Annotated in this window: 53 protein-coding genes and 1 pseudogene; 36 read left to right on the top strand and 18 right to left on the bottom strand. The window is 59.9% G+C overall.

The features are described from left to right. Nucleotides 1-144: 144 nt before the first annotated feature. From NDO48_RS19415 to NDO48_RS19385, 7 genes are all read left to right on the top strand, one after another. Entirely contained in the window at nt 145-1065 is a 921-nt protein-coding gene (locus NDO48_RS19415) for a DUF2493 domain-containing protein (protein ID WP_267322154.1), read from the top strand. Between the two features lie 122 nt (nt 1066-1187). Then, on the top strand, nt 1188-1469 hold the full coding sequence (locus tag NDO48_RS19410; protein WP_267322153.1) for a hypothetical protein: 282 nt from the start codon (nt 1188-1190) through the stop codon (nt 1467-1469). Beyond that, the gene (locus tag NDO48_RS19405; RefSeq protein ID WP_267322152.1) at nt 1466-2494 is read left to right on the top strand and encodes a Fic/DOC family protein; all 1029 of its coding nucleotides are present in this window, start codon (nt 1466-1468) and stop codon (nt 2492-2494) included. Before NDO48_RS19410 ends, NDO48_RS19405 begins: the two co-directional genes overlap by 4 nt. After that, nucleotides 2491-2736, top strand: coding sequence for a hypothetical protein (locus NDO48_RS19400; protein WP_267322151.1), 246 nt, complete (start codon nt 2491-2493; stop codon nt 2734-2736). The genes NDO48_RS19405 and NDO48_RS19400 overlap by 4 nt, the downstream gene beginning before the upstream one ends. Before the next feature lie 151 nt (nt 2737-2887). Beyond that, on the top strand, nt 2888-3115 hold the full coding sequence (locus NDO48_RS19395; RefSeq protein ID WP_267322150.1) for a hypothetical protein: 228 nt from the start codon (nt 2888-2890) through the stop codon (nt 3113-3115). After that, a complete protein-coding gene (locus NDO48_RS19390; protein WP_267322149.1) occupies nt 3112-3369 on the top strand; it encodes a hypothetical protein in 258 nt (85 codons plus the stop codon). The genes NDO48_RS19395 and NDO48_RS19390 overlap by 4 nt, the downstream gene beginning before the upstream one ends. Nucleotides 3370-3467: 98 nt before the next feature. Beyond that, nucleotides 3468-4250, top strand: a complete 783-nt coding sequence (locus NDO48_RS19385; protein ID WP_267322148.1) for a hypothetical protein — start codon at nt 3468-3470, stop codon at nt 4248-4250. 845 nt (nt 4251-5095) lie between these two features. Here NDO48_RS19385 and NDO48_RS19380 read toward each other — a convergent pair. From NDO48_RS19380 to NDO48_RS19365, 4 genes and pseudogenes are all read right to left on the bottom strand, one after another. Next, nucleotides 5096-5962, bottom strand: a complete 867-nt coding sequence (locus NDO48_RS19380; protein WP_267322147.1) for a hypothetical protein — start codon at nt 5960-5962, stop codon at nt 5096-5098. A 314-nt stretch (nt 5963-6276) separates the two neighbouring features. Then, nucleotides 6277-6369 (bottom strand): annotated as a pseudogene (locus NDO48_RS19375) (helix-turn-helix domain-containing protein); the annotation flags it as partial. A 141-nt stretch (nt 6370-6510) separates the two neighbouring features. Further along, the gene (locus NDO48_RS19370; RefSeq protein ID WP_267322145.1) at nt 6511-7122 is read right to left on the bottom strand and encodes a hypothetical protein; all 612 of its coding nucleotides are present in this window, start codon (nt 7120-7122) and stop codon (nt 6511-6513) included. A gap of 379 nt (nt 7123-7501) precedes the next feature. Continuing rightward, entirely contained in the window at nt 7502-8650 is a 1149-nt protein-coding gene (locus NDO48_RS19365) for an RHE_PE00001 family protein (protein WP_267322144.1), read from the bottom strand. Nucleotides 8651-9055: 405 nt separating this feature from the next. Here NDO48_RS19365 and NDO48_RS19360 point away from each other — a divergent pair, with 405 nt between their 5' ends. The 8 genes from NDO48_RS19360 (at nt 9056) to NDO48_RS19325 (ending at nt 13378) form a co-directional block, all read left to right on the top strand. Beyond that, nucleotides 9056-10003, top strand: a complete 948-nt coding sequence (locus NDO48_RS19360) for a recombinase family protein (RefSeq protein WP_267322143.1) — start codon at nt 9056-9058, stop codon at nt 10001-10003. 352 nt (nt 10004-10355) lie between these two features. Continuing rightward, on the top strand, nt 10356-10544 hold the full coding sequence (locus tag NDO48_RS19355; RefSeq protein ID WP_267322142.1) for a hypothetical protein: 189 nt from the start codon (nt 10356-10358) through the stop codon (nt 10542-10544). A 167-nt stretch (nt 10545-10711) separates the two neighbouring features. Beyond that, entirely contained in the window at nt 10712-10891 is a 180-nt protein-coding gene (locus NDO48_RS19350; RefSeq protein WP_267322141.1) for a hypothetical protein, read from the top strand. Further along, nucleotides 10888-11202 carry a hypothetical protein gene (locus NDO48_RS19345; protein ID WP_267322140.1) on the top strand — a complete coding sequence of 105 codons (315 nt, stop codon included), beginning with the start codon at nt 10888-10890 and terminating at the stop codon, nt 11200-11202. Before NDO48_RS19350 ends, NDO48_RS19345 begins: the two co-directional genes overlap by 4 nt. After that, nucleotides 11199-11600, top strand: a complete 402-nt coding sequence (locus NDO48_RS19340; protein WP_267322139.1) for a DUF3085 domain-containing protein — start codon at nt 11199-11201, stop codon at nt 11598-11600. Before NDO48_RS19345 ends, NDO48_RS19340 begins: the two co-directional genes overlap by 4 nt. Next, on the top strand, nt 11597-11869 hold the full coding sequence (locus NDO48_RS19335) for a hypothetical protein (RefSeq protein WP_267322138.1): 273 nt from the start codon (nt 11597-11599) through the stop codon (nt 11867-11869). Before NDO48_RS19340 ends, NDO48_RS19335 begins: the two co-directional genes overlap by 4 nt. Nucleotides 11870-12667: 798 nt before the next feature. Further along, nucleotides 12668-12997, top strand: coding sequence for a DUF736 domain-containing protein (locus NDO48_RS19330; protein WP_267322137.1), 330 nt, complete (start codon nt 12668-12670; stop codon nt 12995-12997). Between the two features lie 66 nt (nt 12998-13063). After that, nucleotides 13064-13378: a hypothetical protein gene (locus tag NDO48_RS19325; RefSeq protein WP_267322136.1), complete on the top strand. Its 315-nt coding sequence runs from the start codon at nt 13064-13066 to the stop codon at nt 13376-13378. On the opposite strand, the gene NDO48_RS19320 is transcribed toward NDO48_RS19325, so the two are convergent. Next, nucleotides 13372-13608, bottom strand: a complete 237-nt coding sequence (locus NDO48_RS19320; protein WP_267322135.1) for a hypothetical protein — start codon at nt 13606-13608, stop codon at nt 13372-13374. The genes NDO48_RS19325 and NDO48_RS19320 overlap by 7 nt on opposite strands. 751 nt (nt 13609-14359) lie before the next feature. Here NDO48_RS19320 and NDO48_RS19315 point away from each other — a divergent pair. The 12 genes from NDO48_RS19315 to NDO48_RS19260 all read left to right on the top strand — a co-directional run bounded on the left by NDO48_RS19315 (nt 14360) and on the right by NDO48_RS19260 (nt 27733). Then, the gene (locus NDO48_RS19315) at nt 14360-14689 is read left to right on the top strand and encodes a DUF736 domain-containing protein (RefSeq protein ID WP_267322134.1); all 330 of its coding nucleotides are present in this window, start codon (nt 14360-14362) and stop codon (nt 14687-14689) included. Nucleotides 14690-15321: 632 nt separating this feature from the next. Continuing rightward, a complete protein-coding gene (locus NDO48_RS19310) occupies nt 15322-16731 on the top strand; it encodes a tyrosine-type recombinase/integrase (protein WP_267322133.1) in 1410 nt (469 codons plus the stop codon). Next, entirely contained in the window at nt 16728-18530 is a 1803-nt protein-coding gene (locus tag NDO48_RS19305) for a hypothetical protein (RefSeq protein ID WP_267322132.1), read from the top strand. The genes NDO48_RS19310 and NDO48_RS19305 overlap by 4 nt, the downstream gene beginning before the upstream one ends. After that, on the top strand, nt 18527-20680 hold the full coding sequence (locus NDO48_RS19300) for an integrase (protein ID WP_267322131.1): 2154 nt from the start codon (nt 18527-18529) through the stop codon (nt 20678-20680). The genes NDO48_RS19305 and NDO48_RS19300 overlap by 4 nt, the downstream gene beginning before the upstream one ends. Before the next feature lie 251 nt (nt 20681-20931). Further along, nucleotides 20932-21105: a hypothetical protein gene (locus tag NDO48_RS19295; RefSeq protein ID WP_267322130.1), complete on the top strand. Its 174-nt coding sequence runs from the start codon at nt 20932-20934 to the stop codon at nt 21103-21105. 537 nt (nt 21106-21642) lie between these two features. Next, nucleotides 21643-22032, top strand: coding sequence for a DUF2958 domain-containing protein (locus NDO48_RS19290; RefSeq protein ID WP_267322129.1), 390 nt, complete (start codon nt 21643-21645; stop codon nt 22030-22032). 60 nt (nt 22033-22092) lie between these two features. After that, nucleotides 22093-22290 carry a hypothetical protein gene (locus NDO48_RS19285; protein ID WP_267322128.1) on the top strand — a complete coding sequence of 66 codons (198 nt, stop codon included), beginning with the start codon at nt 22093-22095 and terminating at the stop codon, nt 22288-22290. Nucleotides 22291-23537: 1247 nt separating this feature from the next. After that, nucleotides 23538-24302 carry a ParA family protein gene (locus NDO48_RS19280; protein WP_267322127.1) on the top strand — a complete coding sequence of 255 codons (765 nt, stop codon included), beginning with the start codon at nt 23538-23540 and terminating at the stop codon, nt 24300-24302. After that, nucleotides 24299-24796, top strand: a complete 498-nt coding sequence (locus NDO48_RS19275; protein ID WP_267322126.1) for a hypothetical protein — start codon at nt 24299-24301, stop codon at nt 24794-24796. Before NDO48_RS19280 ends, NDO48_RS19275 begins: the two co-directional genes overlap by 4 nt. A 2-nt stretch (nt 24797-24798) precedes the next feature. Beyond that, entirely contained in the window at nt 24799-25194 is a 396-nt protein-coding gene (locus tag NDO48_RS19270; protein ID WP_267322125.1) for a hypothetical protein, read from the top strand. Beyond that, entirely contained in the window at nt 25160-27169 is a 2010-nt protein-coding gene (locus NDO48_RS19265; RefSeq protein WP_267322124.1) for a hypothetical protein, read from the top strand. Before NDO48_RS19270 ends, NDO48_RS19265 begins: the two co-directional genes overlap by 35 nt. Before the next feature lie 18 nt (nt 27170-27187). Then, nucleotides 27188-27733 (top strand): hypothetical protein, encoded by a 546-nt coding sequence (locus NDO48_RS19260; RefSeq protein WP_267322123.1) that lies wholly within the window; start codon nt 27188-27190, stop codon nt 27731-27733. Nucleotides 27734-27786: 53 nt separating this feature from the next. On the opposite strand, the gene NDO48_RS19255 is transcribed toward NDO48_RS19260, so the two are convergent. Then, entirely contained in the window at nt 27787-28251 is a 465-nt protein-coding gene (locus NDO48_RS19255; protein ID WP_267322122.1) for a hypothetical protein, read from the bottom strand. A 291-nt stretch (nt 28252-28542) separates the two neighbouring features. After that, nucleotides 28543-29556 carry a class 1 integron integrase IntI1 gene (gene intI1 / locus NDO48_RS19250; protein WP_000845048.1) on the bottom strand — a complete coding sequence of 338 codons (1014 nt, stop codon included), beginning with the start codon at nt 29554-29556 and terminating at the stop codon, nt 28543-28545. Between the two features lie 160 nt (nt 29557-29716). On the opposite strand from intI1, the gene NDO48_RS19245 reads away from it, so the two are divergent. Together NDO48_RS19245 and NDO48_RS19240 are read left to right on the top strand one after the other, a co-directional pair. Beyond that, entirely contained in the window at nt 29717-30034 is a 318-nt protein-coding gene (locus tag NDO48_RS19245; RefSeq protein ID WP_267322121.1) for a DMT family transporter, read from the top strand. Nucleotides 30035-30113: 79 nt separating this feature from the next. Next, nucleotides 30114-30431, top strand: a complete 318-nt coding sequence (locus NDO48_RS19240; RefSeq protein WP_267322121.1) for a DMT family transporter — start codon at nt 30114-30116, stop codon at nt 30429-30431. A gap of 157 nt (nt 30432-30588) precedes the next feature. On the opposite strand, the gene NDO48_RS19235 is transcribed toward NDO48_RS19240, so the two are convergent. The 4 genes from NDO48_RS19235 to NDO48_RS19220 form a co-directional block, all read right to left on the bottom strand. Continuing rightward, nucleotides 30589-31212 carry a recombinase family protein gene (locus NDO48_RS19235; protein WP_003155741.1) on the bottom strand — a complete coding sequence of 208 codons (624 nt, stop codon included), beginning with the start codon at nt 31210-31212 and terminating at the stop codon, nt 30589-30591. A gap of 61 nt (nt 31213-31273) precedes the next feature. Continuing rightward, nucleotides 31274-32491 (bottom strand): TniQ family protein, encoded by a 1218-nt coding sequence (locus NDO48_RS19230; protein ID WP_006122485.1) that lies wholly within the window; start codon nt 32489-32491, stop codon nt 31274-31276. After that, nucleotides 32488-33396, bottom strand: coding sequence for a TniB family NTP-binding protein (locus NDO48_RS19225; protein WP_003155746.1), 909 nt, complete (start codon nt 33394-33396; stop codon nt 32488-32490). The genes NDO48_RS19230 and NDO48_RS19225 overlap by 4 nt, the downstream gene beginning before the upstream one ends. A 2-nt stretch (nt 33397-33398) precedes the next feature. Continuing rightward, complete coding sequence (locus tag NDO48_RS19220) at nt 33399-35078, bottom strand: Mu transposase C-terminal domain-containing protein (RefSeq protein ID WP_000179844.1); 1680 nt, start codon at nt 35076-35078, stop codon at nt 33399-33401. A gap of 907 nt (nt 35079-35985) precedes the next feature. On the opposite strand from NDO48_RS19220, the gene NDO48_RS19210 reads away from it, so the two are divergent. The 7 genes from NDO48_RS19210 (at nt 35986) to ligD (ending at nt 48477) form a co-directional block, all read left to right on the top strand. Beyond that, complete coding sequence (locus NDO48_RS19210; RefSeq protein WP_267322120.1) at nt 35986-39090, top strand: anti-phage-associated DUF499 domain-containing protein; 3105 nt, start codon at nt 35986-35988, stop codon at nt 39088-39090. Between the two features lie 37 nt (nt 39091-39127). Further along, the gene (locus NDO48_RS19205; RefSeq protein ID WP_095483058.1) at nt 39128-39682 is read left to right on the top strand and encodes a DUF3780 domain-containing protein; all 555 of its coding nucleotides are present in this window, start codon (nt 39128-39130) and stop codon (nt 39680-39682) included. After that, complete coding sequence (locus NDO48_RS19200; protein WP_267322119.1) at nt 39682-42690, top strand: anti-phage-associated DUF1156 domain-containing protein; 3009 nt, start codon at nt 39682-39684, stop codon at nt 42688-42690. Before NDO48_RS19205 ends, NDO48_RS19200 begins: the two co-directional genes overlap by 1 nt. Nucleotides 42691-42695: 5 nt before the next feature. Beyond that, nucleotides 42696-45488 (top strand): phospholipase D-like domain-containing anti-phage protein, encoded by a 2793-nt coding sequence (locus tag NDO48_RS19195; protein WP_267322118.1) that lies wholly within the window; start codon nt 42696-42698, stop codon nt 45486-45488. A 449-nt stretch (nt 45489-45937) separates the two neighbouring features. Continuing rightward, entirely contained in the window at nt 45938-47203 is a 1266-nt protein-coding gene (locus NDO48_RS19190; RefSeq protein WP_267322117.1) for a Y-family DNA polymerase, read from the top strand. A gap of 4 nt (nt 47204-47207) precedes the next feature. Then, nucleotides 47208-47459, top strand: a complete 252-nt coding sequence (locus NDO48_RS19185) for a hypothetical protein (RefSeq protein WP_267322116.1) — start codon at nt 47208-47210, stop codon at nt 47457-47459. Between the two features lie 52 nt (nt 47460-47511). Continuing rightward, nucleotides 47512-48477 (top strand): non-homologous end-joining DNA ligase, encoded by a 966-nt coding sequence (ligD, locus tag NDO48_RS19180; protein ID WP_267322115.1) that lies wholly within the window; start codon nt 47512-47514, stop codon nt 48475-48477. A 59-nt stretch (nt 48478-48536) separates the two neighbouring features. On the opposite strand, the gene NDO48_RS19175 is transcribed toward ligD, so the two are convergent. The 7 genes from NDO48_RS19175 to NDO48_RS19145 form a co-directional block, all read right to left on the bottom strand. Then, nucleotides 48537-48908 carry a dihydroneopterin aldolase gene (locus NDO48_RS19175; protein WP_267322114.1) on the bottom strand — a complete coding sequence of 124 codons (372 nt, stop codon included), beginning with the start codon at nt 48906-48908 and terminating at the stop codon, nt 48537-48539. A gap of 381 nt (nt 48909-49289) precedes the next feature. Further along, nucleotides 49290-52352: a type IV secretory system conjugative DNA transfer family protein gene (locus NDO48_RS19170; protein ID WP_267322113.1), complete on the bottom strand. Its 3063-nt coding sequence runs from the start codon at nt 52350-52352 to the stop codon at nt 49290-49292. Then, nucleotides 52324-53373, bottom strand: coding sequence for a P-type DNA transfer ATPase VirB11 (gene virB11, locus NDO48_RS19165; RefSeq protein WP_267322112.1), 1050 nt, complete (start codon nt 53371-53373; stop codon nt 52324-52326). Before virB11 ends, NDO48_RS19170 begins: the two co-directional genes overlap by 29 nt. Beyond that, a complete protein-coding gene (virB10, locus tag NDO48_RS19160) occupies nt 53370-54371 on the bottom strand; it encodes a type IV secretion system protein VirB10 (protein WP_267322111.1) in 1002 nt (333 codons plus the stop codon). Before virB10 ends, virB11 begins: the two co-directional genes overlap by 4 nt. 459 nt (nt 54372-54830) lie before the next feature. Beyond that, a complete protein-coding gene (locus tag NDO48_RS19155; RefSeq protein ID WP_267322110.1) occupies nt 54831-55679 on the bottom strand; it encodes a TrbG/VirB9 family P-type conjugative transfer protein in 849 nt (282 codons plus the stop codon). Beyond that, the gene (locus NDO48_RS19150) at nt 55676-56410 is read right to left on the bottom strand and encodes a virB8 family protein (protein WP_267322109.1); all 735 of its coding nucleotides are present in this window, start codon (nt 56408-56410) and stop codon (nt 55676-55678) included. The genes NDO48_RS19155 and NDO48_RS19150 overlap by 4 nt, the downstream gene beginning before the upstream one ends. 138 nt (nt 56411-56548) lie before the next feature. Beyond that, entirely contained in the window at nt 56549-57604 is a 1056-nt protein-coding gene (locus tag NDO48_RS19145; protein WP_267322108.1) for a type IV secretion system protein, read from the bottom strand. Nucleotides 57605-57671: the final 67 nt, after the last annotated feature.

The raw sequence follows: 57671 nt of genomic DNA, 5'->3' as shown, positions 1-57671 counted from the left end.
CTACGGGTGGGCGATACCCCTCCCGCTTTTTCCTCGCGGCACAGTCAAGGCCTCGCTGCGCTTCGGCTGACCAAAGGCCGGCCCCTGCCGCTTAACCCATCGCTATTCCGGGCCTGGCGCCCACCACCAAACGAGGAAAGCACGATGCTACACGCCGCACCTCCCACAACCACCAGCAACATCGCCCCACTGCTCGACGAACTGGCGCTCTACGGTGTCAAGCCACTCTCCGACGAAGCAGACTTCAGGCCGCTGCCCGAACTCGAAACCGTCGAACATGCCGTCGCCGCCCTGGTCTCGACCATGACCGACATGTTCGCCGAGACGCGCCTCGAAGACGAAACCGAGGAAATGCTCTGGTCGCTCACCAACATCTTCCATCGCCGCCTCGGCTCAATCCAGAAGCGCCTTGACGACAACGAGGGCCGGCAGCGCGCAAGCCTCACCGAACAGGATGGTTCGGAAGTCAAATCCGTCGAGCTTGAACGGCTCACCACTGAAGGCCTCACCCTCACCGAAAGCCGCAACGCCTTCGAGGCCATACGCGATCTGGCCGCCGATCACTATCGCGTCGAAACCGGCTCCGCCTGGTTGCCGCGCACAGGCTCCAAGGTCAGCCACCGCACCCTGACGGCCGCAGTCATCGCAGGCCGCGACTTCATCTCGGCCAAGCGCCGACAGGAAGCCGAAACGCACTGCCCGTCCGGAACCCGCATCGCCTTCACCGGCGGCGACTATCAGGACCACAATCTGATCTGGGAAACGCTCGACAAGACGCTCGAAAAACACCCCGACATGATCCTGCTACATGGCGGCACCCCGCACGGCGCGGAACTGATCGCCTCGAAATGGGCCGAAGCCCGCGGCGTCCACCAGGTTCGCTTCCAGCCCAACTGGAAAAAGCACCGCAACGCAGCGCCCTTCAAGCGCAACGACGAACTGCTCGACCAGATGCCGATCGGGCTCATCGCCGCCCCCGGCACCGGCATCCACGAGAACATGATCGACAAAGCGCGCCGGCTCGGAATTCCGGTCAAGCGCATCGGCCAGGAGGTGGCGGCGTGAGCCGTCACCCCACCTCTCAATCACCTCACGAAAGGAGCATCACCATGACGACCAACCCTCTCCAGACGCTGGCAAAATCGCCTCGGAATGCCTATATTAGGCCATCAACGAGGATCTCCGACATGGCCCGCATCCCCGACATCATCGACACCAAGGCGCAGGTCGACACCATCTTCGACGCCTTCCTGGCGATCGGCGACGGATCGATCTTCACCCGCCACATCGAGGCCATGTCCGATGAAGCAAGCCGTTCCAGCCGCGCCATCATGCGCGGTTCGGGCAACGAACTCGCCCCCCTCGACGAGTTCCTGTCACTGACGCTCAATCGCAAGATCATCACGATCGATGATGTCGTCTCCTACGCCACTCGCTACAGCAACTCGCTCAAGCAAAGCGCCGCATGAGCGCCGACGACCCCTACTGCTATCCCGGGACGAGTGTTCTCAGGAACCGTCCCGGGATCACCGATCCTGTCGCCCATTCGACCGCCGAACGGGCCATCACCAACGATGCCATCATCGACCTCGCCAGAAATCCGGTCGAAGGCAAATACGACACCTCGCATTTCCTCGAGATCAATCGCCGCATCTTCAGCCAGTTCTATGAATGGGCCGGAAAGCCGCGAATCTATGATATGGATAAGCCCGAACCCGTCCTGCAGGGCGATTCGGTCAAATATGGCCACCACAAGACCATCACTACCGATCTCGATCGCGAAATGTCCGCTCTCTCCAAATTCGAATGGAACGATAAGGACAAGCTGACCTCAGCCTCGAAATTCGCCAGTCACATGGCCGCAATCTGGAAAGTCCACGCCTTCCGCGAAGGCAATACCCGTACTGTCGGCGCGCTCGTGCGCCAATTCTCGCAAGAACGCGGCTTCGAGCTCGACCACGATACGCTTTGGGAACGCGCCTCCGAAACCCGCGATGCGCTGGCCAAGGCGACCGTCGGCCAGCCCAAGGACCTGATCAAGACCATCCTCACCGCGCACCAGATCGGCAAGGACCGCAATCACCCCGATCTCGGCCGCATCACATCGCAGACAGCCCATGTGCTGCGCTTCATGGGAAAACCGGAAATCTCCTTCCCAAAGAAAGGCGACAAAGTCTCCGGCCAGGTCCTCGATGTCTCCTACTCGACCGTGCTTGTCAGCAACGGCCGTGCCGTCAACGCCGTCGCCGGCGCGAACTTCGAAAAGCGCCCCTTCCCCAACGATCGCGTCTCCACAACCATCGGCCAGGCGCTCGAACCACTCTCCAAATCAAAGGCCGTCGAGCGCGAAACCCCGATCAAAACACCCGACAAAACCGATAGCAGATCTGGCGCAAAAGCCGTTGCGGACCGCAGTGACGACAAACCGCAAGATTCGCCGAGCCATGCAGTGCTCACCCCGCCAAAATCGTCCGAACAGTACCGATCGCGATGAAGCCAACCCACTACAATTATGATCGCGACCGGTTTCAGCGGATATTGCTGGCGCTCAAATCCGCCGGGTCCGGATTCGGCCAGATCGCCCGCGAAATCGGTACGCCCTACCACATCGTCGTCATGAACGCCCGCGGCGACATCTACTCAAAGCGAATCGTCAACGCCATCGCCAGCCATCTGCCCCCGGCAGAAGCCGCCCTGCTCCCATCGCGGCCGACCAAATCCCAATCCAAATCTTAGCCGATCGTATAATTCTTAGTTGCCTCATAAACGCTTCGCACTTACCTTGCGCAGCGTGGATACGAGCCAAACAGACATTCTCCTTGCGTCGCGCCAGGAGACAGCCGACGCAAAACGCCCGCCAGTCCGCGCCGCATCGCGGGCTGGTGGGATGTTTCCGCTCCACCTCTTCATAGCCCTGCTGATGATCGCCGCCGGCGTCTGGATCGCCTATCGCGTCCACGATCAGTACGCCGTCATCCTGCCCTTCTTTGACCTGGCGAAGATCTTCCTCGTCGAGATGTCTGCCTTCGGCGCCGCCGTAGCCTTCCTCTATCTCGTTATCCGCACCGCGCTTCGCCAGCATCAGCGCCGTTTCAAACAGGAGAACCGCGAATGACCATGTTCAAAGCCGATGACCTCCTCTTTGGGATCCCGACAAACGTCTTTTACTTCGTCCTGTTCACCAGCTTCCTGCCCTTCATCCTCAACGAATCCGCCGCGATCGGCACCTGGCTCATCTTCTTCCTTGTCGGCTACGCAACCGTGCGACACCGCATGAACGTCGCTCCCGCCGAAATCCACCGCTTCGAAATTCTGCTCGGCCCCGACATGCTCGACCCGCGCGGCCTGCGTCACAAGCCCCGCATATGAGACCGCGTGCATGAAAGCGCGCATCGATCCCAACAATCTCGCCGGCGCTGTCGACTACATCCAGCGATGCGATCCCGCCATGAAGGGCAAACCCGTCGATGTCATTCAAGGCCTTACTGGCGGCAGCAAGTTTGTTGATCGCTGTCAGCGATAGCGCAGGCGAGCCCCTGCCGGACCTGACGATAGATCTCAACGGCGATCTTCTGAATCACGGGGGCGTTGTGGTGGTGTACACAATCCCGGTCCCTCCCGATGCATGGACCAAGACCGTGGGCGACAGTCCGGCCACCAATATCCGCCTCGATGGCCGGTATGCCGAAGTGCAACTGCGATACCCCAAAGGCGGCAGGTTTGCGTACCGGTTCCGACCTGTCGAAGGAACGCCAGATGCACATGCGCACGCCACACAGGTGTTGTCGGTCATCGGGACCGACATGGAAGACAGGGGCCCGCAGATGACGGCGGGCTTCGAAAATGCCTATTCGGACGGTGGCCAAATCATTCGCGTGCCTCCCCTGGCGGAACTCACCGGACAGGACGAGCCGACACGGACGATGGCACGCTGGGGCGAGACCGAGCGAAACGATGCTCCGCCGCCCGCAGATCAGCGCAGCGCGCGAGCACTGGTCGGGATCGTTCGACACGGGCCTGAACCGATTCCCCTTCGCTGCAATGGTGACCAGCTGGCGCAGGTCTGCACGATCCCCGGCGACCGATGGCCAGTCCTTGAAGCACGTTGGTGGCGCGCCATAGCTGAGCAGCGTCTGGAGCGATTGAGAGACCGCGCGCTGCGCCGTTGCTACGATAGCAGCTGGTCTGGAGGCGGCAGGTGTGAACCTGATCCGGAATCCGACGAGCCGGCCTATCTGTACCGGAAGTGAATGCCTGTTTCAGATGATATGGGCGAGCCGCGGGGGTGTGGCATCCTTCGGCGCTCCAAGAACATCCAGCAGAAGGAGCGTCCCCACTGATGCGGAGCGGGAAGGTCGGCCGGGATGGATCCCCTCATCCTAGTCTTCTTCTGACCGGAGCAATCCGCTATGCTCTTCTTCTGCGCGTGATCTGTCGCGGTAGAAAAGCAGTGCCACCGCAATTGCGCCGGCGACCTCAAGTTGGGCCACGGTCATACCGAGCCAGCTGGGTATGGAGAATTGCAGATTAAACAGGGCTTCTGAGAAAGAGAACAGGAACCCTATGACGAACGTAATGGCGAAGTGGGCCAGGCTACCCACAATGACCGCTTTGAGAATGGGAATCGCAGCAGCTCCTCTGAGGCAATAGGAGCATAGAATGCTAGCCAGGTTCGATGCCGATTGCGAGGCCCGCCGGAAATTCCATCTAACGCCGGAGATCGATCATGACGACCGAACCCTTACCGACCGAGGACGAGAAGCTCGGAATGGCATGGTGGAACGCACTCAGCGAAAAGGAACGCCGTCATTGGCTAGACATCGCCTGCAGCGCAAAAGCGTCCGATGCATGGGCAGCGTTCAAACGCTGCGATCGGTCAAACGATAGGTCCGACTTCCAATAATCGCAGGGAGGCTCGTCGATGAACTCAAATTCGACCTTCTTTCTGCTCCTGTGCCTGATCGCAATTTTCGGCGGCCGCATCCATGAGTCATGCGGCCATGAAGGCCAACCCCCGGCGGCGCCCAATTCCAACTAAAGCGCTTTTTCCCCAAACAGGGTTCTTAGCCATTTCATTTAATCCCCTCCCACGGAGTCATGCATCAGCATTTTGATCTGCCCACGACCTATCCCCGTCCCATTTTTCAAACGGATCGATGCCGTTTGCCTTCCAGTGATCGGTCGCGTCCCTCAGAAGCTCGTACGGTCCTTCCGTCCTAAATTCAAACGACATGTCGATGTCGGGATTTCTGACGGACTCCCAAAGGTGTCCAGTCAAAGCAGCGGTCGCAACGGCCGATGCTTTGGTGCGCGCCACGTCTCCATCATCACCAAATTTGCCGATGAAAAGTGCGACCGTGCTGATCAGGCTGTGAGTATCGTCGTAAGGCACGAACCGAAGGTAGTTAAGATCGACCTCCACTCGCGCTTGTCGATTTTCGGCGAATGTTTCCGGTCGAAAAATCCATTCATGCCCGCCTGCAGTGACTTGCATGGTGCCCATCTGGCAGGCGTAGTAATAGACCTGATAGCGCCGTCCAACCTCGGGCCCGTCGATGCCTCGGACATCGGTGTCATTCAGTTCCTCGATCGCCCACGGCTCCGCAATATGCTGATTAAGCATGGCACCGAACCATCTGAAATCCTCGAAGAGAATCTCGTGGGCGGCAGTGATGAAGGATTTGACCGCCCCTCCTTCGACCAGTGACTTCGGCCGCTGGTGCTGAGGTTTGTGCCGCTTTCCTTCCCCGATCAGCGCCTTGATCCCGCTGTAATCCTTATGGATCACACGTTCTTCAAGAGCATTCAGCCGTCCGTCGAACTGAAAACTGACCACGACCAGCATGAGAGCCGTCATCGCCAGCCAGATGGTTTGATCTGCGATGCCGAAGGTGTTCTTGACGGCATAGCCAATCAGTCCCGCGAGGATGATCGCGACCCATATCAGAATACGTTTCAGCATCCCCCTCCCCAAATACTTCCCGGCCACTACGATATCATCATCGCCCGCCACCCACCATCCAAACGGCAAAATGGCGCCAAAAAGAGTGTCGCGAGTGTGCGCACTGCTATGTTGAATGAAATCGACGGAGAACAGCTAGCGAAGCGGAGAACAGATGCGCCAGCAGCCTGGGCGGGGGGCTTGGGGTTAGACTGCTGGCGCACGCCCTCGTAAAAGAGCGATGCTCTTTTCGCTGTTTCATCTGGGATAAGTCAACCCGCAGGACGTCGACCTTGACGATCTCTTTTCCCAAGGTCGCACCGGCGGGCTTGGGGTCACAGCACACCCCAGGCGCGATACCGTCCCCTGCCCGTCATCTCGCGGACGACCGGTGTATCAACGAGGTTCAGCGCGCCGCGACGCGTCACATATGCACGAGCTCCCCAGCGATCCACATGCTGGCCGCTGAATCGAAAAAATGTCCGCGTTCAATGTAACCCTCTCCGATCGAGCTTCGTCGCACAGTTTCGTCGAGGCGGGCGAGCTGGTCCTCTGACCGCTCACAACGTTCAGGCGTTTTCCTTGATGTATGCCACGGCAATAGCCGTGTAGTCGCCGAATGTCATCTCGGCTCTTACAAGTCCTTGTTGCCCTAAGATCGCGGGCAAGGCTTCTTGGAATAAGGCGAACTCGTCGGCGATCTTCATTCCGCCCGGTACAGTGGTCGACCTCGATTGAGTGCGCAACCAAGTTGCCACTTCACGCACCGCGGTCGAAACGTCGCCATTGTGCGAGTGAATATCTTGGCCGGCGAGGTCCGAAACAAACCTCTGAAATCGATATTGCTCACGGTCAAGGATTAGGGTCTTTTTCTTCTTTTGATCGCCATCGCCAAAGCGTCTGGCACCAAGAAAAAGGCCGAGTTCGAGCGGCATATTGAAACGAGGCAGAGGAGGATTGCCGCTGGTTTCAGTTCGCGAAATATCATGGATGCCGTAGCGGCATTCCTCCACGATTTGCTGAATCTTCGAGAAGCGGTTCTCTCCCGCGTCGTCAGATTCGGTCGCGCACCGCGCACGGAATCCTGACCGAATCACAGTAAAAACTATCGCGTGGAATAGGGGTTCAAATTCGGCGTCGAAGGCACAATTGATGAACACATTGCGCGGATGCGCAGCCATCAAAGATTCTTACTACTCGATAAGCGGCCGTCGCTCCCCTTCACTTCCTTAATCGTGCCTCGTATCTCACTTTGCGTGAAATGCGTCGGCTTGGTGGCAGGCTTCAGGATCACAACCCCGTCACTGGTCCGTCCAACCGAATTGGCGCCCTTCGTAGTGACAAACTGGCCTGATGACGCCGAGCGCCGAGCGGTAGTTGCATGTTTCGCCATGGTCCAGATATGGCGCAAGCAGCGCGCGGGCGCAAGGTCTCGCGGTAACGTCTGACCCAAGAAGTGGGAAGCCTGTCCCGCTGCCAAGACGAAGCGGCTCGCAATAGCACGGTAGTGCCGGTCGCACGCCGGCGTGCCAGACGCTCTTTCCGAGCGCATAGGAGCTATCAGAGGATCCCCCACGCCCGGTAACGCCCCCTGCCCGTGATCTCGCGCAGGCCGAGTTCGGCGACGAGATTAAGCGCCCCACGCGTCGTCACCTTCAGGTCCTTTTCGATCATCGCGCTGGAGACGAGCGGCCGCGCAAGAACGAGGTCGACGAGTTGCGGCAGCTTCGAATGTCCCCGCCGGCCGCGCAGGCGGCGCCCCATCTGTTCCCGGGCGAGCATCAGCCGATCGTGTTCCTTCAGCCCGGCGACGGCCGCTTCAGTGACGCCCTCCAGAAACCCGATCAGTCGCGCCGTCCTGTCGCGGGCGCGCCGCCTTTCGCGCGGAATGGCGCGCAGCCCGGTGTTAAGACAGACGAGGTGAGCGCTCGTTTTTCGGGCCTGCCTGAGCATGGCGCCCACGAGCAAGTGTCCGAGCCAGGGCAGATGCTGCAGCGGTTCTTGTGTTTCCCACGCATCCCATAGCAGGGCGGCGCTGAGCACGGGCGGCTGGCCCGTGGTCCGGTTCAACACGGCCCGCCAGTCCGACAGCCGTTCCTCCTCGTCCCAGTCGGGATCGTAGACGAGCGGACTTTTTTCGCCCGTCGGTACCTGTTGCGGTCGCGACACCGGCGCGGCGGAGAGCCCGTCGAGCACATTCCGCGTGCGATCGAGCAGCGCATCGATGGCGGCAAATTCGGCGCCGAGGCCATCGTTCAGATCGTCGTTGGCCGGCTCATCCGCCTCTTCATCGCCTGCGCCCTCCGCTGCCGTCGCATGAATCTCCGGTGGCAGAGCGTCCGGGGTGCTAGCGCCACGCCCGCGCAATTGTCTTAGGCCGTTCGGGCTCAGCGCCCAGTCCGGCCTGTTGGCAACAATCAACCGCCGTGCCCGCAGCACCGCATGGGCACGGGTGAGCTCGTGAGTCGGCGTGCGGATGTCCATGTGGGTGTCGTGCAGGACCAGATCCTCGACATGGACAAGCTCGCCCTCGAGCCACAGCGCGGCGGCGGCGTCGAAGAAGTGAGCGCGCGCGACAGAACCTTCGCGCACCGGACTTCTGGCCAGCCGCTCATCGAGGCGCGCCAAAGAATCCTCTGCGGAGACGAGCGGTCCCGCGAGCTCGCGCCACGGGATTGCATCGGTACGGTCAAAGTCAAAAACAGTCATCGGGTGTCGTTCCGCCCTTCGTTCTGGCGCTGCCAATTGAAATCCTTAGGCAAAAATCGGCGCACCCGCTTGCGGCCCGTCTACAGCCTCTCTTGATGCAAAGTGGTGACGTCGTAAGCCATTGATATCGCTTTAGCCGATTCGACTTGCTGAAGCTATCTTGCACTTTGCTTCACTCACACCGGCTCTCCTGGGGGGCAACTTTCACTATCGATAATTGGCCCATATCGGGACTGTACAGCACCACGCCCTAGGGCTCTCTGGAGCCTGAAAAACGGTGCTTTTCAAGCTCACCGAGGCCGTAGGGCCGATGCAAAGGGTTGCTAAAGACGTTTACAACCGATCGGTTATCCGTATCTTCTGTATTTGGAAAACCGCCCTCAATACCTCTATCAGGCGCTCCGGATGGCCGCTGACACGCAAAATCGCGCTTCCCGTCGACCACAGGGCCGGCAAATCGGCTATGCGCGCGTCTCCACGGACGAGCAGACGACTGAAGCGCAGGAAATGGAGCTGCGCGCAGCAGGCTGTGACCGGATCGTCCAGGAGCACGGCTCCGGTGCCTCGCGCACCCGCCCTGCCCTTGCGAAGCTGCTCCGCGAGATCGACGCCGGCGACACCCTCATCGTGGTTCGCCTCGACCGCCTGGCGCGTTCGGTCAGTCATCTACTGGAGGTGATCGAGGATCTCGGCGAGAAAGGTGCACATTTCCGATCACTGCGCGATCCGATCGACACGTCGACGCCACAGGGCATGTTCTCTCTGCAGGTGCTCGGTGCCGTCGCCCAGCTCGAGCGGGCGCTGATTTCCGAGCGAACGAAGGCCGGTATCAAAGCCGCCAAGGCGAAAGGCCGGCTTCCCGGCAATCCCGGGATCCGTGAACGGCGACCCGAGACGCTCGCTAAGATGACGGCCGCGCAGAAGGCAGCCTATGGGTCCCGGATTCAGGTTTCGGCAAACCAATGGCTGCCGACGGTGCGCCGCATGCGGCCGGACCATACCTGGGACGACATTGCCCGCGTGCTCAAGCAGCGAGGGCTCAACTGGACTCCGGAGCGCTTGCGCCGGGCGGTCAAATGGCTCGTCGCCGAGCATCTCGCCGACCCTGGGCTGCTCAAGAAGTCCCCTCCCCGTCTGCCGGAAGACCGGCTGATGACGCTGGTGGCTGGCATCCATGCCTCGAACCCGGACCTCACACTCCGCGAGATCGCTGGCCAGCTTGAGCGCTTGCACGAACGAACCCCGCGGGGTGGCTCGAAATGGTCTCCCTCATCGGTCAAGAACCTGCTCGACAGGGCGCGACGCGCGGGCCTCACAGTGATTATCGAGAATAATGCGCCGACGCCAACTTAGCTACGACAAGCTACGCCCCGCTTTCGGCCAGAAACTCGCTAATAGCTGACCTCGCTCGGTCCGCACGAACGATACGGTCAGCTTCAATTCGCCCTGGATCTCTCTCTGCCTTCCCACGGTCGCCCGCACTTCCACGGCACCAAGTTCTGTCCTGACGCAAGCCGCGCGTCACCGGCGATCTCCGAGCAGCTGTCTGCAATCTTTATGCTGCGCACGATACCTTCCGCACTTTTCACCAGCGCAACGGCTTCGCCGTCCTCCACTGCGTTGCGGCCCTTCGGGTGCGCCGGCGCGTGCTCCAGGTCTTCGAGCTACGCAGATTGCAAACAACCGCTCTCAAGGAGTCGCCTAAATGAAAACGCTCGTAACCTACTGCCAGCACACCGGCCGCCGTATCCGCAAGTTCGTCAACCGTCTCATGGCCCGCCTGACCCAGAAGGGCAAACTGAAGCTGACCGTATCGTTCTCCATTCCCTTCTTCGCCAAGGTCGAAGCCAGCTATGAAGCCAGCATCGAAAAGGCAGAAGAACCGGCGGCGTAGCCGCCTTCGCCCCCGCCCTAACGGCGGGGGCTTCCCGCTTCACCGCCGCCACCGCCTGTCAGCCGACACGCGCACGCCATCCAGAGCGAGAGACAACCCGGTCCCTGATGGACCGGGCAAGAGGCAGAGAGAGGCTCCGCCTCACCCGCTCCTGACGGAGCTCTTCGATGAACATCGCCTCGCGCCTCTCGGCACTCGCCTTGGCCGGCCTCACCGCCGCCTGCACGGCGCCGGCCAGCCGGCCAGCCGACATAGACCGTATCGCGGTCTCTCCACCGCCTGGAGCACTTTGCTCCAAGCCCATCATCTCCAATGACGGTCGCGTCATTTGCGGTGAACGCAAATGACCATCATCCACCTCAACGGCAAGTCATTCGTTCCGCTCGCAGGAATCCGAAACGAATGTTTCGGGTATTACCAGGTGCTCGCGCGCTCGCTTCGCCTCTACGACGCCGACGGCGCCGTCATCGGCGCAATCAGCGAACACGGCGTCCTTTACCGCATGGTGCGGTTCGGAAACGGCCGATTCTACTTCTCGTACGATCCGATCCCCGAGATCGGTGAGTTCTCCAGCCCAGCCATGCAGCGCCTCGAATGTCTCGACGCGCTGCGCCGTGCCGTCACCACCGAACCCCCGCTCCGGAGAAACACGATATGACATCGCTCACCTTCAAGCACGCTGAGTTGCAATCGCTGCTCCAGGAGGCCGAGGCGCGTTGGCCGCACGGCATCCGCCGTCGTTACCACGTCTGCGACCCCGCCGGCTTCTGGCTGGTCGGCGACGAAGGCGTCTACCTATTGCACAACGGCGTCGTCGGCGATCAGAAAGCATCCGTCGTCTACGCCGCCGAATGCAATCCGAAAATCATGTGTTTCGACGCCTGGTGGAACGTCAAACACGCCACCTTCGGCGGCGATGACGGCGTCGATTTCATCGAAGCCGATTATATTCGCAACGCCGTTGCCGCCGGCTCGGACCTGATCATCAAAATGTCACCCGACAGTTTCGAGGTCATCTATACGCCGCGCGCAGACAAAGCCGGGCGGCAAACATGACCGACCGGGCCATGTACTGCCGTAAACCCGGCTGTGACCGTTCCTGGCCGCGCGATCCCGCCCTTGAGGTCGCATGCCCTGACTGTCGAGCAAAAATCGGCGCCCCCTGCAAGCGCCCGTCCGGACATCCGCTCTTCGCGCATGGCGTCCACGGCGCCCGCGACCTCGCCGCAGACGCCGCCGGCCAATATGGCGTCTGCCCAAGCGGGCGATGCGGTGCTGCCCGCAAAGCCGCCGAACCGGTGCAATGCGACCTGTTCGGCATCTAGTGGTCGAAATCTGACGCTTGGTGCCGGAGCCGTAGGCCCGCACATGCGGTACCCACTAGGTGCCATTAGCGCTCCACCTGCTGCCGTTGTCAGCGATCGATAGGTCGCGATGCAAGAGGCCGCAACCTGACACATCTGCCCGAGCAATGAAGGCCCGGCCAGCCATCCATCAGCGCACTGACAAGCCGCTGATTCACGTAAAGTCCCAGTTGAGACGAACAAAAGCCCTTCGCTGCTGCCCGGACATGGCCAGTTCGGCTGATTATCCATCAACTCGGCACGCAACTCATGGACCTGACAACTCTGCCGGTGAAGACAGGGAGGACAAAACGCCGCCTTGCAAACCCGGTTCCACGCAACCGATCACGATGGAGCAACTGGCGTCTTCCGGCATATCGTCGCCGCATCTGCGTCACGACCAGGAAGCATCAAGCCGCAGGCTCGATCATCAGCATGCCGGCAGGACCGCCGTACGTCGCCATCAGCCGGGCAGTGCAGACGCCTTGCCGTCTCCTTGGCGACGAAGACGGATTAATTCCCTAACGCCCTTATTCGATCGGCGTCTCGATCCGGATCAACCGAACCGGCCCCTACGGGGCGGAAAAATGGGGGTTTCCCCATAATCGCTACGCGATCACGGCTTCGCTGCGCTCGCCGCCCTACGGGTGAGAGATACCCCTCCCCCATTTTTCCTGCCGGTCCGGTCAAGGCCTCGCTGCGCTACGGCTGACCCCGCTCTCGCTTGCCGATTTTCATGGGCGTCATCGGGAATTACCCCGCTCGCCAAGGAGAACTGAAATGTCTGCAACCATCGCCCAGCTTACCGCCAACAAGAACGGCTTTGCCGGCACCCTCACCACCCTCGCCATCCGCGCACCGATCGCACTGGTCGAGAACAAGAAGAAGAGCGACGACAGCCGCGAACCCGACTTCCGCGTCATCGCGACCCGCAACGGCTTCGAACTCGGCGCAGGCTGGAACCGCGTCTCCCAGAACACCGGCAACGAGTACGTCTCCGTGACGCTGCGCGCCCCCGAGTTCGGCACGATCTACGCCAACATGGCTCCGGCGCCGGGCGACGAAGACGGCAAGTTCGTCCTCATCTGGAACCCCCGCGACGCCAACTGAGGCCTCGCAGGAGCCCCCGCCGCAGTGGCGGGGGCTCTCCCTTCACCCGAACCGCAGGAGACCGACATGAAACGCCTTCTCTCCGCAGCTTCAATCGCCCTCTCGATCAACATCTACATCACCCTGCCGTCCTTCACGCAGGAGCCGGCGCCTCAACAGGACATCGCTGCCATGGATCCCGGCCAGTGCGGTGCAGCCGGCCGCGGCTGCGCCTCCGACCTCGAAAAGGCCTGGATGGCCCACGGCAACGATATCGCCGATCTCTCTTCGGCCGACCTGGCCGTCTACGCCGCCACCTGCGCCGCCCGTCCTGACCTGCAGGACGCCTGCTACCACGATCCTTACCTGATCCTGGATTACGTCGGCGTCGCCTATCACTGACCTCCCAAGGCCAAACGGCCCACCTCGCCCGTGCTTCGGCACGGGCTCTTTTTTTGCTCGCCGTTCGCCTCTCTGGCCTCAACGATGGCCATCATCAATTTTTCCGCCGCCACCTCTCCAGCGCGCTGCGCGCGCCTGGAATATTCCAGCGTGTCCGGCTCCGCTTCCTGCGCAAGCGTCAGCAGGGCTTCGGCCTGCAGCATGGTCAATCGCAGTTTCACTTGAATCATTGCATCAACTCCTGTCCTCCTCTCCACAAGGCCAAGATTCTTCTGCTTTGTGCGGCCAACCAGCGCATATTTCGTTGCTGTGGCCGCTCGCCCGAAGCCCCCCCGCCCATGCTGGCACTATCTCTTTGGTCGCGTCAGCAGTTACCCACCGGCAATCCTGATCACACTGCTCTCCGCCCTCCCCTGCCCCGGATGGCCCGGCCAGATCGGGCAAACCGCGCCGGTTGCCCGGAACGCAGCATCATGGCGGCGACACCCCCGCCAGCGACAACAGGCAAACACGCCGCCATGCCATCCGGTTCGATACGCCGGACCACGATGGAGCAGCTGATCGCCGCCGGCACAGTCGACCTTGCGTCTGCGTCTCGACCAGGCGGCACTGGACGAGATACTCGATCGTCAGCATGACGGCATGGCCGCCGAATGTCGCCATCAGCTGGGCAGTGCAGACTCCATGCCGCCTCCTTGGCGACGAAGACGAAATAATTCCCTACGCCCTTTAATTCGTACCGGCGTCTCGACCGGGATCAACCGCCCCGCGCCCTTCGGGCCAGAAAAAGGCGGCATCCCCATAATCGCTACGCGATCACGGCTTCGCTGCGCTCGCCGCCCTACGGGTGGGCGATACCCCTCCCCCTTTTTCTTCTCGGGGCAGTCAAGGCCTCGCTACGCTTCGGCTGATCGCGGTCTCACCTGCCGGCAACTCATAGGGCGTCAACGGGAATTATCCCGATCGCCAAGGAGAACTGAAATGTCTGCAACCATCGCCCAGCTCACCTCCAACAAGAACGGCTACGCCGGCACCCTCACCACCCTCGCCATCCGCACCCCAATCGCTCTGGTCGAGAACAAGAAGAAGAGCGACGACGGCCGCGAGCCGGACTTTCGCGTCATCGCGACCCGCAACGGCTTCGAACTCGGCGCTGGCTGGAAGCGCGTCTCCCAGAACACCGGCAACGAGTATGTCTCCGTGACGCTGCGCGCCCCCGAGTTCGGCACGATCTACGCCAACATGGCTCCGGCGCCGGGCGACGAGGAAGGCAAGTACGTCCTGATCTGGAACCCACGCGACGGCAATTGAAGCCGCCACCGTCCAAGACCCTCCGCCTCCGGGCGGGGGGTCTTCTCGTGCTTCGCCCCGCATCCTCATTGCCCTCCGGCATCGCCCACAAAGCTCGGACAGGAGGACCAGGAGCGAGCATTTTCACCAGCTGAACGGTCTCCAATCCGACCTGCCGGTCGAATACGGCAAGCGCGCTGGTCGCGCGCTTATTTCTCTCTCTCAATGACGGCCCATTCTATCGCACCTCCTCGCGCGTCAAGGATGAGCGGTCCCCCCAATTTGCCGGCCTATGGCCGCGTCCCTACGGGCCGTTCGCAAATCGGTTCCCCCACTCCCCGCCTCTGGCGGCCGCTTCGCGGTCCCTGACCCGCTCGTCGATTACCGATGAGCCTCCTTCGTCATTGAAACGAAGGAGATGATGATGACCATTGAACAGCACATCGAAGAACTGCGCGCCTTATCTTGACAGTCTGCACCGACACCCGCGACCTTGCCTACGTCGATGCACATGCTGAGGGAGGCGCTTTCCAGGCCGGCCGCAGCGCTCCCACATAGCTGGCGGAGGCCGGCCTGGAGAGTGCCGGGCAGCTTTAGCATCTCCCGTTGACACAGGCTCCCGGGTGGGGGTCCGGGGGAGGGGTGGATAACCTGTGGATACTGTCGTTGCGCCTTCGAGCATTACGATTGAGGAGCGGCGGTCTGCTGACGGCCTCGATGCTTATGTGCCGAGATTCCTACGAGGCGGTGCGCTCTACGATCCTGATGTCGATCGCTTTTTCCTCGATCTGCCCCTTAATGGCGTCCGCTCACGTCATTCTCTCCGTGCCTACGGCTACGACATCACCGTTTGGTTGCGGTTCCTTGCCGATGCCCGCGACAAGACGGTCTGGGAGGCTAATCGGAAAGACGTCGAGGATTTCCATCGCATCCGTAGAAGAGGCGAACCCGGAAGCCGGATCTCGGCGGCATCATGGAATCGGTCCGTCGCGGCAATAGACAAGCTTTATGAGTGGGGAGTGCACGAGGGGCTTCTGTCTTCCAGCCCATTTTCGCATCGGGAGGTCTGGCGCCGCAATCGGACGCGGGGCCAAGGTCGGATTGTTGCTCGCAACGATGCTTTCGAACGACGGGTAAAGCGATCGGATATTCGTTTCGTCACGCTTGAGGATTTCCGAAGATTTCGGGATACAGGGCTGCGTGGCCTTGCTCCGGATGGAGTCGAGCGACCCGGAGCTCGTGACAGGAATGGACTTCGCAACGCGCTGTTTGCGGAGATGCTGGTGGTAACCGGCTTGAGGCTCGAGGAAGCATCGTTTCTCCTGGCGTTCGAAGTCGGCGCCCTGCCGGCGTTCGGTTCCGCGATCCGGCAGACATGGTTCAATCTGCCCGCAGGCCTTACCAAAGGCGAGCGTGGCCGGGCGATTCTTTTTCCTGACGGGTTACTTCAGCGGCTCCGGACCTACATTCGTGTGGAACGCGCGCATGCCGCGTCGAAGTTCAAAGCACGTCAAGGTTGGCAGTCGATAGAGCACCCGATCTTTGTCCGCCGACCAGTCTCAGGCCCGGCCAGCCTTGTGCTTGTCGACGGTCGAGCCGTTCCTCTGGAGGTCTTCTCGCCGGATGAACGGCAGCGTCTCATCGTCTGTGATCTGGACAATGCACCCGCCGAGCCGGCAGTGCTGTGGCTAACCGAGGTCGGTCAGCCGGTGCGCCCAAACTCCTGGGAGGTGGCGTTCGCTCGTGCCTGCCGTCGCTGCCGGGCGAACGGATTTCCGATCGACATCAGCCCACATCAGCTTCGTCACACTTTTGCCGTCCATATGCTCGCGATGCTCATCCAGCGCCAGCTCGAAGGCGCAGCTTCGGCAATCTCCGCCGGACCCGCAGAAGGTTACCGCAGGCTGCTCGGTGATCCTCTTCAGCAGGTGCAGCGGCTTCTCGGGCATGCGAGCCTGGAGACCACCTCCCTGTATCTCGATCATATCGCCACGCGCGCCGACACCGTCGATACCGCCGTCGCCGAACTGCTCGCGCTGCTGCCAAGCGGGAGCAGGCTATGAGCCTCCGCCCCCGCAAAGGCCAACCTGTCGCGTTCGGTCGCGAACTCGCTGTTCAACCACAGGAGCCGATAAAGGCGATATCGGGTCTGCGATTCAACATTCAGACGCAGGACGGCGGTGAGGTTCTGGTTGACTATGCTCGCCTGACGCCGCGTTGGCTCGCACTTGCGTTCGCCCGTGCACTGAGGCGGCTGGCCGGTCTTGGCGGGCGTCTGTCCGTCAGATCGACTGTGGCGGCTTACGCCCGCACCCTGTCGCTATTTCTCACCTACATGGCAGAGACCGGCGACGTGCCTGATGCCCCGGGACTCCTTCAAGCGCGCCACATTGATGGCTTCGAAGCCTGGCTGGCGGCAAACGGCAAGTCGCCAATCCACCTGATGACCATCCTGACGAAGGTCATCGTGGCTTTGCGAGAGATTGCCGCTGAAGGAACGACCACCTTTTCCGACACGCTGCACGACCGGTTGGCCTATACGACGTTGCGGTCGATACCGTCGTCGCATCCCCGGGATGCATACAGCCCATACATTGCGCGCCAGCTTCGCGATGCGGCTCGTGCGGATATTGGGCGGATCTTCCGGAGATTTCGCAAGCCCAGGCCGGTTGCCGCAGACTCTGATCTAAAGATCCTGGAAGACAGCGCGCATGCGCACATCGATGCGAGAGGCGTTCTCTTTCATACCGATCGCAAATATAAAGCTCTTCTGCATGCCCGAAGGGTGCGAGGTCTCTCGTCGGGGAACTTTTGTCACCAGCTTCACGAATGGCACTATCTGACCTCGCACCATGTAATACCACTTTTGGTGTTCCTGGCGCTCGAGACCGGTCTGGAGATCGAGTGCTGCAAGACCTTGACCGTCGAATGTCTCCAGAACCCTGCAAACGGTACGGTCGAGATCGCCTATGTCAAACGCCGGGCGCACGGCGCCGAGCACAAGACGCTTCGCGTGCGCGATGGCAGCTCGCGCACGCCGGGTGGACTAATCCGGTGGGTCATCGCCATGACGGCCGCCGCTCGCAAGCACCGGCCAAGCGATCGTCTTTGGCTGCACTACGGATTCGGTGGGCTAAAGTCCGGGCTAAAAGATACGCAGTATCTCGTCGACGCGTGGACAAAAGAGCACAATATTCTCGATGATGGTGGACATCCGCTCCATCTGGAGCTTTCGCGCCTCCGCAAAACGCACAAGGCACTCTGGTATCTGAAGACCGAAGGGCACATGACGCGTTTTGCCGTTGGCCATACGCGGGAAGTGGCTGCGCGGCATTACGCTGATATCCCTGCACTCAGACCGCTTCACGAGACTACGATCGCCGACGCTTTTAACGAGGCGGTCACATCGGCCCTGTCGCCGATCATCCTGACGCCGGAGAATGAGGATGCCTGGCGCAATGACCCGGTCGCCGCTTCAGCCGTCGCTCCCGCGGGAAGCGATCCAATCGCCCTCCTCGACGGCGAACAAGATATCTGGCTTGCGAGCTGTGGCGGCTTCTTTTCCAGTCCCTATGGCGAACGCGGTTCACCCTGCTCGTTGCCGTTCTGGGGCTGTCTCGAATGCCCGAACGCGGTGATCACCGCTCGCAAGCTTCCCGCAATCCTGTCCTTCCTTGATTTCCTCGAGGAGCAGCGCCTATCGCTTTCCTCCAACCATTGGGCGACCAAGTTCGCAGCCGCGCATACCCGCATCACCAGACATATTCTTCCTGCTTTCAGCGCGGCGACCGTCGACGAGGCACGTCGCCTGCTCGCTCACGAACCGGTTTCGGTCTACTTGCCGCCGGAGGTATCACTGTGAAGGCCGCGCTTTCCTCCTACGCCGCCATCGCGGTTGCCGACGATCGCCCGGTTCTGGCAACAGCGCCGCTGCATGCTGGTTTCGACAGATCCTCCCTGTCGCGTTACAGCGATGCTTACTGGGATTTGGGTCCGGCGGTTTTTCGTGAGAATGCGCGCCGCTCCGACACCAGGGTAGACGTCGATGCCGTTGGCGACCCTGCCATCGCGGCAGCCATTCGCGACTACCTTTATGTGCGCCTGAACACGGATTTACCCGGATACAAGATGCGAGCGTCACCGGTGAGCGTTCGTCGCCTCTTTCGTTTCGCGCTGACCTTCTTCAATTTCGTCAAGGCCGAGTGCAGGGTCTGTGATCTGCACCATGTCGATCAGGCGTTGCTTGACCGATTTGCCAAGTTTCTCCGCGCCGGCCGGAGGCCGGTCATCGTCTCCCAGTGGCTGGGGATCGTTTTCGACCTCTATGCCTTTCGTAACCATTTATCCGTGGCGAAGCTGTCCTTCGAGCCGTGGCGCGGTCGTAAGCCGGCCGACATTGCGGGTTATCGTTTCTCCGTCGAAGAGAACCGGACGCCCCGCATTCCCGAGGACATCATCCGGCCACTGCTTGCATGGTCGCTCAAATACGTCACGGTATTTGCGCATGATATTCTCGCGGCGCGCAACGAACTGCGGACGCTCGAAGATGGTCATAGGCTGTTTGTTGCCGAGGACGCGCTGGCGCCTCGCAATGCACGGCGGGCCCGCCGCCAGGCGCGTCTGAATGCCTATCTCGACGAACGCCGACGGCAAGGCCGCGGCATTCCGGTATGGCCGGTCAGGATCGGTGGGCCGGCATCATCTGTAGAGCCAGAGCCACCTTGGAACTGGCATCTGATCTATCTGCATATAGGCGCCGACGCCAATCTCCAACGACCCGCCGTGGGCCAACCCAACAATAACATGCGACGGACCGTTCAGGCTGCTGGCCGGGAACTGGGAACCGAGGTCGGCGGAATGGATACGCAGATTTCAGTCGATCCAGACACCGGCGGTCCATGGCGCTCCCGGTTCGACGTGAAAGCGCTCGCGGCGGAGGAGCGGATGTTGCAAGCCGCCTGCTACATCGTCTGCGCCTATCTCACCGGCATGCGCGATAGCGAGGTCCAGGCCATGCGACCCGGCTGTCTGTCCGTCACCAGGAGCGAGGACGGCCTGATCGACAGGCACCGGGTGAAGTCAGTCGCCTACAAGGGAAAGCAAACGCGTGGTGAGGAGGCCGAGTGGACTACGATCGCACCCGTCGCGGTCGCCATCTCGGTGCTCGAACAGCTTATCATCCGATCCGTCGAGCGGCGTGGTACGCAGACGCTCTGGCCAGTTCTCTACGTCGCACGGGCCCGTAAGCAAGCTCTCGCGACCGATATTGTATCTCGCCTGAACCAGTTCCGCGACCATCTCAATGAACGTTTCGGAACCGCAGGCGAACCTGTCATTCCGACCGGCCCCAATGGGTATCCGTGGCAACTGACGACGCGTCAGTTTCGCAGGACGATTGCCTGGCATATCGCCAATCGACCCTTCGGGACGATCGCCGGCATGATCCAGTACAAGCACGTTTCCGTCGCGACCTTCGAAGGCTATGCGGGTTCGAGCCGCTCGGGCTTCACCGCCGAGGTCGAGACAGAGCGTCGCCTCGGGCAGATGGATGACATACTGAGCTATTTCGATGAGCGTCAGCTCGGAGCGGGTCTTGCCGGCCCCGCCGCAACACGGATTGGCAGATCACTGGATAGCATCGCCGCTGAGCTTCAACCTTTTCCAGGCATGATCGCCGACCGCGCTCGCCTTCGTGTCCTGTTGGCGGATACGGCCCGCACACTTCACATCGGCGTGCTGGCCGACTGCTTCTTTGACCCTGCCACCGCCGTCTGCCTCCGCCACGTCTCATCAGGCGATAAGACTGCTCCTATGATCTCGTTGTGCGAACCGACGCGATGCCCGAACGCCTGTATCACAGCACGTCATCGTCCCGCATGGGCGGGCGCTGCGGAGAACGCCAAGGCGATCCTCAAGGAGAAGAAGCTGACGGAACTGCAGCGGCTTGCCGTCGGCGGGGACCTGCGACGGATCGAGAAGATCTTATCCTATAGCAAAGTCGTGAGCGGCTGACCCCAAAGGAATACGGTCGCGACCCCTGGTCGGGGTCGCGGGGTCTCTTCTTTCTGCCGTCCCATTCTACGGCTGCTCAGCCCGCGTCAAGGACGAGTGTGGGCCCCCGATTTTCTCTCCGCTCCGGTTCCCTGCGCTCCGACAAAACCGGCACCCCACTCGCCGGCGCTGCCGGTCGCGTTCCGCGATCCCTGACACGCGCTTCGTGCGCACGTGGCTCCGTTGACGTCATAAAAAAGGAGACGATCGACATGACCACTATGGACGAGATCATCGAATTACGCGCCGAGCTTCGGAACTGCTATTTCACGAAGAAAGAGCGTGCTGCGGCCAAAGCCCAACTGGCGGCTCTGATTGCAAAGGCGCAGGCCGAGGATGAGCACTTCGCGCGCTATATCGACATCTTTCTCGCGGACCTCGCGTGAGAAAGAAAGAGGAAGGGCGCAATCCCCCCTTCCTCAAATGAGCGCTTGACTGTCAGGATAACGCGCCGAGCTGCGGAACGCCGTGTATCCCGACGAGCGTCGCTGGATCGAGGTTGAACTCGAAAAGGCGATTATCGAGCGTGACGCGCTACTTGCTGATCTGTTCGCGGAGGACACCGAGATTCCCATCTAGGGAATCTCTTTCTTCTCATCGGCCGAATGATCCGACCGACCTGTCGATCGACAAACGCCGGCACCAGCTGCTCGGTCAGTATATTCGACCTGCCGGTCGAAACGGCAAAGCGCGCTGGTCGCGCGCTTTCTTCTCTCTCTCAATGACGGCCCATTCTATCGCACCTCCTCGCGCGTCAAGGATGAGCGGTCCCCCCAATTTGCCGGCCTATGGCCGCGTCCCTACGGGCCGTTCGCAAATAGGTTCCCCCACTCCCCGCCTCTGGCGGCCGCTTCGCGGTCCCTGACCCGCTCGTCGATAAACGATGGGCCTCCTTCGTCATCGAAACGAAGGAGAAGATCATCATGACACCTTTCAACATCCCCGCCGCACTCCTCGCAGTTATGGAGCGCAATGCTCTCGCCAACGCCATCGGCCTCGATCTTGGCCAGGCGCCTTTCGATCATCAGCCCCTCATTCGCTTCCACGTTCCCCTGCATGACGCTCAATGGCTTCTGACTGAGTACAATCCCGACACGCAGACCTTCTTCGGTCTCGTCTACTGCACCGAGCATCATGAACACACTCTCGGCCACGTCACAGTCGCGCGGCTCGCCGCCATCCGCGGCTTCGCTCGCACCCCCGTCGAGTACGACGCCGAGTTTCGTCCGGATCGCCCTCTTTCCAGCTATTGCGATCCCGATGACGGATATGCGGAAGAGTACTTCCGCCGCCCTGCGCACACTCGCAGCTGATCCACGATCCGCGAGGGCGCTTCGGCGCTCTCGCATCACCTCATCACCCAGGAGATCGCCATGACCACTGTTTTCTCAACCACCATCGAATCCGAAGGCTACGAACTGGAGCAGACCGTGACCACAGTCGAATGCCCTTCCTGCCGAGGCTGCGCCATCCATCGTTTCTACGAATCTGCTGAAGGCGGCTCGATCAACGCGTTCACTGTCATCCACTGCGAGCAATGCGACTACTACCGAGAGCGTTGCGTGCGGTAATCCTCCCAAGGGGGCGTTATGCCCTCTTGGTAATCCACCTCACAAGCTCCAATCCCTCCCTGGCCGTCTCCGGGCATCGAGCCCGTCGTCGCCCGTGGGGGGTGAGACTACCGCCTCTCCCCCCACACCCCCCTCACCTTCTGGACTGCTTCGCAGCCGGCCTTTCGGGCCGGTTGACGGACGCTGCCGCGAATTCGCCAATCAAACCGGGCTTCACTCGCATCAGATTTGCTTTGCCATCTGATGCATCGCTTCGCCCTACCGTGGCGCTCACACCCCTCACCTAGCTACAGCTTCGCTATCAACGCTCCGCGATTTGATAGCTCGCCGTGACGCTGTTTCGGGTGTTCGCTTCGGACTTTTACACTGGGAGACTGCCATCACGCTGTCTGCTGCATCCTTCCTCAGCCCGACGGATCACTTCGCGATCCTGGCTTCGTCGTCTGCATGCCACCTGCAAAAATTCACCCGTCCCGCAAGCGTCTCGGCCAAATTTTCTTGGTGACGACAGCTCCTGCCAGTCTCCCAGTGTAAAATGGCAGGATAGGCTAGCTGGGGACAGCTAGCCATTGCGCCCGAGGGGCGCTTTCCGACTACGTCGTTGGGGAGGGTCCGCGATCAGATTGCCGTTTATTCGGCCATGCAGCGCCGCCAGAGCGGCATCACGGCAATCGCCGTGTGGGTGGAGCGCGGAAGCACTGACGCCTCTCCTACGCGATTTACGGAGGTTTTTGCAAGCGACTCGGTTTAACCTTACGGCTTGGAGGCTCTGTCCGGGTACTGCAGCTGGCTTCGAAATGTGTTAATCCGCTAATGCGTTAATGCGTGAATACGTCAATAGCGGAAAAGCGGAATAACGTAATCGCGCATTGACGCAATATAGCTTAAAAATTCGGACCTTGGAACGGGTGCAAATCACGCATTGCGCTAATCGCCAATTGTGCGATTGAGTTAATACGGCATTGCGTGAATCGGGTAATGCGTGAATGCCACATTGCGGTAAAGCGTTATTACAGTAATCGCGTAACGGTGCAATGCGCTAATTGCGCAATGCGTTAATACGCTAATCGGATAATCCGCTATTGACGTATTCACGTAATCGCATGATACGCTAATCAGCTAAAAGCGCATTCGATCAATCACACAATCGGCGATTAGCGCAATGCGTGAACAAGTTAATATGTGATTCACACAATTTCGACAGACTGCCGTCTCGCAGCACACACAACAAAGAGGTCCGCCCACTCATGGCCGCCAAAGCCCCCACCGCAGCCCCATCCATTTCACTTGCCCTGTCCACTTTCAAAGGCGGCGGCGGCAAGACAGTGCTCAGCCTCAACCTGGCAGGCGAATTCGGCAGCCAGGGCATCAAGACGCTGCTCATCGACTGCGACGAGCAGCAATCGCTTTACCGCTGGTACCAAACGTCTCGCGCCCGCAAGCTTCTCACTGACGATGACAACATCGACGCGATCTCGATCCTGCCCAAGGAAGATTTTGACGAGAAGATGAGATCCGCGCCGCCGGCCGACATCCACATCTTTGATGTCGGGGGCTTCGCCCATAGTCGCGCTGTTGATGTGTTCAAACGCGTCCAGGCAGTCATCATCCCGGTCATCCTTGAGGCCACAAGCGCGACACAAGCAGCTAGCGTCTCGAACCTCCTGCACCAGATCGCAAAACAGGAGGGCAGGGAGGTCATTCCGCACGCTGCTATCTGGAACCATGTCGATCATATCGCGATGAAGAGCAATCGCGCCATTCCGGAAGTGATCAAGCTCCTCAATGCCGCCAAGGTGCCGACGTTCGACACGATCATCCGCAAAACCACACATTTCAGCGACGTCGGCGCAGGCTACGGCACGCTCTACACAAAGCTTCGCGAGATCGACAACAACCCCAAATTGGTTCCATCGGCAAAGAAGCGCGCGCGCGAGAGCGTGCTTGACGCCATCGACCAGATCAAAAGTCTCAACAACGAGTTCATCAACCTCATCAGCATGGCAGCATGATCATGGCAAAAGCGCCGAAAGAACGGGTGCAGGTCGGTGGCAACCTCGCCGAGCTCGCCAAAGGGTTCCGCAAAGCTGAACCGGTGGATCCAAGCGATCCCGCCCTGACATTCATACCGCCATTGGCATCAGTCGACGAATTGACCTCTTCGAACGTCGAGACGAGCAATCCAGCGATCGCCGATCAGCCGTCTGCAGAACCAGAAGCAAAAGTCGATGCGCCGGCGCCTGCCTCATCACCCGAACCGACACGGCCGTCAGCGCCAGCCACACGCGCGCCGGCATCCGAACGCACAGCGCCGCGGCCGCAAAAAAAGGTCACGCCAGAAGCCCGTATCAACCGCGCCGTATCGCCCGAATACACCCGAGTCGCGCTGCAGCTGCACAACGATGTCATGTCCCAACTTTTCACGATCGCGCTGAAGCAGAACAAACGCTACACCGCGGTGATCGAAGACTACATCATGGCTGGCCTTGAGCGACACAAGGGCTGATCATGCCCAGCCCGAAATACTCATTCCGTCTTCCCCAACACCAGGCCGACGAGCTGGAAGCATTGGCAGCGCGGATCGAGACCACGCCCGGCATGATCGTGAAGCTGCTCGTGTCACGCACGCTTTCTGAGGTGGCCACCGTCCTGGACGATCACGACCAGCAGCTTGAAAATATCCATCTTGCGATCCGCGACATCGCCCAGGTCTTCCGCGAACTGATCGCCGGCGATGTCGTCGCCTCCGACGAACAATCCACGCGTATCCTCGATACGCTGGAACATCTCGGCCGAGCCGTCGACTCTATCCGCGACTCCGCTTTTGTGCGACCATCGACAACTATACAGGATCTAATTGCCGCCCACGATGAAAAGCCCGTCCAGCAATCGCTCCGAATCTAAGCGTCGCCTGCCTTTCTTCCACGAGCTGCTCGAGGACGAGGAACGCCGCGGCGGTGGTGGGGGAGGGGGCTCCGGCCCGGCATCTCGTCGCAGTCGTCCTTCGCGCCGGCCGAGCGCCGCTCCAACCACACCTTTCAGCCGTGCAACCGGCAACAATGCCGTCGTCGTCAAAATCCTCTCCTACGGCGCCGGTGCGAAATCGGCTCGCAACGTGCTCGAGTACCAGGCCAAGGAAGAACGCGCGCTCGACCAGGACGGCCGCGAAGTCACCAGCATTCAAGACGCTCTTGAGCAATGGCAACGCGATTTCACCGAGCGCCAAGGGTCGAAGGATGTTGTCCTGCTCAACTATGAACTGCCGACCACCGATCGCGAAACCGTCACCAAAGCGCTCGACGATCTCGCCCGCGACGGCATCATTCAGGATGACGACACAAAGCGCACTTACGCCTACAGCATCGGCCCTGGCGTGAAGGGTCAAACGCGTCTCAGCCTCGCGATCGTTCTCGCACACGAGAAATCCGACCGCGCCGACCGCGGCACCGACAATCAGGCATCGCCGACGATCGACACCATCCGCGCTCTCGATCTGCGGATCTCATCGCGCCTGAAAGGGCAGGGGATCGAACCGGTCTCTCGCTATCCAGCAAAGTTCGCCTCCGGACAAAAGGGGCTGACAGCCACACTGCATGCCATGCAGCGTCAGGACAATGAAGTGACGCTGTCGACGCACTCCCACCTGCAGCAACGTGAGAACAAGACGCCGATCTATAAGAACGGCGACCAGCGTCGCTCCATCACAACCGCCAATCACAAAGAGCTGACGACAGAAGGCCGCACCGTCGGCGTGCTGTTGCAGAGCCGCCAGCCGCGCGACTTCATGCATCTTCTTCTTTCCGGCCCGGCCAATGTCGATCGCGCCAAATTCGTCGAGGCCGCAGGCGAATTCCTGCGCACCCAGTTTCATGGTCATCGCTACGCCTATGCCGTTCACAACCGAAACGAGATGGACAAACATCCTCATGTCCATGCCATCGTCAGTCTGAAAGGCCCCGGCAAGACCCGCCTCAACCCCAATATCCGCGATTTCACCGAATGGCGCGAACGCTTCGCCGACAAGGCCAGAGCCCGCGGGCTCGCCATCGATCACCAGCGCCGCCTCGAACGCGCCGGCCCGCCGCCGGTGAAGCGCTGGGAATGGGAAATGTTCCGACGCCTCGGTGCATACTCGCCGCCCAATGTCATGACCAAGGTCATGAGCAAGATCCGCGACAAGCCAACAGCGCCGAAATTGCCGGCCGGTCTCGATCGCTTCAACATGACAAAGAACTCTCTTAACCGTGTTCTTGATATGCTGGACACGATCGCTAAAGATCGCACACAGCCGAGTACCGCTCGCGAACTGACCCGCGACCTTGCTGTCGGGTTACGCCGCGAGTACCAAAGACTGGAAACCGCCGTATCGCAGGGCAGGGACCCCGCACTAGAGAAAGGTGATACCCACATGCTGCGCAACTCGCCAATCACCGCGAGCCAGGCAAAGACGGCTAAGGACGCCGTCGCCGCCACAGCCGCAACGTTCGCCAAGGCAATAACCAATCCCGCCGATCGCGCCCTGTTCGAATCGGCGACCCAGATCATCGGAAAAGTCGTCAACCTTCAGCTCGACGCCCGCGCGGCCAAAGGCAAGGAACGCGATAACGACAAAGCCACAAACGCCACATCGACCAAGTCGGCCGCCGGCCGCGATCCAGTGCTCGAAAAAGGCGAGATCGACCGCACCTCGAGCAATCGCACCGTCGATGAATCGCGTATCGCCCAAGCCAATCAGGGCCGCGCCGCCGACGATCGCAGCGAACGCGGCCGCGACAAGGGCAAGGAGCGCGAACAGCAGAAACAGACCGATCGCGAGCTGCCGACCCGAGTGGTGCTCACACCGCCCAAGGATCGCGATCGCGGCGATCGCAGCCGGTAGCGCAGTGCAGGGGAGAGCATGACGAACGTCATCCAGTTTCCGATCAGATACGGCCAATCCGGCGACGTCGTCTGCGAGCCGCTCGGCTTGTCTTTCCCCCGCATCTTCCGCATCGAGCAGTATGTCACGTCCGTGCTTATCAGCCGATACAATCTCGCCGGCGTCGAGCCAGGCACCAAGACCACTCATTCACTGCACAACGACCCGGCCGCCTATCCCGGTATGGTCGAAATCAAGTCCATCGCGACGCTCGATCGGTACGACCGATATTCGCTGATCGTACGCTACCACGCCTCCGCCGAAGCCGGCATGGCCTACCTGCAGGGCCTCAACGATTACGGCCTGGCCGACCAGATCGAGATCCGCATCAGCGGGGCAGAGGAGGGAGTATTTACCTTGGTCAATCGGATGACCGCGCCTGAGTGGCCGTCACCAATGATCATCTACTGCGCCAACTATCGCCAAACCCCCGCTTCGGCCGAAGAGACCTGGCTGCGAGGCGTCTCCGTTGCCGGCGACTGGTATGACGCCGCTGATCTGGCTGCACCACTGCACACGGCTTGAAATGGCATCGCAATCGGCATTGAACCTGGCTTATTCTACGCTCCTATTGCAGCCTAACCCCCAATTTTACCGTCCAGAATAATCCGGGCCTCCCCACGCCATGCGCGCATCTTGAAGAACGTCCGCTTTTCTTCGTTGTAGCCTCGGAACACGTAGAAGGTGGCATCATCGTCATCAGAGAACTGCGCCAGAAACGCCAACGGTGTGCCGTTATGAAAACACCAATCGACCTCGCCAACCCATATGGGTGGTTTGTCCACGGAACGGAAAAGCCCCTCCGTGGCCGACGCCACCCACGTCATGAAGTCAGCGGGCGCTTCAAGCTCGAAGCGCCTGAAAAGTTCGTCCTCGAAATCCTTGTCCCACGACGATGCCGCGTAAGCGCTCTCCGTGAAACTGTGAAGTGCGGACGCAAATTGTCCTCGCGGCGACTTCAGTTCGGCGACGGCAGCACGGCCTTTCTCCTGAAATTTCTTTCTCAGTTGGCCTGGTCGGCCCGAAGCTGGGATTTCGGCCATCACTCGAAACCTACCCGGCCAAATAGGAGATACCTCAATGCGCGTAGCTTACGGGCCTAGCTCATTAATTGAAAGAGCGAGTCTATTTGTGTCGTTTTCAGAAGACGGCTGCACTGAACGTCAGAAGCCGACTGCACTATAGCAGCGGAGGGGTTGGATCCATCAGGCAACGACGGGCTGCTGCCGGCCATCAGCGGACGCAGGGAGGACTTTCCGCAACCGGCCGTTCGATGCGGCACCGATGGCCTTCGCGCAGGGGTAGTGAATCCGCCAGGATTGACTTGCGCTGCCCTACCTCTCACTAGTGAGGGGCGGCAGCGCATCAAGCGGTGAGCGCACTCCGGCACCGCCAACTTTCAGCACATGCGTGTAAATCATCGTCGTAGAGACGTCGGAATGGCCGAGCAGATCCTGCACGGTTCGAATGTCGTAACCGCTGCGGAGCAAGGCCGTCGCGAACGAGTGGCGGAGGGTGTGCGGTGTGGCGGGCTTCGTGATGCCTGCTTGTTCTACGGCACGTTTGAAGGCGCGCTGAAAGGTCTGGTCATACATGTGATGGCGACGCACGACACCGCTCCGTGGATCGGTCGAATGCGTGTGCTGCGCAAAAACCCAGAACCACGGCCAGGAATGCCCGGCGCGCGGATACTTCCGCTCAAGGGCGTCGGGAAGCGCAACGCCGCTGCGGCCCTCGGCCTGGTCCTTCAGCCACCATGCCCGTGCACGCGACAGCTGCTCGCGCAGGCTGGGTGCCAAGCTCTCGGGTAACATCAAGGCCCGATCCTTGGAGCCCTTGCCCTCCCGCACGATGATCGTGCCGTGATCGAAATCCAGATCCTTGACCCGCAGTTGCAAACCCTCACTGATCCGCATGCCCGTTCCATACAGAAGCTGGGCGAACAAACGATGCTCGCCTTCCAGAAAACCGAGGATGCGAACCACTTCATCCGGGGTCAGCACCACCGGCAAGCGCCGCGACGGCCGAGGTCTTCCGATCTCCTGAAGCCAGGGCAGATCCGTGCACAGCACCTTGCCGTAGAAGAACAGCAAGGCCGCCAATGCCTGACGATGCGTGGAGACCGAAACCTTGCGCTCGTTCGCCAGCCAGGACAGAAATGCCTCGACTTCGCTGCTGCCCAAGGTTGCCGGGTGACGCACACCGTGGAAACGGATGAAGGCACGAACCCAGTGGACATAAGCCTGTTCGGTTCGTAAGCTGTAATGCAAGTAGCGTATGCGCTCACGCAACTGGTCCAGAACCTTGACCGAACGCAGCGGTGGTAACGGCGCAGTGGCGGTTTTCATGGCTTGTTATGACTGTTTTTTTGTACAGTCTATGCCTCGGGCATCCAAGCAGCAAGCGCGTTACGCCGTGGGTCGATGTTTGATGTTATGGAGCAGCAACGATGTTACGCAGCAGGGCAGTCGCCCTAAAACAAAGTTAGCACTCAATTGGGAGATTGCCGTGGCTTGGATCTATCTATTACTCGCGGGGTTGTTTGAGATCGGCTGGCCAGTTGGGCTAAAGATGGCCCAAGAGCCTGACACTCGTTGGAGCGGGATTGGGGTCGCCGTAGTATTCATGGGCATTAGTGGCGCGCTTCTCTTTCTAGCCCAGCGAACAATTCCTATTGGCACAGCGTATGCGATCTGGACAGGGATCGGCGCCGCGGGAACCTTCTTAGTCGGCGTCATGTACTACGGAGACCCCACGTCATTCTTTCGCTATCTGGGAGTAGCGTTGATAGTGGCCGGAGTAGCGACGTTAAAGTTGGCGCACTGAGCGCTAACAATTCATTCAAGCCGAACCCGCTTCGCGAGTCGGCTTAATTCAGGCGTTAGCACTCAATTGGGAGATTGCCGTGGCTTGGATCTATCTATTACTCGCGGGGTTGTTTGAGATCGGCTGGCCAGTTGGGCTAAAGATGGCCCAAGAGCCTGACACTCGTTGGAGCGGGATTGGGGTCGCCGTAGTATTCATGGGCATTAGTGGCGCGCTTCTCTTTCTAGCCCAGCGAACAATTCCTATTGGCACAGCGTATGCGATCTGGACAGGGATCGGCGCCGCGGGAACCTTCTTAGTCGGCGTCATGTACTACGGAGACCCCACGTCATTCTTTCGCTATCTGGGAGTAGCGTTGATAGTGGCCGGAGTAGCGACGTTAAAGTTGGCGCACTGAGCGCTAACAATTCATTCAAGCCGAACCCGCTTCGCGAGTCGGCTTAATTCAGGCGTTGAACGACAGCTTTCCCAAAAGCTCTACGGCTGCTCTGGGTCGACACCGGTAATCGGATCGTTGCCGCACTGAACAGCGCCCCGTTCCAGGTCGCCTCCATTTATGCGGCTGAACCGAGGGAGAGCAGCTTTACGCCGTCTGGCCGCAGTTCGCCCTTGGGCGACACGTGCCGGTAGAGCGTCTGCCGGGTAATCCCGAGTTCTTCGCAGAGATCGCCCACCTTGGTTTCCGGTTGCCCCATGCTGGCCATCGCCAGGCGTAGCTTGGCGGCGGTCATCTTGAAGGGGCGCCCCCCTTTCCTGCCGCGAGCGCGCGCCGAGATAAGTCCAGCGACTGTTCGCTCGGAAATCAACTCACGCTCGAACTCGGCCAGCGCGGCAAAAATACCGAACACAAGCTTGCCGGCGGCAGTCGTCGTGTCGACCGCCGCACCGTGACCGGTCAGGACCTTCAGGCCCACGCTACGCGCAGTTAGGTCGTGCACGGTGTTGATCAGGTGGCGCAGATCACGGCCAAGCCGATCGAGCTTCCACACGATCAGCGTGTCCCCTTCACGAAGCGCCTTCAGGCAAGCAGCCAACCCTGGGCGATCATCGCGCCTGCCCGAGGCCAGATCCTCGTAAAGGTGCGCAAGGCTCACACCAGCGGCGATGAGCGCATCGCGTTGCAAATTGGTGGACTGGGATCCGTCCGCCTTCGATACCCGCATGTAGCCGATCAGCACCTTTTCACCCGTCACGTATACGTTCGATTATGTGACAGTGTGAGCCGGAAAGCTCTATCCGTCAAAATTTGTCACTTAACCCGTCATTTTGTTTAAGACATGCAAAGGGTGCATCAGGCAGGTAATGTGACAGAAATTCCGGCGGGATGCCTTCCTTCACGAAGGTGGCGCGCAACCGTTCCAAGGAAGCGGGATCGCGCCGACCATAGGAAGCCAACGCGAACAGCGAGCGTGCCGTCTCGGGGTTGTGTCGCGCTTCAATGATGGCCTCGTCGATGGCCTGGACTGCACGCTGCCAGTGATTGATGGGCTCGGGCTTCGGCGCTTTCGTCGGCAGGCCACTGGTGAACCCGGTTTGGGGCTCGGACCAGAATAGCTTTGCCTGCTCGCCTGGCGGGCTGATGTCCCTCACCTCAATCAAGCTGATTGCCGTTGCCGCCGCCTCCAGCATCTGTAACCGTACTATCGGATTCAGGGTTTCATACGGTCGCCACAGACTTTGCCCAGCACGCAGCGGATGCCCGCAGCCTTCCCAGACTTGGCGGGGATACCCCGCGCAGGTTCCGCACGCGGAAAGCGGGGTGTTCAGCTCATCGAGCAGCGTGCGAAGAAGTCGAAACCACAATCCGGCGTGGATGCGTCGGCGCGGCAGCTCCACGTGACCGGTTGTCAGTGCCTGCCAGGTACGCTGGTCCATCGCCGCAATCGCGTCGCTGGCGGTGCGCGGTTCGGCGTCGGCGTTCTCCCAGCCGAGAAACCGCCCTGGCACGCCCCAATAGGATTCCAGCCAGCAGCCATGCAGCGGGCAGCTCAGCATCAGGGGCAGCTTCCACGCGAGCAGTACGGCTTGGTTCTCCGGATCGCTCAGGCAGAGCGGACAGGCGCGGTTTATCGGCTGGCTGGGCAGCCAGGCACGCCAGCTCGTGATGGATCGCGTCTTACGGCGGAGTCTTGGCAGCAACACCGAGAGCTGAAACGCATAGGTTTCCAAGGCGTCTGGAATCTGGTCATCAAGGCTGTCCAGTAGCCAAGGCACCCATCCGGCGAAACTCATACAGCGCAGCCGGTCCAGCTCGATGCCGCTCCGCTGGGAAAGCAACGCCAGCAGCGAGAGTGGTGGCGCGGTGTCCAGGTCATCGACCTGGCCGTGACCAAGATCGTGCTCCAGCAGGTCGGGCTCCTCCATGTGATAGCAAAGGGCCACGCGGTTGAGCCATGAGGACAGCGCCTCGCCTTCTTTCGGGGCGGGATGCAGCGGCCAGCGCGGCGCAGGCTTCACATCAGTTCCCGCTCGAATTGCCGCCGCCGCTCGCTGGGTCCGGTGTAAACGGCCATGCTGAGTGTGCGATGGTTGATCGCTTCCTCGCCGCTCTCCACGGCGACGATGGCCGCCGCCATCAGCAAGTGCGCCAGTTCCCCTATGGTGCCCTCGCTGCGTGTGAGCAGGTAGCGAGCCATGTCCAGCGTGGCAATTGGGGAAGGCCGGCGCAGCGGGAGCGAAGCGGCGAAGCTGGCCAGCAGTGAGCAGCAATCGTCGTTGGCCTCCCATACCGGCAGCATCATCGGCTCGAAGCGATTTTCCAACTGGTCATCGGAGCGGATGGCTAGGTAGGCGTCGCGCGTGCCTACCCCAACCAACGGGATGCGCAGTTCGTTGCCGAGGAAGCGCAGCAGGTTGAGGAATTCCCGGCGGTTGACGCTGTTGCCGGCCAGCACGTTGTGCAGCTCGTCGATCACCAGCATGCGCACGCCGACCTTGCGCAGCAGTGCCAGAGCCAGTTGCTCCATTTCCGGCAACCGTGGGCGTGGGCGCAGCGGCGCGCCCATCGCGGCGAGCAGCGCGACGTAGAAGCGGATCACGGACGGCTCGGACGGCATCTGCACGACCAACACCGGGATGTGCTCCTGGTCGGCGTCGGAGCTGGCCGGGTGGGTGCGGCGGAACTTCTCGACGATCATCGACTTGCCATTGTTGGTCGGGCCAACCAGCAGCAGGTTGGGCATGCGTTGCTTGTTTGGCCACGCATAAAGGGCTTCCAGCCGGTTCAGCGCCTCGACTGCGCGCGGATAGCCGATCCAGCGGTCGGCGCGAAGGCGCTGGATGCGCTCGTCCGCCGGAAGACGGGCCAAGCCCTGGGCCGCCGGCAGCAGGTGGGACAGGTCGATGATGGGATATTCGTCCACGGCTACCACTCCTCAATCTGGTCGAACGGTTTGGCGGGTGGCAAGTTGTCTGCCTGCGGGTCGGCAATATCCGTATCCGGCGGAACGGGCTTGTCCGGCCGAGCTGATGTCTTGAGGTGCTGGCGGCGATCCGCGTCACGCCGCGCCTTGCGTGTGGCCTTCTGCGCGCTGGTCACAATCTCACGCATCTGGCCGATCATGCGGAACAGCGCCGACTCATCCACCTGTTCGCGCCCTTGCTGCCGCAGTTTCGCCAGCGCCTGCCGTTGTTCCCAGAGGGTGACAGCCGGATGCGACAAGGTACGGTAGGGAATTTCCAGGTAATGCTGTCCCTCCGGTTCCAGGACCCAGATACGGCTGATGTCGCGCGGATCGCGCCGGATCAGAAAGGACGGCCAGCGTTCACGCCGCGCAATCCACGGCTTGAGCGCATCGGCGTAGTAGTGGATGTGGTCGATGACAAAGCCGGTGCGGGTCAGCGTGCGCCGGAGGATCGGCAGAAAATCGACCAGGAACGAAGTAGCGCGTGTGACGACGGCCGGTACGCCGACACGCGCCACGGCCTCGGCCCAGCGCGCGGCCGGCGGTTGGAGCAGGCCGTTGTGCACCGAACCGTGGTAGGTGCCGACCGCCAATGTGAGCCAGCGCTCTAGCTCGCGCAGCGTCAGGGCGGCCTTGTTTTCGGAATCGTAGTCGCCGCGCTGGTCAGGGTTGGAGAAGGTCGTTCCCGGCAGTTCGTCGTGAATCATCTGCATCGCCGTGCCGATGATCCGTTCCACGATGCCGCCATAGTGCGGCTGTCCCAGCGGGCGATAGTCCAGCCGGATGCCATGCTGCTCGCAACCCCGGCGCAGGGCCTCGCTCTTGAACTCGGCCGCGTTGTCTAGGTAGAGCAGCAAGGGCTTGCCGCTCATCTGCCAATCCATTTCCACGTTCAGTCCTTCCAGCCAAGGGCGCTTGTCGCAGGCGACATGCACGAGGCACAGGCCAACCGAAACGGCAGACGGCGCTTCCAGCGTGACGACCATGCCGAGCACGCAGCGGGTGAACACGTCGATGGCGAGGGTCAGGTACGGGCGGCCAATAGGTTGCCGGTCGCGGTCATCGACCACGATCAGGTCGATGACCGTATGGTCTATCTGCACCTGCTCCAGCGGCGCGGTCACGGCAGGAGGCTCGCCGCCCACACCTTGTAGGTCACGAGCGGCATCCTGGCCTTCCCGCCGGCGGATGACCTTGCGCGGGTCAAGGCTAGCGATCCGTAAGGCCACGGTATTGCGCGCCGGCACTCGCAGTTTTTGAGCCTTGCACACCTGAGTGACTTCGCGGTGAAAGGCCGCTAGGCTGCGCTTCTGCTTGGTCAGGAACCGCTTTTGCAGTAGCTCGTGGATGACGCGCTCGACCGGTTCCGGCAAGCGCCCCTTACCTTTACCTCCACCGGACTGGCCGGGCACCAGATCCGTCACGAGGCCGCTGCCTTGCCGGGCACGCCGGATCAGAACGTATACCTGGCGCCGAGACAAGCCCAGCGCCTGAGCCGCCATATCGGCCGCTTCGTGCCCGACCGTCTCCGACTGCGCCAACGGACTGATGATCTCCGCACGACGGCGCGCACGCTCCCAAGCCTCATCAGGCAGAGTGGCCACGCCTTGTTCTGGAATCCGTGGGGTGTCCGTCGCCATGCTCACCTCGCTTTGGTGCACACGAGTATTGAGCATAGTCGAGATTGGTGCAGATCACTTCTGATATTGAACTGTCAGGAGCTGGCTGCACAACAGCCATTACGCCCAATCAACTGGTGCAGTCGTCTTCTGAAAATGACAATTTGGCCATGCGCCAAAAGACCACCCATCTGGGCCGGCGTTGTGGATTTTCTGACGCTAGGGGATGATTAGATCAGACTGCAGCTCCAAGAAGGGTCAGCGCTGCCCTACAGGCACGGCCAACGACAGATTCGGCAGCAGAAGGTAGATTCTTCAGGATAAGTCACAAAGCCCCCTATTTGCGAGTTGGACTTCGTCGGTTGCGATCTTCCCGTGCGCCGGAAGCCGTAACGAGTTTTCTAAATGTGCGCTGGCCAAAGCCTTCGCAAAGGGGAGCTGCCGGCAGGTCACACGCCTCTATCGCTACCAGATGATTCCCGAAGCGGATCGGGATGGTGCCTCGCGTCAGCTAACCTGGACGCGGCGCGCCTGGCCGCACTAATAATTCTAGTAAAATTGCCGGGTAAGATGCTCGTGCGGAACCGCTATTTGCGAAAACGCGCATCTGTTATTCGCGCTCACGCACAAACCCGCTGACTTCCCAAAGAATCCACTTGGCGATCTGATGAGTTCTTCCTACAACTAGGAATATGGATGGGGGGCGCAATCTGCTAGATGCTGTCGGACCGGCGCTTTACGGCGCGCGGTGGCAGAGCCCGCTTGCGCGCGATCTTGGCGTCACAGACCGGACTATGCGGAACTGGGTCGCGCAAAAGCACGAGGTTCCGGACCACGTTCCCCGTCAGCTTCATCGTCTGCTGCTCGAGCGCGGCAGCGCAGTACAATCCACGATTGCGCTCGTCGAGCGCCACCTCCACAGGGCCGAATGATGCTTCAGACGATAGTAGACGCATGCGAGTTCAAGCAGGACGCGCTGGAATACGCTCTATCCAAGCAGGTTGAGGATCTCGGCGACCTCGCCGAACACAGTGAGGCCGACGCTCGCAACTTTTTTGAGAGAACCTACGTTACCGACGGCATGGCGCAATTGCTCAGGCATGGTCTGCGGCGCCTGTCTGGAGGCAATGACCAAGCCACCTTCGAGCTGCGCCAGGCGATGGGTGGCGGTAAGACGCACTCCATGCTGGCGCTGGGCTACCTTGCGGCGCACCCGAGCGTTGCCGGCGCAGTCAGCGCACGCATCACGGAAGGCTTCACGCCGCGACCGGCCAAGGTCGTCGTGATAAGCGGCCGCAATATTGACCACGATAAATTCCTGTGGGGGTCTATTGCCGAACAGCTAGCCAAGGGCGATGAGTTCGCACGCTTTTGGAGCAACGGGGCTCGTGCGCCCAACGAAGGCGATTGGATCAACCTGATCGGCGACGCGCCCGTCCTGATCTTGATCGACGAACTCCCTCCTTATCTTGATAAGGCGGTCACCATCACAGTCGGGTCCGGCACGCTTGGGGACGTCACGTCGGCGGCGATCTCCAACCTCTTGTCAGCAGCAATAAAGCTTCCCCGCGTCTGCATTGTGCTGTCGACGCTCGTCGGCCAGTACAAGTCAAGCGCCGAGCTTTCGCGCATTATGTCCCAGATTACCAACGAGGCGCGCCGGCAGGCGAAGCCGATCACCCCCGTCGAGCTTGGCTCCGACGAAATCTATCATATTCTTCGCAAGCGCCTTTTGGCGCGCGAGCCCGCGCCCGCCGTCATAGAGAGTGTCGCCGACGCCTACGGGCGTGTGCTCGCGGATGCGGTGCGATCAAAAACGCTGGAGCGCGCGGCGGAGAAGATCGCGGACGAGGTCGCAGCCACCTATCCCTTCCATCCGAGCCTCAAAACCGTGGTCGCGACCTTTAAGGACAACGAGGGCTTCCGGCAGACGCGCGGCCTCATGACGATCGCTGCGCTCATGATCCGCTCTGTCCAGAAGCGGAAGACAAACGACGTGTATCTGATCGGTCCGCAGCACCTAGACCTTGCCGACCGTGGCATCCGGGACATGGTAAACAATATCTACGACCTGGACGCGGCTATTACCGTTGATGTGGTAGATACCGGGTCGAGTGACGCACACGCCGAGCTGATCGACGCTGATGCTGGGAATGATGCCGCCAGCCAAGCCGCCCGGTTGATCCTGATGGCATCGCTCGCCGAGTCCTCGGACGCGGTAAAGGGACTTCAGCCCGCGGACATACTCTCTTTTTTGGTAGCTCCGCTGCGCGAAGAGAACGACTTCGTCGCCGCACTCGAGAATCTAACCTCCAAGTGTTGGTATCTGCATAAGCGAGACAATGGTTCATGGTACTTTTCGAAGAACGAAAACCTAACCAAGAAGATCGAGAACATGGCGCGCAACGCGCCGCCTCACAAAATCGAGCAAGACCTCGCCCGCCGGCTTGAGGAGATATTCACCGCCCGCCGTCGGACTGCCTACACACGTGTGCTCGCCATGCCAAAAATGGACGAGATTAATACCCGCGGCGACCGCGCTCTGATCGTCCTCTCGCCTGACGCGAAGGTGCCGCCGGATAAGGCGCGCAAACTCTTCGAGCTCACCAAGGACAGGAACAATTTTGGCATCGTCAGCGGTGAGGGGTTGGACCTCGCCTCCGTTGAGGAGAAGCTCAGGATCGCCTATGCAATTGCTCGCGTCCTTGACCAGGAAGGCCCCGGAAGTCCGAATAGGCCTGACCTCGAGAATCGTGCATCGGATGCCGAGCTTGACGTCTATCAGACCATCGCTTCTACACTGAACAAGATCTGGTATCCAGGACGCGACTCCAGCGGCGAATGCCTGCTCGGCGCCACCTTGAAGCTAGACAATTTCCGCCTCAATGGAGCCGCCGGCTACGATGGCGAGACCGCGGTAGAAAATGCCCTTACTGCCACTGGCAGTAAGAAGCTCGTGACCGACATCGAAATGAATTACGAGATGCTCGTCGAGCGTGCCGAAGATATACTTTGGCCGCCGCACACCCGCACGACGCTTTGGGGCGACATTCAAGACAGGGCGATGAGTAACGTCCGGTGGCTCTGGTTGCCCCGAACTGGCCTCGAGGAGCTACGCCGCCTCGCTATCTCGCGGCAGCGCTGGCGGGGCACCGACACCGGCAGCATCGAGAAAGGGCCGTTTCCCAAGGAGAAGACCAGCGTCGGCGTCATTGAGGCGGCCTACGACGAGCAGACCGGAATCGCCACGATCAACGTGCTGGCGAAGAATGCTGGGCGACGCGGTCGCATCTACTGGTCGACCTCTCCAGACGTCTCCACGTCCTCGCAACGTCTGGATGAGCCGAGGTTTGAGACCGCAGAGATGCGCATCTACTTCCTGGCAGTGGACCCCGAGGGCGATCACGAGACCGGCGGAGCCTTCGCCTGGACGAACAAGCTTAATCTCACCCATAATCCCAAGCCGGCGGGTACGGGCTACGAGGTGACGCTATCGGTCGTCCCATCCGGAGAGATCCGATGGAACACGGACGCCACCGTCGCGAGAGAGGGCAAACTCTATGGTGGGCCGATACGTCTTGATGGGGAAAAGGACGTTGTCATCTACGCCTATGCGGAGGCCGCCGGTGTCAGCACGACGAAGGAGTTCAAGATCCCGCGTCGCGAGGGCGATGGGGCGAAGATCGACCGCGAACGACCGGCGCGAGCCAAAAAAGCAGTGCAAGTCACGACAACGGACAAGGTTTTCGCTGTCATAACCAAGGGCAAGGAGGCCCGCGTCCGCTTCCGCAACGTGCTGGTCACGGTCGGCTCTGGAAGCAGGAATGTCAGCACGCACTTTGGCTCTGAGGTTGACGTCACCGCCGAGGCAATTGAGCGCATCACCAAATACGCGCGGACAGAACTCGGAGATGACAACGCGGACGTGACAATCAGTTGGAAGAGTGCCGACGTCGACCGTGCGGCCGACCTCGACGATCTCATGGCAGCGATCAGTGAAACGCTCACCATAGGCGAAATCGAACAGAGCTGAGAGAATCCGGACAGGATGGCCCGCACAAGGAATAGAGATGTCAAGCAGACCCACTGCCGGATTCGGCGTGCCGGAGAATGAAATCGATCCGCAACACTTCATCGTGCGGATCAGCCCATCTGGGCGCGAGCTGGTTACCGTCATTGAAGACTACGGCATCTCCGGCCCCAAGTTTGACTCCGAGGAGAACGGCCCAGTCGACCAAGTACTACGCTGCCGGGTGGACCCGCGACGTTGGAGGATGGTCGCTACACCGCTCAGAAACGCATTCAACGAACGTCTGAAGAGCCGAAAATTGCGGTCGGGTCGGTGGGAGGCCGGCGATAACCGGGTTCACCGCTTGCTCGGACGCGAGATGTGCGTGCTGCTTTGGGCGATCGATGAGTGTGACGAGAGCTTGGTTCCGGCGGCGGTGAATGCCTGGACAGGTCTGCGTCCAGAGGAACGCTGGTGGCTCTATGCGATGGCTGCCCACAATTCGGGCAAGGCCGACGAATATAACCGGGGTTGGCGCAAGGCGATCCGCTACGGACTTACAGAAGGTGCGGCGCTGCCGGACGCGTACCGGCCGACGCTGCTGGAAGGGCTCTGATGACAGTGACGACACTCGATAGGCGCGAGATCAAGGTGCGCACGCTGGCCGATGCCCCGGCTTTGATCGAACGGCTTTGGCCGGCTCAGAAGCTCTCCGCCGAAGCGAAAAAGGAACGCAAAGCAGGATCAGGTCAGACCCTTACGGCGCTGGGCTCGTACTGGAAGGGTCGCAAGCCGCTTGTGCTTGTCCGCGCCTGCATTTTGGGTAGCCTGCTTCCTGCTACAGACAATCCGGAAGCAGACCTCAGGATTTTCGAGCGTCTCATGGCGATGGATGACCTCGCGTTCGGAATTCGCGACAACCGCACGAGCGTCCCGCAACTTGCGACGCTCGCTTTGAAGCAAGGTGTTCTTAAGGATCAGTTTGTCTGCAAAGACGGCTCGGCGATTCTCGCTGAACAGTCGGCTGCGGCATCGGAATTGTTACAGGATCACCAGTTCAGCGAACGGCTCCGGACAGCGATATGGAACCCCAAGATCACTGCAAAAGAGCGGATCCATATCAAGGCGATGCTGCTTTCCGCGGTGCCATACGAGGAGCGAGTGTCGCGATCGCTTCGACCCGAGGAGCTCGGCAGAGAGGACTACGCCGATATCTGGCGAGAAGTAAACGAGCATCTTGGCACTAGCGCCAATAGCCATGCCGAGCTCGTTGAGCAGCTTGGCATCATGCGCTTTGGACGGAAGCCGAAGATTGCCGACACTTTCTCGGGTGGTGGTTCAATCCCGTTCGAGGCCGCAAGGATGGGTTGCGATGTACATGCCTCAGACCTTAACCCTATCGCTTGCATGCTGACTTGGGGAGCGCTCAACATCATCGGCGCTTCCGCGGCCGGTCATGCCGAGATGAAGGCGACGCAAGCCGCGCTATCATCGCGTGTCGATCGCGAGATCACGATGCTCGCTATCGAGCACGACGAAGTCGGCAATCGCGCTAAGGCCTTTCTGTATTGTCTGGAGACGCGGTGCCCTTCATCCGGCTGGATGGTACCACTACTGCCGTCCCGGATCATCAGCAAGACGAGGAGCGTTGTAGTTCAACTTGTCCCCGATCGCGAGAACCGTCGCTACGAGATTGAAGTCGTGGACGGTGTAAGCACTGCTCAGCTGAAGGCAGCGGAAACAGGCACGCTCGTGGATGGATATCTGGTCCATAGCGTAGATGGGGAACTGCATCGCACATCCATTAAATCGATTCGAGGTGACCATCGGGCACCTGATGGATCCAGCAAGAACCAGCTACGCCAGTGGGAAAAGGCCGACTTCATTCCTCGCGGCGACGATATTTTCCAAGAACGTCTCTACTGCATCCAGTGGATTATCGCCAAGACGGTCGGAAAACAGCGCTATGAGACCTTCTTTTCCTCAGTCAATGACTCCGATCTACGTCGCGAGAAGAAGGTGCAGTCGATCGTCCGCGAGAACCTGGCGAAATGGCAAGAGGCAGGATGGGCTCCCGATATGCCGATCCTCGACGGCCGCGAGACTGAAGGTCCGATCAGGACCATGGGCTGGACCTACTGGCATCACTTTTTCAATCCACGACAGCTTCACATGCTGTCCTGCTTTCGACGTTTTGCGGATCCCGATGCACCGCACGAGGCCCTGCTGCTAGCCAAGCTCGCTGACCGCATGGCGCGTAACACACGTTGGGACGCTTCCGGCGAGAAGAGCCAAACTGTTTTCGATACGCAGGGCCTCAAGACGTTCTTTAACTACTCTTGCCGTGCCTTTCCCTATCTTCGGGACTTGGCCGAAGACCTCCCAAATCGTCATGCCCTTACCGGCCACGCCACGATTGAAACGCACCCGGCCGACGATGTTAGGGAGGTCGCGGATATCTTTATCACTGACCCGCCCTACGCGGATGCGGTGCACTACCACGAGATCACAGAGTTCTTCATCTCTTGGCTTAGGCGCAATCCGCCATCGCCATTCGACCAGTGGACGTGGGACTCCAGACGTCCACTCGCGATTAAGGGCGAAGGAGAAGATTTCCGCCGGGAGATGGTGGCCGCCTACGGGGCCATGGCAAATCACATGCCGGACAATGGCCTTCAGGTCGTTATGTTCACTCATCAGTCGGGTTCAGTCTGGGCAGATCTCGCACAGATATTCTGGGGGGCGGGGCTGCAAGTCCAGGCTGCGTGGTACATCGCCACTGAAACGACAAGCGAGCTCAGGAAAGGCGGCTACGTCCAGGGGACGGTGATTTTGGTACTGCGCAAGCGGCGTGGGTCAGTTTCCGGATACGAGGACGAAATTGTCCAAGACGTCCGAGCCGAGGTTGCACACCAGATAGACACACTCGTTGGCCTCAACCAGTCGCTAAAGGGCAACGGGCGCGTGGAGAACCTGTTCGAGGATGCCGACCTTCAGATGGCGGGCTATGCGGCCGCGCTACGTGTCCTAACCGGCTATACCAAGATCGACGGCCGCGACATGACGGTCGAGGCGGTGCGCCAGCGGCGAAAGGGCGAGGTAGGTGTCGTCGATCGGATGATCGAATACGCCGTCAGCGTCGCAAATGAGCATATGGTTCCCGATGGGATCAGTGCGCGCTTGTGGCAGCAGCTCAAAGGCCCTGAGCGCTTCTATCTCAAGATGGTGGGACTCGAAGCCGGAGGACACTCGAAGTTGGATAACTATCAGAATTTCCAACGCGCCTTCCGTGTGTCCGACTACAATCCCTTCATGGGCAATGTAAGACCAAATTCGGCTCGCCTAAAGCGTGCCACCGAGTTCGGGCCCCGCGCGGGTTTTGACATTCCCGACTTTGGTGACGGCGCGATTAGGGCCGTGCTGTTCGGTGTAGACGCGTTGGTTAGGGAGGTGGAACCGGAGATTGTTCTTGCACAGCTTCAGGACATCATGCCCGACTACTTTAGGCGTCGACAGGACATGATCGAGGTCGCCGAGTATTTTGTCACGAAGCGAGGACGGGACGACGATGAGGGGCGTCATGCAGGTGTTCTTGCTAACCTCCTCAGGAATGAGCGGCTCTGACACCCATGGAGGAAAACCCTTTCCGTTCCAGCTGCACCCAGTTTGCTGATGGCGGCGGTCTATCGCGCTTCTCTTCTCGGCACGGCCGCCTTTCTCGCACGTACCTCGCCGACCGGCTTAGAGGTGCGCGGACATACGACCGCATCGCGGGTTATTTCCGGTCATCTATCTTCGAGATAGTTGGCGAGGAAATTGAGGCTATCGAAAAGGTTCGTATTGTCGCAAATGCGGATCTCGATGCCGAGGATGTTGAGGCGGCTCAGAAGGTTCGCGACGCCAAACTGTTCCAACGCTTCACCGACGACGACATCGTCGTGGATGCGACAGTGCATCGCGGGCGCTATGCCAAGCTATACGAACTTCTGAGCGCCGGCAAAGTTGAGATACGAGTTGTGCCCAGGACGGTCGCCCCTTTCCTCCATGGCAAGGCTGGCGTCGTCAGAGGTGATAGCGGGGCCGTCGCTTTCATAGGATCAATCAATGAGACGCGGGCCGCGTGGGAACACAATTACGAGCTCGTTTGGGAAGACTCCTCGCCGGAAGGCGTCGAATGGGTGCAGGCCGAGTTCGATGAGTTGTGGGCGCAGGGAAAGCCGTTGCCCGAGGCGATCATTCGTGAGGTTGGCCGACTTGCGGAACGACGCGAGGTCGAAATCGTAGAATTTGCCACGAACCCAGCATTAGTGGCGCCCGCAGCTCTGGTCGAATCCCCGATCTATCGCGACGGCGAATCCCTTCAGCCTTGGCAACGCGCTTTCGTCTCTCAGTTCCTCGCGCATAGAGACACATATGAAAAGGTGCGGGCGCTGTTGGCCGACGAGGTCGGTGTGGGAAAAACGTTGTCGCTCGCGGTTTCCGCCCTGATCTCGGTGCTGCTTGGCGACGGTCCTGTCTTGATCCTTGTTCCTTCCACGCTCACGGAGCAGTGGCAAATCGAGCTGCTCGATCGCCTCGGAATGCCGGTCGCCCGATGGCACAGCACCAAAAAGTGTTGGATCGACCCAGCCGGCCGTACGATCAAGGGCGCAGGAGCGTCGGATGTAGCCCGCTGCCCGTATGCCATTGGGATTGTCTCAACAGGCCTCATCGTCCACGGGATGGACCGCCATGGCAGCCCGAAAGCAGGATCGGAGGCGGAGCACCTCCTTCGGCGGAAGTTCGGCATGGTCATTCTGGATGAGGCCCACAAGGCACGTGGGTCCGAGCCCATTGGATCTACCGCTAGGACGCCGAATAATCTGCTAACGTTCATTGAGCGCATAGCGACGCGGACACGGCATTTATTGCTCTCTACTGCCACACCGATCCAGACGAGCGAGAAGGATCTTTGGGACCTGCTCGAAGCACTTAACCAAGGCGCGGAGTTCGTTCTAGGGACATCGTTCTCCCATTGGCGGCGTCCCGACGTGGTTCTTCCCTACCTCAAAGGCGACAGGCAGGTCGCCGACCTTCGAGAGGGATGGCAGCTCCTCACAAATCCGATGCCGCCGATTGCGGATGATGATCTCATCGCGGACATCCGCGATGCGCTCGAAATGAAGCCGGGTGAGTGGGCGACAACGAAATTCGCGTCCGACATCTCCAATCCCGTGGTCACAGCGAAGGCAGACATGGAACTCACGGGGTTGCGGGAGGGTCTCGGTTATTTCCAGCGCGATAATCCGCTTCTGCGACATGTTGTTCTCCGGAAGCGGCGCGACCTTGAAAAGTTGGGGCTGTTGCCAAGCCTTCCCGTCGAAATTCACCCAAACCGGGACGTCCCGCCGCCAGGCCATCTGTTCAGGGAACTCAGCCTATTCACGTCCGATGCGTTTGACACTGCGTACCAGGCCGTGAACGCTTTCACAAAGGCCTATGCGAAGCGCGACAAGCCGGCTGGCTTCATGAAGACTCTACTATTGCAACGTCTCTGTTCGAGCCAAGCCGCGGGAATCGCGACGGCCCTTGCCCTGATGGGCGAGGGCGAACTTGATGACGATGTTCAGGAGGAAATGGAGGGTGAAGCGTTTGACGCATTAGCGGATGAGCGGCGACACCTGCGCACGATGATTGAGGCGCTCCAAGGCAGCGACGACCCCAAGCTGCGAGCTGTTCAATATTTCCTAGACGAGTACCGATCAGCCTCCCGTTCATGGCGCGAGATGGGATCGATTATTTTCAGCCAATACTACGATACATCGGCGTGGATCGCGGAATCGCTGAGCAGGGCTTATCCTGAGCAGGTCATTGCCCTCTATGCAGGTTCGGGAAAGTCCCGCCTTTTAGTCGACGGCAATGCGACTTCGATCGGCCGCGCGCAAATCAAGAAGCTTGTCGCGAACCGAGATATCAAACTCGTCGTCGCAACAGACGCTGCGAGCGAGGGACTGAATCTCCAGACATTGGGCACGCTCATAAACGTCGACTTGCCGTGGAATCCATCCCGCCTCGAGCAGCGTATTGGACGCATCAAGCGCTTTGGTCAGACACGTACACGGGTCGACATGGCGAACCTAAGTTACGCGGGAACCATCGACGAGAAGGTGTACCGCGTGCTTTCGGAGCGAATGAAGGTATCCAGCGACATTCTAGGTACTCTGCCGGAGACGATCGACGCCGATTGGATCGAGGACATCGAGACGCTGGAAAAACGACTTCGCGACTACACCGTGCCGCGCAAGCGCTTCGACCCGTTCGAATCCAAGTATGCGGCTGGTCTCAGCAAGGACGATCAGCGCTGGGATGAAGCGAGCGCGGTGTTTGCGCGCAGCGACATCGAACGGATCCTCTCGACCGGCTGGCCCACCAAACGTGGATAGTCGTGAGATGATCGGTTAGTCGAGGCGCCGAAGACGTCTTGTTGCCGAGCCTCGCGCGCCTGAGACGGCTGCTTGACCGGCTTGCTCGAGAATGCCGTCTTGGAGGCAATCAAAACTGAGCGTATGTCAGACGATGCGTTCGCCAATCCTCTAGTCGACCGCAAGCCGGCGGACTCTACGAACATTTTGTAAAACGGCGGGCTGCACGAAGTTGGGCAGGCAGGGGGCGTTTTGCGCTCGGCAAAGAGACGGTCTGGTATCACTCACAAAAGTCCGCAATGGGGTCGAAACTTGCCTATCGAGCAGAGGCAGCAACTACCGTGAATCGGTGTCCGAATAATGCACAGGGGCCGCAGCGACGCGCCAATCACTTTTCTTCGCTGAGAATCTTTTCCTCTTGACGACGTAGTCTGATAGGGTGTTCTCCTTTCGTTCTTTTCAGGTGCCATATGCGCAAGCCCGAGACGATCGAACGCCTCTACCTCGACTTTGATGGATTCTTCGCCAGCGTCGAGCAGCAATGCGACCGCCGCTTGCGCGGCCGGCCGATCGGCGTCGTGCCATTCGCCGGCACCGATCGAACCAGCATCATAGCGTGCAGCCGCGAAGCCAAGCTGCAGGGCGTCAAGAACGTCATGGGCGTGAAGGAGGCGAGGGCGCTTTGCCCTGACATCATCCTGGTTCCACAGAAGCCAGACCTCTATCGCCGCGCCCATAACGCTTTGCTGTCCGAGATCGAGACGGTCATCCCGATCGACACTGCCAAAAGCATCGACGAGCTTACCTGTCGCCTGGATGACGCGGGCCGCGCGTATCCAGAAGCACTCACCGCTCGTATCAAACAGGCATTGACCGAAAATATCGGACCATGGATCACATGCTCGATCGGCTATGCCGCCAATCGCCAGCTCGCCAAAATGGCCTGCAAGGCAGGCAAACGCAGCGATAGCCGCTATGGTGACGGCTTGGCCATATGGCGGCCGCAGGATCTTCCAGCGCCTCTGTTCGCCGTTCCCCTGGCCGATATTCCCGGCGTCGGCGACAAGATGGCAAAACGCCTTCATCGCGCCGGCATTTTCACGACGCAAGAGCTCTATGCTGTCCAACCCAAGCACATGCGCCAGCTCTGGCACAACGTCACCGGCGAACGCATGTGGTACGCCCTGCACGGCTACGACATCCAGGCGCCGATCTCCTCCCGCGGCATGTTCGGCCATGGACGCGTCCTGCCCCCCGAAGCGCGCACGATCGACGGCGCCCGCGCGATTTCGCGTCTGCTCCTGGTCAAGGCCGCCCGTCGCCTACGCCGCGAAAACTTCTACGCCGGCGGCCTTTGGCTCTGGCTCTCGCTTCGCGACGATTCATGGATGGGCAAGCGCAGGATACCTGTCGTCAACGACGACCAGGCCATCCTTTCCGCATTAACCGATCTATGGCGCGACGTTCAGACCGCGTATCCGCGCGGCCTCACAATCTTTCGAATCGGCGTCACACTCTATGACCTGTCGCCGGCGGCCGAGCGACAACTCGATCTGCTCCTGAATGACGATCGGCAACGCCGGCGCTGGGAATCGGCTTCCAACGCGATCGACGGTCTCAATTCCAGATATGCCGCCACCGTTGTCAGCGTCGGCCAGTGGCAACCGCCAGCGGGTGGAAACGCCGGCGGCAAGATCTCCTACACACGCATTCCCTCGGCCGAAGACTTTTGGTGACGACATGGGCTGGAAACAGGATCTCCGCGTCGGCGATCTCGCCGAAACACAGAAGCTCGAGGCGCGCTGCCTCAAATGCGGTCACACTCGCTATTTCACCCGGGCAACCATGTGCACATCTCCGGAACGCCAGTTCATGCGCATCGAGGAGGTCGAAGAAGAGGCCACCTGCAGAACCCGCGGCTGTAACGGCCGCATCCGGCTTTCCATGGTGCGCCTCGACGAGCTAACAGGATTTGTTGGAGGCCTTGCCTAAACACGACGATGCGGCGAGGGTTGCGGCAGCAGTCCGAGAAGAGGCACCGACTATGAAGAAGAGGGGAGGCGACGCCGGCGTACTGTCGATACCCCCTCCTGGTTTCATTAAGCCATGTCTTCCAAAACTCGTTGATCGCACGCCCAACGGCGAAAGCTGGGTCCATGAAATCAAACATGACGGCTACCGCCTGGCCGTCCGTGTCGCCGACGGGAACGTTCAGCTCCTTACGCGTCGCGGCCTGGATTGGACATCCCGCTTCCCTTTGGTCCATCAGGCCGCCCAGCTGCTTGCCGCTTCTTCTGCCTATATCGATGGCGAGGTTGTTATCGAGGGCGACAATGGCGTTTCCGATTGGGTTACGCTTCACGCATGCGCCAGCGCCGGCCGATGCCCGCACGCAACCCTATGGGCCTTCGATCTGCTCTTTCTTAACGGCCGGGATCTGAGACGGATTCCGCTAATCGAGCGAAAACAAATGCTCGCCGATCTCATTGGGCCACAGCCCGCCGGGATCCACTACGTCGAATACCTTCAAGGCAACGGCCCCACGATATTCACACATGCCTGCGCCCTTGGCCTTGAAGGCGTCGTCTCCAAATGCCTCGACAGCCAGTATCGATCAGGCAACACCGTTACATGGGTGAAAAGCAAATGCGAGCAACGTGGCCAATTCATCATCGCCGGTTTCATCCCGAACAGCGCTAATGGGCGAGCGGTTGGCGCTCTCGTTCTCGCCGAAAAGGCCGGCGATGATGACCTGAAGCTGGCCGGCCGCGTTGGGACCGGATGGACTACAAAGACAGCCGTCGAGCTTGTCGACGCTTTGCAGATGATCGAACAGTCGGCGCCGCCCTTGACGCTGCCTAAACAAAGCTATCGCAATGTTCGCTGGGTCCAGCCACTCGTTAGCGTCGACGTCGCATTTCGCGGGCGGACAGGAGAGGGGCTCTTACGCCACCCATCCTACAAGAAAATCGTTCACGTTGACCGAGCCAGGCGACGACCTCGCCCATAGGGTCGAACGGGTCTTTAGATCGGGTGGTGGGCACCCGAACTAGCTAGCAGATGCCGAGACTAGGTGCCGGCCACGCCCTCAAGTCTCACCCCAACATACTCCACATCCTCAAAAACATCCGGCTTGCGTGTCTCGACAACGGCACGGATGACACCCTCGCAGGACAGCACAAGGCTCAAAACGCGTCGCGCCACGGTCTCCTGCAACTCGATTTGAGCGGCGCTCTCCAGGGACTTTATGAAGCCGTAGATCTTGTCGTAATCGAACGTTCGATCGATCTTGTCGTTCTCTTCAGCCAGGTCCGCGACATCGACTTCAACGCTCACTATAAGCCGTTGGCTAGCTGTTTTCTCGTGATCGTGAACACCGATCCTCACCATCAGCTCTTGTTTGCGCAGGACGATCGTTTTCCGGACCACGTTCATCGTCATCGGCTCCATTGCCATTCAAAGCGCTGTTGTCCACAAAGACGAGAGATCGAATCAAGGATTCGAGGCGAAAGCAGCAGCGTCGGGCCAGCGGCGCACTCGGAGAGGATGGGCCACTCCGACCGAGGCGACGGCCTCGCTCTCGAACAGGAGGTGCATGCAATGTGGTTTCTACCACTTAGCATCACCCTCCAGATGAAAAGAACCCGGATCAGCTGGTCACTGACACTCCGGGTTCAATTCATGCTGTGAGGAAAGGGGCCGGCCGAAAGGTCGGTCCCACTCCTGCAGGTAATATATAGCCTAACAGCGTCCCTCATTCAATCTGCAACCCACTCCAACGGCCATTCGTCATAGCTTTGGAAGAGCGCTCGGGCATTCTTACTAATCTCCCGCCCTCTCCTCGGCGATCGGCTCTCTCGCCACCGCCCCATACGCCCGCATCTTTTCCTTGGCGTCTTCGTCTTCCAGACGCTCGATCGCCATCGAAACCATCGATTCGATCCCCTCGTTCATGGCCAATGGTTCCACATCCTCATCGGCCTTGCCGAACTCCGCGAACATCGCGTTCAACTCCGAATTCATCCGACCAAAAGTCGAACTGACTTCCTGGCGCTGCAAGATCGGCGAGCGCACCACGTTTAGATCGTCGCGCTCCGCATCTTTGCGCGACAATGACGGCGACCGATCATAGTGTGTCGGCGGAATGAAAGCAGTGTTGCTCAGCTTCTCGACATTTACCTCCAGGTCATCATTATCATCGCCGCGGCCATACATCGCGTTTACGTCGACGTCAGGAAGATCTGGTTCAACGGCCGGCTTTGGCTTCCTTGCCTCACGGTCTCCGGCTCCCTTTGCAGCAGCCTCGCCACCAGGCCGCTCGTCATGCCGGCGGCCCTCGATCGACGATCGGCCGCCAGATGCCTCCTGGCGCTTCTGACTCGCTTCTTCAACCGTCAGGCCGGGCTTGCGGGTCGCATCAAGCCCCAACCGAACCGCCAGTTCGTCAAGCGACGAGAAGAACACATGACGCTCGCCTTTGATGTCCTGCCACAGGAAGTCCACCGGCCGGATGCTGGTTTTCTTAAGCGTTCTGTTCGTCACGCCGGCGCCCTTCAGGGCTGCAACCCGCCGATGAACCGCTTCCGGATCCGGATAGTACATCTGGCGCGTCATCACGCCCTGAAAGGCGTCTAGCCGCGTCATGTACGTCTCGTTGTCCTCGATCGTCCAGGCGCGCGGCTGTATGACCGGCTTGCCGATCGCGCTGTACTTGTCCATCGCACGAAACTGACGTTCACCGCCGGAATCGAGCTTCATGATCCGCATGATCGGCATGCCGGTAACCTGTAGGATCGCCTCTTCAGGCTTCATCTGCATCAGCACATGGACCGGCAGCAACTCCACCCGCACCGGCGCTGAAGACCCACTACGGTCACGCCGGCCGTGCCGATACGAATAGGCGGGCTGGGCGACAAATCCGGTCTTGAAACCCGCAATCTGCGTGACGGCTTGGGCGTCCTCGACGTTCTGAAAGTTCATATAGAGCTTGATAGTTGACGCTCCCATAAGAATCTTTTGACCCGGCCGCTGATACAGCCGCTCCAGCTGCGCGCCATCCTGCAGGATGAAGACGAAGCGCACACCGTTCTTTCGGATCAGCGGCGCCAACGTCAGCACCGTGTCGAGGCGGCCGCCATTGCCAAACTCATCCAGCATCATGAGCACTTCATGCTCGCCGCTGCGCAGCGGTCCCAGCTGCACCAGGTTGTCGGCCATTTGCTGCACAAAGATCGAAATCAGCCGCTCATACATCTGGATGATGTTCCAGTCGGCCTGCAGGTAGATGACCATCTTCTTCTTCCGGATCTCGGTGATCGGAATTGTGGTCACAGACGTCATCGCCTCAATGAGCTCGTTCTGCAGGAAGTTGAACTTCGCGCCAATCTCGGCCGCGATGCCCTCGCCCAGCTTTTCATGACGGCCGATGAACTTGGTCAACTGCATCCGCGTCTGGTCCGACAGATGATCGCCATAGCGCTCGAGCAGCTGCGCGATCGCCGTGCGTTCGTCCGACATCGAGTTGAGAATGCGATACAGCTCGCTTAGCGACTTGCGCGTGTCCGGACACTCGATCACAAAGCCCAGCATCGCCACCAGCAGGATCCTGGCACTCTCTTCCCAGAAATCGTTCGAATCCGACCGCAGCCGTTCCGGCATCAACATCTGCGCCAGCTTCTGCAGATCGGTAATGCGCTGATGCGGATTCTTGCTGATCACATCGAGCGGGTTGAAACAATGCGTGCCATGCTGGCCAGGCGCCATCAGATAGACTTCATAGCCCTTCTGTTTCATGTAGCCGGACGTCTTCTCGTAGAGCTCCCCGCTCATATCGAGAATGAACATCGACCCGGCAAAGTTCATCATCGACGGCATGACGAACGCGCGCGACTTGCCCTGCCCGGGGGAACCAACCACCATGACATGCTGATCGCTGTCAGAGCGCAAAAGCATGCCCTGCTTGTAACCAAGCACCACGCCGTGTTTCTCGCGCAACCGGAAATCATATGCATCCTGCAGCGTCGCCAACCGCGAATCGCCCATCAACTGGCCCTGTCGGCGCGTCACCTCTTTCGCGATCGGAAATCCAATCAGAAACCCTGCGGCCGCCAGCCCGGCGAGCGCCGCAAATACTGTCAACCTCGCCGGCTGCACATACTGGCCTGCGGCGTTTGTCGCTCCAAACGGAGCCTGGTACATCGCGGTCAACGCGTTGCCGTAATAGTTCGCCACAGGCTCAAGCGTCAGACCTTTGGTCGCCACAAGGTAAAAGACGATCCCGTAGGCGATCACGCCGGCCCAGCACGCGGCGAAAACAAGACCTGAAGTCGTTACCAGGCTGAAGGTCGATCGCACATGAAGCAGATAGAGAAACAGGCGTGACAGAGAGCGGCCGCCCTTCAGCATCCACCAGACCACCCAGACATAGATGAAGGGAAAGGCAACCACGAAAGCCAGCACGGACAGCCCGAACGTGTTGCGGGTGAAAACGACCGCCGCGACTTGCCTCAAGCCGTCGGCGTAAGGCGCTATGGTCAGGTAGTCGATAAAGGACGGCTGCCCGAACGACGTGGCGTACATGTCGTAGATCAGCAAGAATGTGCCGAGCCAAATCAGAGCCGCGATCGTCAGCACAAGCGGAAATGTCAGGAACGACAAGCGCTGCAACGGCGACCAGGACTGCGAACGCGGCGTCTCTTCGGCCGCCTGGCGCAAAACCGCCGGATCGATCTCGAATGGATCCTGCTTTAACCCGCTGTCGGCCGAGAATTCGACCGGCCGCCCATCACCCTTTTGCGGGATCTCGATACGCCTCTTATCGTTCTCCTGCGACGCACTCGCCGCCAAGCGATCGCCGTTAATCGCTGCCGTGGACCCTTTGGCCATTTTCGTCAACCTCGTCGCGGAAATAGATCTCGCTGACACCCCGGCTGACTTTCTCGTCGCCCTTGCGAAGCTGGACAACGATTGGGATGATCGAGCGGATGTATCTCAAAATATCGTCCCGATCCATGCGAACACCGGCATTCACGATCAACGTCGATAACCGATTGAACGCCTGCTGCGGTGAGTTCGCATGAATTGTCGTCATCGAGCCTGGATGCCCGGTATTGATCGCATTCAGGAAGTCGAACGCTTCGGCGCCGCGCAACTCGCCCATGAAAATCCGGTCAGGCCGCAAGCGCAGCGCCGTGGCGAGCAAATCTCCCATCGACACTTTCGCCTCACCCTGATCGCCTTTCGAGACAAGCAATGAGACGACGTTTTCCTGCCGAGGTTCCAATTCGCTCGTGTCTTCCATCGTCACGAACCGCTCATGCATCGGGATTGCGGTCAACATCGTATTCAAGAAGGTCGTCTTGCCTGACGACGTGCCGCCCGAAACCAGCATGCTGCGCCTCTCGACGGCCGCAAGCTCAAGAAATTTCCGGATTTCCTTCTTGCGCAGTAAGACTGACAGCTCCCGGTCGACATCATCGATATCACCCTCGCCCGTCACCTTAACGCGCTCGAACGCACCCCGTTTTTCATAATCGTCCAGCGACAGCCGGCGGATAAATTGCTTGCGGATCGAAAAAGCATGGCCAGTCGCTGACGTCGGGCGGTACACGAACTGGACACGCTCTCCCCCCGTCAGAACGGCCGACAGAAGCGGGTTCTCGCGATTGATCACCTGAGACGTCAATGCTGCCGATCGCGTCGCCATCGTCTCTACGGCATACTCGGTCAATCCGGGCTCTTCGATCTTCTGCATCACCAGGCTGCCAGCCTTTTCCAGCCAGAGCTCACCGGGTTTCTGGCAGGAAATTTCGATGACCTCCGGATCGTCCAGATATCGCCGGATCGGCGCAATAGCCTCGCCCAGCCAATGGAGCGCCGTCTCATGCTTGCTAGCGCGCGCGTTCACTTGAAGACCTGCCCTTCCGGCTGCGGGATCCCAGAACGCTGCTCGATCCGAGGACGTGGAGCTCGCTTCAATCTCTTTAGGCGCTCGAACTCGGCCTGCACCGGGTCCACATAAAGCTCCGAGAAATCGAGATCGCGGGTCACGAACACATTGATGTCCGAGCCCTGGTTGATGTGGATCGTCGGCCTGATGTTCTTCGAACTGCCGAATGCCTCGGCCGCCATCTGCTGGATACCGGCTGCGATCGTCTCGGCCGCGATGCCGCGCGCTTCCTCTTCCGGCGACTGATTGCCGGACTGCGGAATTGTCGTCACGCTGCCATCGGGATTTCTGATCGTGATATAATCATTGCGCGATGGATTGCCCAAGGTCGCAACATACTGTGCCGCACCGCCGATCATCGTCAACAGTGCCGGCGGGCCGAAGCGCTCCCAGTACTTCTTGTCGACCCTGCCGGTCATGCCGGAACGGCCGAGGCGATCGGTGCCGAACGAGCCGAGCTGGATTGAAACGCCATCGCCCCTGATCATCCGCGTCCAGACGATGAAAACACGCTCCTGGCCCTGCTCGATGTCCGCCTTATAGTCCCCGATAAGGCTCGATCCAGCCGGGATCAGAATGCGGCGGCCGTCGAACGAATACACATCGTCGCGCACGATCGCCTTCACCATGCCGGCCAGATCGGAATTGATCGCAGTCTCCAACGTGCCACGGATCATCGTGCCTTGTGGGATCCAGGCGTCAGTCCTGTTGTTCTTCTTGGCCGTCGATACGTCAACGTCCTGCGAGCCCATAGCCTGCAGGAAGGCGCGATTTGCATCACCGCCACCGGCCGCTCCACCAACGCCACCGATGCCGCCAGGACCGCCAGCGCCACCTTCCGAGACGATCGGGTTGCCGTCAGCATCCGTTGTACCGAAGATACCACCAGGTGCTGCCGCCGCGACGTTTGCATCGACCCCGGCAGCCGCCATCTGTTGCGATTGATCATACACCATCGCATTCGCCCGAATCCGCTCCTGGAGCCTCTGGAGCCGAGCGAGCTCGATGCATTTCGGATGATCAGGATTGTTTCCGTTCGAGCAGTCGACCGGCATCTCCGCCGGCGGTTGTAACTCCGCCGGCGGAGTTACAACCGCCGGTTCCGCGGAAGGTGGCGGCGGCGGCGGAGGGGGCGCCTCCGGCACCTGCACAACCGGAATTTGCGGCGGTGGGGGCGGCGTGTTGAAAGACGGGTTCTGCGGCGTCTGCAGCGGCGTGAACGTCTCCGTCTCCGGTTCGTTCGTCGCAACCTGCTCTACCGGTGATGAAAACAGCAAATAGAGCACCGTGCCGACACCGAGTGCGGCTACAGCGACGGCCAAAGGCTTGCCAATGCCCATGCCGCGGCGCCTCACAGCGCCGCCGATCGCCCTCTCGTTCTCGATACTGTGACTGTAGTGAGGATCCGACATCGCCTACCTCGTCGAGCTTCTGTCAGAGTTCGCCGGTGACGTGACCGTGCGGCCCTTTCCGATCGGGCGCGGTCCAACCACACCCTCGATGGGCGCCGGGACATCCGCCGGCGCAGTGCGCAAATTGAACAGGCAGGTTTCCGTCTCCGTGCCGAAGCGCAAAGTCCATTGCCGCGAAACAGCATCGATCACGATGTAGTCCTGCTCGCGGCGATAATTGATCAGCGATTCCCGACGTTCACCGTCGACTGTAAAGATCGCCGGCGTATCGCCGGAAAACTTCATGAACGTCTTGATGCCATCATCGAACACCCAGACCGGTTTCGCGCCAGCATCACCCTTGAAGCCGTAGTCGTAATTGACCTTGTCGCGACGAATATTTTTGATGTTGGGGTTCTTCTGAGCTTCCTGGGCCTGCTCCCAAAGCTCGGCCATGCCCTTCATTCCCGCTTCTTCGGGGTAATGAAATCGAAGCTTGTATGTTTGGTTCCTCGCGTTCTTCGAGTCATTCACCAACAATTCGAACGAATAGGTGCGCTTCGTCGTGATTACCGACAAATTGGTCGGAGCGTCCTTTTCCATCGGCTTCAGCGTCAGCGATCGCCGATCCGCCGAGGTCAGGATCTGCCACGACACCGTGTCGCCGGCAACGACCTGCGTGATCAGTTCGTCCGATCCAAACAGGATCGTCGTGACCATGCCGTAGGTGCCGGTGACGACAAAAACCTGCTCCGAAGAATATGGCACAGAGCGAATGCGCGGATCATATCGGCCCGGCCGCGCCAGCAGCTCTGCATGCGCTATCGGCGCACTCAGCGCTACTGCTAAAACTGCCAGCCCTAGCCGCCTCATTGAGGCAGCCCCGACGGCATCATTTCCGGAACCTTGGTGTAGTCTGTCACCACGAAACCAAGAGGATTGAGCAGGCGAACCTTCTGGTTCATCTCAAGATTGGCCCTGCGAAAACGAACAGTCGCCGACCACCTATCGACCTTCGCCATGCCGCCCTGGCGGCGCTCCTCCGTTTCGAAGCGCACGTTCATGGTCGTGTCATTGAGCGGATTGACAGACAGCAAATTGGTCTTGATGTCTCCTTGCGCGCCAATTTCTTTGATCGGCGAGCGCGGATTGCCAGGGTTCATCAGGTCTTCGTAGTCGCGATAGGCTTTGCCGTTCGGATCGGACCAGATCGCGATCGTATCGAACGCGTCAGCGACATAGCGTGGATCATAACTTTCGCGCTTGATCACATAGTTGCCGACGAATGACGCCCTCACCGCCTGGAGCTCAGACACCGACTTGTCTTTCTCCAGCGTTGTCACCGTCTCCATGTAGCCGGTATTCTTATCAACGATCAGCGGAACGACTTCGACCGTCTTCAGCGGAAACAGCTGTGACGACGCATAGACCGAAATTCCTGCTACGACCCATCCAGCTGCACCAGCAGCCGCAAGAGCCACCGCCAGCAGCGACATGAGTGACTTTTGCCTCGCCCCCCATGTCTGGTGTTGCTGATAGATTTCTTCAGGCCCCGCTACTTTTCCCTCAGGCTCCGTCGCCGCCTTTTTTTTGAACCACGCCACTCGAATTCATCTCCGCATCGATTTCGAGAATCACCGTCAAACCTTAGAGCCTGAGGCAATGCCACAGGCACCCTAAATTACACTAGAGTAGAAGAAAAGCGAAAAGTGATGCAATGCCGCAACAGCACCACGCTATCTCTAACCTGCCCGGCCTCTCATGCGATTGGCAAGCATACGGCCCATGGTAGCGCCACCCCTACCCGCTGCCATGGCGGCTCGACCTGCGGAAGCGGCGCCAGCCGCACCGGCGACAACAGCGGCCTTGCCTCCTGTTGCCACAGCCGCCACTTTTGTTGCTCCACTGACAGCAGCACTCCGCCCGCCATCACCAGGAAGTACGTTAGACATCACAGTGCCATACGCAAATGTTTGTGCAAAATCCGGCACTTTAAAAATGAAGAAAGTAACTAGAAGCATGTAGGCAATCATCGCCATCGCGATGCCTAAGGCGCTCTCTTCTACCGCCATTCCCGTATTAATCTTATCGATAAATGTCTGAATGAACCCAAATGCAAAACCTGCCATTACGTATGTGAACAGCAAGGCAAACATGCCATAAGCGATCCCCTTTACCCATGCTCCGAACACAAAATTTGAGATCGGAAAGAAGTAGCATAAAATTGCTATAGGACCGATCGCTAGCATAACTGCTACAATCATCTTGGCGAACAATGTTACACCGGTAAGCACCAAAAGCATCGGAATTAACCCAAAGCCCAACACCATAAATACGATCAAAGAACCCACGATGTTTGGCCATGCGGCAGATTCATGAGCGGCAAACAATTCCATCGTGAAATCATAGACCTTTTGTGCCACCAATCCGACTTGATCCGCCATGTTGGTACCGCCGCTAATGCCCCCCATTCGAGCTGACAAAGCCGCGCCTAGCTGTTCTGGCGTTTCCAGAAGCAGCTTTCCAACATTCTCGTGGAACAAAGCCCAAGACATCACAAACGCGTAAGCGAGCGCGACCTTGAAGCCGGTAACCGCCATGTCCTGCACGCTGATGTGAGAGCGCCCCAACGCTCCCCACATAAAGTAAAGTATCAGGAAGAGCGCCAATATCGACGAGACAAGGCCCGAATGCTCCGCAAATAGGCCCCACGCACGACCGATCGTCGCGGCGTTTATCTCGTTAAAATACTGCAATGCTGCCGAGTAGAAATCGACTAACGCGCGCCTTGGGTCCATTTACCGTACTTTCAGACTAGAATTGATTGACTGGCCTCATTGGCCCGCAATCGTCCGCCAGCTGCTG

The sequence above is a fragment of the Aminobacter sp. MET-1 genome (genome assembly GCF_026521175.1).
Taxonomy (GTDB): domain Bacteria; phylum Pseudomonadota; class Alphaproteobacteria; order Rhizobiales; family Rhizobiaceae; genus Aminobacter.
Note: the sequence above shows the minus strand (reverse complement) of the source record. Positions and strands in the feature narration are given on the sequence as shown.

Coding starts and splice junctions, on each gene's coding strand:
- NDO48_RS19175 (WP_267322114.1), bottom strand. CDS start 48,908: ATGACGATGAACGTGGTCCGGAAAACGATCGTCCTGCGCAAACAAGAG.
- NDO48_RS19170 (WP_267322113.1), bottom strand. CDS start 52,352: ATGGCCAAAGGGTCCACGGCAGCGATTAACGGCGATCGCTTGGCGGCG.
- NDO48_RS19415 (WP_267322154.1), top strand. CDS start 145: ATGCTACACGCCGCACCTCCCACAACCACCAGCAACATCGCCCCACTG.
- NDO48_RS19200 (WP_267322119.1), top strand. CDS start 39,682: ATGACAGTGACGACACTCGATAGGCGCGAGATCAAGGTGCGCACGCTG.
- ligD (WP_267322115.1), top strand. CDS start 47,512: ATGAAGAAGAGGGGAGGCGACGCCGGCGTACTGTCGATACCCCCTCCT.
- NDO48_RS19315 (WP_267322134.1), top strand. CDS start 14,360: ATGTCTGCAACCATCGCCCAGCTCACCTCCAACAAGAACGGCTACGCC.
- NDO48_RS19385 (WP_267322148.1), top strand. CDS start 3,468: ATGTCATTCAAGGCCTTACTGGCGGCAGCAAGTTTGTTGATCGCTGTC.
- NDO48_RS19340 (WP_267322139.1), top strand. CDS start 11,199: ATGACATCGCTCACCTTCAAGCACGCTGAGTTGCAATCGCTGCTCCAG.
- NDO48_RS19380 (WP_267322147.1), bottom strand. CDS start 5,962: ATGCTGAAACGTATTCTGATATGGGTCGCGATCATCCTCGCGGGACTG.
- NDO48_RS19370 (WP_267322145.1), bottom strand. CDS start 7,122: ATGGCTGCGCATCCGCGCAATGTGTTCATCAATTGTGCCTTCGACGCC.
- NDO48_RS19265 (WP_267322124.1), top strand. CDS start 25,160: ATGAAAAGCCCGTCCAGCAATCGCTCCGAATCTAAGCGTCGCCTGCCT.
- NDO48_RS19195 (WP_267322118.1), top strand. CDS start 42,696: ATGGAGGAAAACCCTTTCCGTTCCAGCTGCACCCAGTTTGCTGATGGC.
- NDO48_RS19155 (WP_267322110.1), bottom strand. CDS start 55,679: ATGAGGCGGCTAGGGCTGGCAGTTTTAGCAGTAGCGCTGAGTGCGCCG.
- NDO48_RS19335 (WP_267322138.1), top strand. CDS start 11,597: ATGACCGACCGGGCCATGTACTGCCGTAAACCCGGCTGTGACCGTTCC.
- NDO48_RS19345 (WP_267322140.1), top strand. CDS start 10,888: ATGACCATCATCCACCTCAACGGCAAGTCATTCGTTCCGCTCGCAGGA.
- virB10 (WP_267322111.1), bottom strand. CDS start 54,371: ATGGTGTATGATCAATCGCAACAGATGGCGGCTGCCGGGGTCGATGCA.
- NDO48_RS19285 (WP_267322128.1), top strand. CDS start 22,093: ATGACCACTGTTTTCTCAACCACCATCGAATCCGAAGGCTACGAACTG.
- NDO48_RS19355 (WP_267322142.1), top strand. CDS start 10,356: ATGAAAACGCTCGTAACCTACTGCCAGCACACCGGCCGCCGTATCCGC.
- NDO48_RS19305 (WP_267322132.1), top strand. CDS start 16,728: ATGAGCCTCCGCCCCCGCAAAGGCCAACCTGTCGCGTTCGGTCGCGAA.
- NDO48_RS19205 (WP_095483058.1), top strand. CDS start 39,128: ATGTCAAGCAGACCCACTGCCGGATTCGGCGTGCCGGAGAATGAAATC.
- NDO48_RS19390 (WP_267322149.1), top strand. CDS start 3,112: ATGACCATGTTCAAAGCCGATGACCTCCTCTTTGGGATCCCGACAAAC.
- intI1 (WP_000845048.1), bottom strand. CDS start 29,556: ATGAAAACCGCCACTGCGCCGTTACCACCGCTGCGTTCGGTCAAGGTT.
- NDO48_RS19270 (WP_267322125.1), top strand. CDS start 24,799: ATGCCCAGCCCGAAATACTCATTCCGTCTTCCCCAACACCAGGCCGAC.
- NDO48_RS19395 (WP_267322150.1), top strand. CDS start 2,888: ATGTTTCCGCTCCACCTCTTCATAGCCCTGCTGATGATCGCCGCCGGC.
- NDO48_RS19400 (WP_267322151.1), top strand. CDS start 2,491: ATGAAGCCAACCCACTACAATTATGATCGCGACCGGTTTCAGCGGATA.
- NDO48_RS19210 (WP_267322120.1), top strand. CDS start 35,986: ATGATGCTTCAGACGATAGTAGACGCATGCGAGTTCAAGCAGGACGCG.
- NDO48_RS19185 (WP_267322116.1), top strand. CDS start 47,208: ATGGGCTGGAAACAGGATCTCCGCGTCGGCGATCTCGCCGAAACACAG.
- NDO48_RS19260 (WP_267322123.1), top strand. CDS start 27,188: ATGACGAACGTCATCCAGTTTCCGATCAGATACGGCCAATCCGGCGAC.
- NDO48_RS19365 (WP_267322144.1), bottom strand. CDS start 8,650: ATGACTGTTTTTGACTTTGACCGTACCGATGCAATCCCGTGGCGCGAG.
- NDO48_RS19410 (WP_267322153.1), top strand. CDS start 1,188: ATGGCCCGCATCCCCGACATCATCGACACCAAGGCGCAGGTCGACACC.
- NDO48_RS19290 (WP_267322129.1), top strand. CDS start 21,643: ATGACACCTTTCAACATCCCCGCCGCACTCCTCGCAGTTATGGAGCGC.
- NDO48_RS19280 (WP_267322127.1), top strand. CDS start 23,538: ATGGCCGCCAAAGCCCCCACCGCAGCCCCATCCATTTCACTTGCCCTG.
- NDO48_RS19255 (WP_267322122.1), bottom strand. CDS start 28,251: ATGGCCGAAATCCCAGCTTCGGGCCGACCAGGCCAACTGAGAAAGAAA.
- NDO48_RS19145 (WP_267322108.1), bottom strand. CDS start 57,604: ATGGACCCAAGGCGCGCGTTAGTCGATTTCTACTCGGCAGCATTGCAG.
- NDO48_RS19360 (WP_267322143.1), top strand. CDS start 9,056: ATGGCCGCTGACACGCAAAATCGCGCTTCCCGTCGACCACAGGGCCGG.
- NDO48_RS19325 (WP_267322136.1), top strand. CDS start 13,064: ATGAAACGCCTTCTCTCCGCAGCTTCAATCGCCCTCTCGATCAACATC.
- NDO48_RS19330 (WP_267322137.1), top strand. CDS start 12,668: ATGTCTGCAACCATCGCCCAGCTTACCGCCAACAAGAACGGCTTTGCC.
- NDO48_RS19295 (WP_267322130.1), top strand. CDS start 20,932: ATGACCACTATGGACGAGATCATCGAATTACGCGCCGAGCTTCGGAAC.
- NDO48_RS19350 (WP_267322141.1), top strand. CDS start 10,712: ATGAACATCGCCTCGCGCCTCTCGGCACTCGCCTTGGCCGGCCTCACC.
- NDO48_RS19405 (WP_267322152.1), top strand. CDS start 1,466: ATGAGCGCCGACGACCCCTACTGCTATCCCGGGACGAGTGTTCTCAGG.
- NDO48_RS19220 (WP_000179844.1), bottom strand. CDS start 35,078: ATGGCGACGGACACCCCACGGATTCCAGAACAAGGCGTGGCCACTCTG.
- NDO48_RS19275 (WP_267322126.1), top strand. CDS start 24,299: ATGATCATGGCAAAAGCGCCGAAAGAACGGGTGCAGGTCGGTGGCAAC.
- NDO48_RS19190 (WP_267322117.1), top strand. CDS start 45,938: ATGCGCAAGCCCGAGACGATCGAACGCCTCTACCTCGACTTTGATGGA.
- NDO48_RS19320 (WP_267322135.1), bottom strand. CDS start 13,608: ATGATTCAAGTGAAACTGCGATTGACCATGCTGCAGGCCGAAGCCCTG.